Raw genomic sequence first — 57,671 nt, forward strand, 5'->3', positions numbered from 1 at the left:
TTGAGTTCGGCGGCGTACAGGTTGCTGGTCAGTCCCGGCACGCCGCTGAACGACACGCCGGCCCAGTCCAGGTGCTGGCTGTCGGTGTGTTCCGGCAGTGTGCCGTAGCTGGTGCCGATGCGCTGGTGGCCGCTCTGGTTGTAGAGCTTGGTGAAGCTGGCCTGGCCGCCTTCGATCATCCAGCCGTCGAGGCTGTGGTTGGTCAGGCTTACGCCGCGAAAGGTCTGGGGCAGCATGCGGGTCATGCCGCCGGCGATCACCGGGTTGTTGAGGAACAGGTCGCCGGCTTTCAGCTCCGTGTCGAACGCGCGCATCTTCAACGTGCCGCCTGCGGTGGAGAACGACCCCGGCGCCTTGCCGCTGCCTTGACTGTTGCCGTATGGAAGGATGCTCGAACCGTCGGTGCCGCCACCGCCGTCGAGCTTGAGGCCGAGCATGGCATGGGCATCCAGGCCGAAACCGACGGTGCCCTGGGTGTAGCCGGATTCGAAGATGCCGAGAAAGCCCTGGCCCCATTCTTTGTTGTCATCGGTGTGGATGTCGTGACGGTCGCGGTTCATGTAGTAGTTGCGGGCGTTGAGCTTGAGGCTTGCGCCTTCGACGAAACCGTCGGTGGGGGTGGTGTCTGCTGCGTGGGCGAGGGGGGCGATCGTTGCTGTAATCGCGAGGAATAACGGGGTGAACGTCAGCGAGTTCTTCACCGGTGGAGCTCCTTTGGTCAAACGGAAACGGCCAATGTCGTGGGGGTGTGCCTGGCCTTTTTTGCGGCAAAAAAAAGCCGCTGAAGTCAGCGGCTTTAAGACAGATTCCCAGTGTAGAGCCCTGGAAAAAAGTCGAGGGAAATTCGGGTAAGCGGGTCAGCTGTCTTTGCCGTCGCGCTCATCGATGCGTCAAATTAACGCAGGCGAGCGCTGCGATACAGAGTGTAACAAGATAATGACTGTTGCCCAAATCGCAACAGTCAGAGATTTAGCGCAAGCGGCGCGATCCAGTGTGGGAGGGGGCAAGCCCCCTCCCACATTGGTCTGAAGTGTTCTCAAGCGTTAGACGGGCAGGGTAATACCGAAGGTGTTGCCGCCGGCGTCACTGCGCACGAACACATCGCCGCCATGCATCAGCGCAATCGCCTTGACGATGGCCAGCCCCAGCCCATGGTTGGCGCCACTGTTGCTGCGCGATGCGTCCACCCGATAGAAGCGTTCGAACAGCCGAGGCAGGTGCTCGCTGGCAATCGCGTCGCCGGGGTTGGTCACGGCGATCGCCACCTGATGCTCCCGCACGTCGATGTTCACCGCGATGACCTGCCCTGGCGCGGTGTGCTGCACCGCGTTGCTCAGCAGGTTGATCAGTGCGCGGCGCAGGTGGGCTCTTTCGATCTGCACCTGGGCGTCGCCGTGGACGTGCACCCGGACCTGGGCGTCTTCGAGGATGAAGTCCAGGTAGTCGAGGGTGGTCGCCACTTCGTCGGCCAGGGAGCTTTCGATCAGCTTGGTGGCCTTGCTGCCCTGGTCGGCGCTGGCGAGGAACAGCATGTCGTTGATGATCGAACGCAGGCGCTCCAGTTCTTCCAGGTTCGATTGCAGCACCTCGAAATAATGTTCGGCCGAGCGCCCGCGTGTCAGGGCCACCTGGGTCTGGCCGATCAGGTTGGTCAGGGGCGAGCGCAGTTCATGGGCGACGTCGGCATTGAACGATTCCAGGCGCGAGTAGGCCTGTTCGACGCGGTCCAGGGTGGCGTTGAACGAGTTGACGAACTGACGCAACTCCGGCGGCAGCGGCGACAGTTGCAGGCGCCCGGAGAGTTTCGGCGGTGCGAGTTTCTGCGCTTCGTCCGAGAGTTTACTCAGCGGCTTGAGGCCGATGCGCGAGACCCAGAACCCCAGCAGCGCCGCCAGCACCACGCCGATAAACGCCAGGCTGATCAGCGCCACCAGCAAGTGGTGCTGGGTGGCGCGGAAGTTTTCGGTGTCGATGGCGATCATGAAGCGCAACGGCGGGCGCTGGTCCTGGGCGGGGAACTGGCTCACCAGCACCTTGAACGGTTCGGTGTGATTGGCCAGGCGCAAGTCGCGCTTGCCGGTCGGGCCGGTGGCGAAGGCGCGGATCTGTGCGTCCGGGCTGCCATATTCGTAGTTCGGGTCGCTGCTCACCACCCAGAAACGGATGCGCTTGTCTTCCTCGGCCAACAACTTGAGTTTGGCCTTGATCTTGGTCCAATGCTCCGGCGTGCCGAAGCGCTTCACCGAGGACTCCAACACGCTGTAGCGCGCATCCAGTTCGGCCTCGGGTAACAGGCCCAAGCCACGGTCCACCTGCTGATAGAGCGCGCCGCCGATCAACAGGAAGATCAGCAGCGCCACCAGGGTGAACATGCCGCTCAAGCGCAGCGCGATGGAGTTAGTTGACACCGCGGTTCTCCAGCACATAACCCATGCCACGGATGGTGTGCAGCAGCTTCTGTTCGAACGGCCCGTCGAGCTTGGCGCGCAGGCGTTTGATCGCGACTTCGACCACGTTGGCGTCGCTGTCGAAGTTGATGTCCCAGACCATCTCCGCGATGGCGGTCTTGGACAGGATCTCACCCTGGCGCCGCGCCAATACGCTGAGCAATGAGAACTCCTTGGCGGTCAGGTCCAGGCGCACGCCGTTGCGGCTGGCCTTGCGGCTGATCAGGTCGATCCACAGGTCGGCGACCGTCACCTGCACCGGTTCGTGCCCGCCACTGCGGCGGGTCAGGGCTTGCAGGCGCGCCACCAGCTCCAGGAACGAAAACGGCTTGCCCAGGTAATCGTCGGCGCCTTCACGCAGGCCGCGAATGCGGTCTTCCACGCGCTCGCGGGCGGTGAGCATGATCACCGGCGTTTGCTTGCGCGCGCGCAGGGCACGCAACACGCCGAAGCCGTCGAGACCGGGCAGCATCACGTCGAGCACGATCACCGCGTAATCGTTTTCCAGCGCCAGGTGCAAACCTTCGACGCCTTCACGCGCCACGTCGACGGTGTAGCCTTGCTCCGTCAGGCCGCGATGCAGGTAGTCCGCGGTTTTTTCTTCATCTTCAACGATCAGTACGCGCATGACCCCGCCTTAATGTGTGGTCGCCAACGCGGGCGTTGGTGTGGGCCGGTGGAAAAACCGCTCAAGGTACAAGTATATGATCGGCGTGGTGAACAGCGTCAGCGCCTGGCTCACCAGCAAGCCGCCGACCACCGCGATCCCCAGCGGTTGGCGCAACTCGGCACCGGGGCCTGCGCCGAGCATCAGCGGTACGGCGCCGAGCAGGGCGGCGAGGGTGGTCATGATGATCGGCCGGAACCGCGTGACGCAGGCTTCGTAGATCGCTTCCTCCGGCGGCAGGCCTCTGACCCGCTGGGCTTCGAGGGCGAAGTCGATCATCAGGATGCCATTCTTCTTCACGATGCCGATCAGCAACACCAGGCCGATCAGGGCCATGATCGAAAAGTCCTGCCCCAGCAGCCACAACATGATCAACGCGCCCAAGCCAGCCGAGGGCAGGGTGGAAATGATCGTCAGCGGGTGGACGAAACTTTCGTACAGCACGCCGAGAATGATGTACACCGCCACCAGCGCCGCGAGGATCAGCCACGGCTGGCTGGCCAATGAACTCTGGAACGCCTGGGCCGCGCCCTGGAAGTTGCCGAGGATGGTGGCCGGCATGCCGATTTCGTTCTTGGCCTGGTTGAGCATGATCACCGCATCCCCCAACGCCACGCCGGGCGCCAGGTTGAACGACAGGTTGGCCGCCGGGAACATGCCGTCATGGCTGATGGACAGCGGGCCCACGCTGGGCGGGTCGACCTTGGCCAGGGCCGACAACGGCACCATCTCGTTGGTCAGCGGCGAGCGCAGATAGAAGTAATTGAGGCTTTCGGCTTTGCCGCGTTGCTGGGTATCGAGTTCCAGCACCACTTGGTATTGGTTGATTTCGGTCTGGAACTCGTTGATCTGGCGCTGGCCGAACGCGTCGTACAACGCCTGGTCGACATCGGTGGCGGTCAGGCCGAAGCGCGCGGCGGCCTGGCGGTCGATGCTGATGTGGGTGATGCTGCCGCCCAGTTGCAGGTCGTTGGACAGGTCGCGAAACGCCGGGTTGGCGCGCAGTTTTTCGGTGAGGCGCTGGGTCCAGGTATTCAATGTCGCGCCGTCGTTGCTCTTGAGCACGTACTGGTACTGGGCGCGGCTGGGGCCGGAGCTGAGGTTGATGTCCTGGCCGGCGCGCAGGTACAGCACGATGCCCGGCACCTTCGCCAGTTTCGAGCGGATGCGGTCGATGAACTGGCTGGCGGACACGTCGCGATCGCCGCGGTCTTTCAAGGCGATCCAGAAACGGCCGTTGGCGATGGTCTGGTTGCTGCCGGTGACGCCCACCGAATGGGAAAACGTTGCCACCGCCGGGTCAGCCTTGATGATCTCGGCCAGGGCCTTGTGCTTGGCGACCATGTCCGGGAACGACACATCGGCCGCCGCTTCGCTGGTGCCAAGCACGAAGCCGGTGTCCTGCACCGGGAAAAAGCCCTTGGGGATGAACACGTAGCCGACCACCGCCAGCGCCAGCGTGACCACGAAGATCGCCAGCATGCTGCGTTGATGGACCAGGGCGCGGCGCAGGTTGCGCGCATAGCCGGCCAGCAGGCGTTCGCTGAAACCGGGCTTGGCCTGGGCCGGATGGGTCGGGGCGCGCATGAACAGCGCCGCCAGGGTCGGCGCCAGGGTCAGCGAAACCACCACCGAAATCAGGATGGTCGAGGTCGCCGTCAGCGCGAATTCCTTGAACAGGCGCCCGACCACGCCGCCCATGAACAGCAGCGGAATGAACGCCGCCACCAGCGAGAAGCTGATGGACACCACGGTAAAGCCAATCTCGCCGGCGCCCTTGATCGCCGCTTCACGCTTGCCCAGCCCGGCTTCGAGATGGCGGTGAATGTTCTCCACCACCACGATCGCATCGTCCACCACAAAGCCCACGGCGATGACGATCGCCACCAGGGTCAGGTTGTTCAGGCTGAAGCCCATCAGGTACATCAGGGCGAAGCTGGCGATCAGCGACACCCCGAGCACGCTCGACACAATCAATGTCGCCGACAGCTGGCGCAGGAACAACGCCATCACCGCCACCACCAGCAGCACGGCGATCAGCAGGGTCACTTCCACTTCATGCAGGGAGGCGCGGATGGTCTTGGTGCGGTCGCTCAACACGCTGACCTGCACCGACGCCGGCAGCATGGCCTGCAGGCGCGGCAGTTGCGCTTGAATGCGGTCGACGGTCTCGACAATGTTCGCGCCGGGCTGGCGCGAGATCACCAGGTTGACCCCCGGGGTGTCGCCGGACCAGGCTTGTACGTAGGCGTTTTCCGAGCCGTTGATGACTTTAGCGATATCGCGCAGTTGAACCGGCGCGCCATTCTTGTAGGACACGATCAGTTGGGCGTAGTCCCCGGGCTGAAACAGCTGGTCGTTGGTCGACAGCGTCGACACGCTGTTCTCCCCGTAGATCGCGCCTTTGGCCAGGTTCAGGCTCGACTGCTGGATCGCCACGCGGATGTCGGCCAGGGTCAGGCCGATGGCCGCGAGCTTATCGGGCGAAGCCTGCACGCGAATCGCCGGACGTTGCTGGCCGGTGATGTTGATCTGGCCGACGCCGTCGATCTGGCTGATCTGCCGTGCCAGCAGGGTTTCCACGTAATCACTCAGCTCGGTGCTGGGCATGCTGTCGGAACTGACGCTGAGGATCAGCACCGGGCTGTCTGCCGGGTTGACCTTCTTCCAGGTCGGCAGGGTCGGCATATCCCTGGGTAGCTTGCCGGAAGCGGTGTTGATCGCCGCCTGGACTTCCTGGGCGGCGGTGTCGATGCTCTTGTTCAGGGTGAATTGCAGGGTCAAGAGGCTGGAGCCCAAGGCGCTGCTGGAGGTCATCTGGGTCATGCCGGGGATGGCGCTGAATTGCACCTCCAGCGGCGTGGCCACCGACGAGGCCATGGTGTCCGGGCTGGCGCCGGGCAGTTGCGCGCTGACCTGGATTGTCGGAAATTCCGCTTCCGGCAGCGGGGCGATGGCCAGTTGCGGGAAGGCAATCAGCCCGAGCAACACCAGGGCGAAGGTCAGCAGCAGGGTCGCGACCGGGTGGTCGACGCACCACGCCGACGGCGAGCGGCTGGCGTTCATGGTTGCACCTTGGCGTCGACGGTCTGGATCACTTGCGGCGGTTCTTTGAGCACGTCGACCCGAGCGCCGGCCTTGAGCCGCGACTGGCCATCGCTGACCAGCACATCACCGGCCTGTACGCCTTTGATGAGCGTCACGTCGCTGTTCTGGTAGGTGACCTGCACCGGCACCACCTCCACCTTGTCGCCGTTGACCCGGTACACAAAGTGCGCGTCCAGGCCGCGTTGCACCACGGTCGGCGGCACCACCAGGGCGTTTTTGTCGAGGCCGGTCTGGATCTTGATGGTCACCAGTTGCCCCGGCCACAGGCGCTGCGTGGCGTTGTTGAACTCGGCCTTGGCGCGCAGGGTGCCGGTGGTGGAACTGATCTGGTTGTCGATCAGGCTCAGGTGGCCTTCACCGAGCAGGTCGCCGGTCTGGCCGTCGGTGTCGGCGCCCAGGTAGGCGTCGACGCTGGCTGGGGTAGGGGCCGCGATCAGGCTTTGCAGAGTGGGCAGCATCTGTTGCGGCAGGGAAAATTCGACGGCAATCGGGTCGATCTGCGTCACCGAGAACAGCCCCTGGGCATCGCTCGTGCGCAGGAAGTTGCCTTCATCCACCGTGCGAATCCCTACGCGGCCGCTGACCGGTGAGCGAATCTGAGTGTAGGAAAGCTGCACCTTTGCCGCATCGATCGCGGCCTGATTGCCCTGGACGGTGGCATTGAGTTGGTTGACCAACGCCTGTTGCTGGTCATAGGTCTGCTTGGACACACCGTCGTCGACACTCAATGCCTTGTAGCGCTTGAGGTTGATCAGCGCGACTTGCAACTGCGCCTGGTTTTCCGCCAACAGCGCCTTGGCCTGCTCGAGGCTGGCGCGGATCGAGCGGTCATCGATGGTCGCCAACAGGTCCCCGGCCTTGACCTGCTGGCCTTCCTTGACCAGCAATCGGGTGAGGATGCCGTCGACCTGTGGGCGGATCACCACGCTGTGCAACGACAGCACCGTCCCAATGCCGCTGACGAAACGCGGGATGTCCTGTTGCGCCACGCTCACCACCCGTACCGGGATCGCTGTCGGCGCCGCCAGTTTGGGTTTGGCCGGCCGCGTCAGGGCCCAGGCTGCAATCGCCAGCACCACGAGGACTCCGACGATCAGCGCGGTTTTTCGTTGAATTTGCATGGAAGTGAGGTGCCAGGGCAGAGGAACGGAAGAGTGAGGTGTCTTTATAGCCCGTCAACCCGGTCAGCAAGGTGACTGCTAACTGACAGCGCTGTCAGTAAACGCCGACCATTCGTACAGGCGGTGGTTAAAGATCCTGAGGGCGCAGGTATACTGCGCGCCAGTGTGGCCCGCAAGCTGGCCCCGCATCAATTTTTGCCTGCTCCGGAGCTTCCATGACTTCCCCGACACATCCCCCTGTTGAAGCGGCCGACCTCGTCGATCCGGCCAGCGCTGAAAGCGTTGAAAAAACCGAGATCCCGGCGTTCAAGTTTCCGTTCAAGCCGGGTGAACTGGCCGGGGCCAAGAATGCCGCCCAGCCGTGGTACAAGAACGGCGCCAAGAATGGGCATACCAAGTCCCCGGGCATGGCGCCGCCGGGCACCCGTCGTTCGATGGGTAAACGCTGAGAATAATAAGTCGCACGCTGTGTCGACTATTGCCTACAACGTCTGCTGAAATTTCTGATTGTAGGGCCACGACCGTTTCTTGAAAGCTTGCACAGCCTCCGTGCCGCCCCGGCGTTTTCCGTCGGTGCGGGAGGGTGAGGTTGGACTTTCCGGAAAAGGACGTTTCCTGTGGCTCTGATACACATTTGTGCCGTGCTCGCGTTATTGCTGGCGGCCGATAACGTTGCCGCCGGTGAGTCGCCACGGCGCGAGATCCGTTTCGCCGTCGCTGCGCAATTCTCGCCTTTCCAGAGCCGCAACCCGCAAGGCCAACTGGTCGGCCTGAACATCGACCTGGGTAACGCCCTGTGCGTGCAGTTGAATGTGCGCTGCACCTGGGTCGACCAGGTGTTGGTGGAAAACTTCCCGGCCCTGGAGGCCCGGCAGTTCGACGCAATCATGGGCATGGCGCCTACGTCGATGCGTCGGCGCTGGGTCAACTTCACCGATGAGCTGTATCCGTTCACCACGCGCCTGGTCGCCCGCAGAACATCCGGCCTGCTGCCGACCGTGCGGTCGCTCAAGGGCAAGCGTGTCGGGGTGTTGCTGGGCAGTAATCGCGAAGCCTTCGCCCGAGCGCGGTGGGCGCCCAAGGGCGTTATCGTCAAGAGCTTCTGGCTCAATGACGAACTGATTCGCAGCCTGGTGGCGGGGGATATCGATGCGACCCTGCAAGGCACCGTGGAAATCCGTGAGGTGCTGCTCGATACCGTCGATGGTCAGGACTTTGACTTCCTCGGCCCCGCCATTTCGGCCGAACTCCTGGGCAGCGGCGTGGCGATCGCGGTGCGCAAGCCCGATACCGCCTTGCGCAATGCCCTCAACTGCGCCCTTGAACAACTGATGCAAAGCGGCGAATACCAACGGATCATTCAGCCCTACCGCCTGGATGCCGTTTCCGTCGCGCCCAACGACTAGGCGGCGCGCAGCGGGATAAACGCATAGTTGGCCGGCACCTCGGTGGCAAGCTGTGCCCCCGCGTCCAGCAACTGTTCGGCGATGTCCATCGCGGACACATGAAACACCCACTCATTCGCCACGCCGGGCTGGCTCGCCGCCCGCTCGATCGCCTGGGTAAAGGCATCCATCTGCGGCAGGTACGCCGTAAAGCCATCGCCCTTGAGCGCCGTGGTGCGAATCCCCAACAGGGCACACACCGCCTCTTTGGTCTGCACATCGTCGCGGTCGGCCTGGCGCGAGCGGCGGATCAGTTCAGCCAGTTCCGCGTCCATCAACTCGCCGCCGGCAATCAATACCGGGCCCTGTTCCCACGACTCCGGCGGGCATTCCTTGGCGGCAGGGTTCAACGGGATGTGCGGGTTGATCTCCATCGGATAGATGCGGCAGACCAACGGTCGGCGTTCATAGATGCGGCACAGGTTGTCTTCGTCAAGATTCCGGCAGCGTCCGGGGTTGTAGGCGGCAAAGGTGATGGCCACGAATGCCTGGGTCGTGCCGCTGGGCACCATCGCCGAACGGCGTTCGGCATGTTCGCGTTGTTGCAGTGGCAGGCCCAGGCCGTTGCCGAGAAAACCTTCCACCAGAACGATCACGCTGCCGCCGTCAGCCGCCCACTGGCGGGCTTCTGCGAGGGTCAGGGGGACATGGTGGTCGGTGCAGCATTTGCCACAACCGACGCAGGAAAAATGAGTGTTCATGGCAGATCTGTCACCAGGCTAGGTCAGAGGGCTCGCGCGAACGGTGACGGGTTTTCACCTCTTTTCAACGTTCGGGAGCACTGAAAGCAAGTTGTGCGCCAGTGCCCGTCAGTCTTGGCTGACCACATCGCGCAGCACGAACACCATGCCTGCGCTTTCATAGAGTTGCCGGGCGCGTCGGTTGCTTTCCAGGACCTTGAGGTCCACGTAGGGTTCGCCGCGCTGCTTGAACACCTGGAAGGTGTGCAGCAACAAGGCGCGGCCCAGCCCCTGGCCCTGGGCGCAGGGGTGTACAGACAGGTTCTTGATGAAGGCGCTGGTCCAGCACTGGGCCACGCCGAGGATGCCCTCGGCATTGCTCGCCACCAGGCACAGCGTGGGGTCGAACTCGGCATCGGTCACGAACTGCCGCTGCCAGGTTTGCAGGTCGGCGACGTGGCCGCCGCCTTGCGCCTGGGTCATGCGCAACACCGCGTGAATCGCCGGGGCCCATGCGTCGCGGTAGTGATCCAACTGCGTACCGGCCGGCCACTGCGGCGCGGGCAGGTCGCGGGTGAGGTCGCGGCGTAGCAGTTGGAAATACTCGGCCACCGCTTACAGGCCCTTTTGCGCCACGGTCTGGGCGGCCACCACCAGGCATTTGGTCAGTTCGGGCGAGGAGAATTTGGTCAGCACCGCGTCGGCCCCGGCCACGCGCGCTTTTTCGCTGTTCATCGCGCTGTCCAGGGAGGTGTGCAACAGCACGTAAAGGTCCTGGAAGTCCGGGGTTTCGCGCAGGGTGCGGGTGAGGGCGTAACCGTCCATTTCGGACATTTCGATGTCCGACACCACCACATTGATCTGCTCGACGGTGCCCTGCAGTTCCAGCAGCACGTCGATCGCTTCCTTGGCGCTGCGTGCGGTGTGGCAGGTCAGGCCGAGGTTGCGCAGGGTGTGTACTGATTGTTGCAGGGCGACCTGGCTGTCATCCACCACCAGGATTCGCGCGTTGCCCAGCACTTCGGCCTCTTCCATGGTCAAGTCGGTCGGCGCCATTTCAATCGGTGCCGGGGCGATGCCGTGGATGACTTTTTCGATGTCCAGCACCTGCACCAGCCCGCCTTCCACCTGGGTGACCCCGGTGATAAACGAGCGATTGCCGCCGGCACCGAAGGGCGGCGGGCGGATATCGGTGGTCAGGCAATGCACGATCTTGCTCACCGCCTGCACATGCAGGCCCTGCTTGGAGCGGCTGACATCGGTGACGATCAGGCAGCCGCCGTCCGGGTCTTCCAGCGGCATTTCGCCGAGGGCGCGGCTCAGGTCGATCACCGACAGCGAGGTGCCGCGCAGCATGGCGATACCTTTGACGTGCGGATGGGACTCCGGCAGCTTGGTCAGCGGCGGGCACGGGATGATTTCGCTGACTTTCAGCAGGTTAATGGCCATCAACTTGCCGCTGCGCAAGGTAAAGAGCAGAAGCGAGAGTGAGTCTGCGCGGGCTTTAGACGTGGACATAAAAACCTTCTGTGGATCAGGGTTGATCATCTATGGAGGGTTATCGACTTCATCGGCCCAGGCTTTAGGGGAATGGGCCGATGAAGTTGACTTATCTCAGCCCTTCCATACCTGCGGGTTGACCAGATCCTGCGGGCGGTGGCCGAGCAGGGCGCTGCGCAGGTTGTCGAGGGCGCGGTTGGCCATGGCTGTGCGGGTTTCATGGGTCGCCGAGCCGATGTGCGGCAGGGTCACCGCATTGCTCAATTGGAACAGTGGCGACTCGGCCAGCGGTTCCTTTTCATACACGTCCAGCCCCGCCCCGCGAATACGCTGGGTTTGCAGGGCTTCGATCAGCGCCGGTTCGTCGACCACCGGGCCGCGGGAAATATTGATCAGGATCGCGCTGGATTTCATCAGCCCCAGCTCGCGATGACTGATCAGGTGCCGGGTTTTTTCGCTCAACGGCACCACCAGGCAGACGAAGTCCGCTTCGGCGAGTAACTGATCCAGGCTGCAGAACTGTGCGCCCAGTTCCTGCTCCAGTGCGGGCTTGCGGCTGTTGCCGCTGTACACAATCGGCATATTGAAGCCCAGGCGCCCGCGCCGGGCCACGGCGGCGCCGATATTGCCCATGCCGACGATGCCCAGTGTCTTGCCATGCACGTCGCAGCCGAACAAGGACGCGCCCACGCTGGCTTTCCACTCGCCGGCCTTGGTCCAAGCGTCCAGCTCGGCCACCCGGCGTGCGCTGCTCATCAGCAGGGCGAAGGCGAGGTCGGCCGTGCTTTCGGTGAGGACGTCGGGGGTATTGGTGAGCATGACCCCGCGTTCGTTGAGGTAGGCCACGTCATAGTTGTCATAGCCCACCGAGATGCTGGATACCACTTCCAGCCGGCTCGCGCCTTCGAGTTGCGCGCGGCCCAGCTTGCGCCCCACGCCGATCAGGCCGTGGGCATGGGGCAGGGCTTCATTGAACTGTGCATTGATGTCGCCCAGCTTGGGGTTGGGGGCGATCACCTCGAAATCCTGTTGCAGGCGTTCGATCATTTCCGGGGTGATACGGCTGAAGGCGAGGACAGTCTTTTTCATTGCAGGCGGGCTCATCGACTACGGAAGAATGCCAAGCAAGCTAACATTCCTGCCGGCAATTGTCAGGACACCGTTGAACCTCTGTGGGAAGGGGCTTGCCCCCGATAGCAGTGTGTCAGCCAATACCTGCATGACTTCACTACCGCTATCGGGGGCAAGCCCCCTCCCACATTTTTGACCGAGTCCAGCTTCCAGGCTCAGGTTGGTTATAAGGCCGCTCCTAAGAGCAAGAGCCAAATGAGTTCTATCTGATCCATGGAGATCCAAATGTGGGAGGGGGCTTGCCCCCGATAGCAGTGTGTCAGCCAATACATGCATGACTTCATTACCGCTATCGGGAGCAAGCCCCCTCCCACATTGGATCGCTATCGTCTGGCAGAAATCAGTTCGCCATCCGCACGCCGCCCAGGCTGCCGCTCAACTCATACGCGACCAATTCCGCCTGGTGCGCCGCGAGAATTTCCGGCAGCGAACCGCGCAGGTATTCCACCCAGGTCTTGATCTTCGCATCCAGGTACTGGCGCGATGGGTAAATGGCGTACAGGTTCAGTTCCTGGGAGCGATAGTTGGGCATCACCCGCACCAGCGTGCCGTTGCGCAGGCCTTCGATGGCGGCGTACACCGGCAACAGGCCGACGCCCATGCCGCTGGTGATGGCGGTTTTCATCGCATCGGCCGAGTTCACCAGGAACGGCGATGTGTTGATCGCGACACTTTCCTGGCCGTCAGGGCCGTTGAAGCTCCATTTATCCAGCAGGACCACCGGACTGACCAGGCGCAGGCAGGCGTGGTTGAGCAGATCGTGGGGCCGTTGCGCGCAGCCTTTGGCCTTGACGTAGTCCGGCGAGGCGCAGGCGATGCTGTAGGTGATGCCCAGGCGCTGGGACACGAAGCCCGAGTCCGGCAGTTCGCTGGCCAGCACGATGGACACGTCGTAGCCTTCATCGAGCAAGTCCGGCACGCGGTTGGCCAGGGTCAGGTCGAAGGTCACGTCCGGGTGAGTGCGACGGTAGCGGGCAATGGCATCGATGACGAAATGCTGGCCGATACCGGTCATGGTATGCACTTTCAACTGGCCGGCGGGGCGCGCGTGGGCGTCGCTGGCTTCGGCCTCGGCTTCTTCGACGTAGGCCAGGATTTGCTCGCAGCGTAATAAATAGCGTTTACCCGCCTCCGTGAGTGCAATGCGGCGGGTAGTGCGGTTGAGCAAGCGGGTTTGCAGATGGGCCTCCAGGTTGGAGACCGCGCGCGAAATGTTGGCGGTGGTGGTGTCCAGTTGTGCGGCGGCGGCGGTGAAGCTGCCGGCTTCGGCCACAGAACTGAAGGCGCGCATGTTTTGCAAAGTGTCCATGGGGTGTTCTCAAGGGAGATAGCAAATTGTGACAGAAAGTTACGTAGACCAGTGATCCCTACGAAGGGATTATCGCCTGAACGGTAATAAAGATTCACAGGAATACCAGCTTATCGTCATTCCCCTCGCGTCCTAGAATTACACCACCTACCCTGCATCACCCACCTCAGGAATTCGCAGCAGTGCCGCGTCGCATCAGCAGAGAGCTGAAGACTCTCAGTGTTTGGGCCTTATCGTTAGCAATCAGCGGCTGCATCGGAACCGGAGGAATCGCCCCCCAAGACCAGGCCCTCAGCGCCAATACCCTGGCCACCGACGAGGCGATCCAGAGCGCCGCCCGGGACGCCCACTGGCCCACCGCGCAATGGTGGCAGGCCTACGGCGATCCCCAGCTCAACCGCTGGGTCGAACTCGCGACCCACGACAGCCCGAGCCTGGCCATGGCTGCCGCGCGTGTGCGTGAAGCGCGGGCCATGGCCGGGATTGTCGAGTCGGCCGAGTCGTTGCAGATCAACAGCGACACCACCCTCAAGCGCCACAACTGGCCGAACGACCAGTTCTACGGCCCGGGTGCATTGAGCGGTTCCAACACCTGGGACAACAATACGTCCCTGGGCTTCAGCTATGCCCTCGACCTGTGGGGCCGCGAAAGCAACGCCACCGAGCGTGCCGTCGACCTGGCGCACATGAGCGTGGCCGAAGCACGCCAGGCCCAGCTCGAACTGCAGAACAACGTAGTGCGCGCCTATATCCAGCTGTCGTTGCATTACGCCAACCGCGACATCGTCGCGGCCACGCTGGCCCAGCAACAGCAGATTCTCGATCTGGCGAATAAACGCCTGAACGCGGGCATTGGCACGCATTTCGATGTGAGCCAGGCCGAAACCCCGTTGCCCGAGACCCATCGCCAACTCGATGCCCTGGACGAAGAGATCGCCCTGAGCCGCAACCAGTTGGCGGCGTTGGCGGGTAAAGGCCCGGGCGAGGGCGCGCGACTGCAACGTCCGACCTTGTCCCTCGGCGCGCCGCTGAAATTGCCATCCAGCCTGCCCGCGCAATTGCTCGGCCAGCGCCCGGACGTGGTCGCCAGCCGTTGGCAGGTGGCAGCGCAGGCGCGTGGCATCGATGTCGCGCACGCCGGTTTCTACCCCAACGTCGATCTGGTCGGCAGCCTCGGCTACATGGCCACCGGCGGCGGCATGCTGGGTTTTCTGGCCGGCAAGAAATTCAACTACAACGTCGGTCCGGCCATCACCCTGCCGATCTTCGACGGCGGCCGCCTGCGTTCGCAGCTGGGTGAAGCCAGCGCCGGCTATGACATCGCCGTGGCGCATTACAACCAGACCCTGGTCAACGCGCTCAAGGGCATCAGCGACCAGTTGATCCGCCGCGAATCCATGGACAAGCAAAAGGGCTTCGCCGCAGAGTCGGTGGCCTCGGCGCAGAAAACCTACGACATCGCGATGATCGCCTACCAGCGCGGCCTTACCGATTACCTCAATGTGCTGAACGCCCAGACCCTGTTGTTCCGCCAGCAGCAAGTCGAGCAGCAGGTGCAGGCCGCGCGTCTGACGGCCCACGCCGACCTGGTGACTGCCCTGGGCGGCGGGCTGGGCGCCGGCAACGATGTTCCGCAAGACACCAAGACTGTCCCGAGCAAGACCCCGGCGGCGCTCGCCGTGTTCGATCACTGAGTAGGATTTGATGACTCCCTTGCCTGCACCGCTGCGCTGGCTGTATTCCCTTGAGTGGCGCCGTGGCTTTTTCGACTGGGCACGCAGTGACGGCGTGACCTGGGTGTACATCTTCAAGGTGCTGATCGCTGCGTTCGCCACGCTGTGGCTGGCCATGCGCCTGGAACTGCCGCAACCGCGCACCGCGATGATCACCGTGTTTATCGTGATGCAACCCCAGAGCGGCCAGGTGTTCGCCAAGAGCTTCTATCGCTTCCTCGGCACCTTGGCCGGGTCGGCGGTGATGGTGTTCCTGATCGCCTTGTTTGCGCAGAACACCGAGCTGTTCCTCGGCTCGCTGGCGATCTGGGTGGGGATCTGCACCGCTGGCGCCACGCGCAACCGCAACTTTCGCGCCTATGGCTTTGTGCTCGCCGGTTACACCGCTGCGATGGTCGGCCTGCCGTCCCTGGCCCACCCGGACGGGGCGTTCATGGCGGCCGTGTGGCGGGTGCTGGAAATTTCCCTGGGGATTCTGGTCTCCACGCTGGTCAGCGCGGCGATCCTGCCGCAGACCTCCAGTGCAGCCATGCGCAACGCGCTGTACCAGCGCTTTGGCGTATTCGCGCTGTTCGTCACCGACGGCCTGCGTGGGCGCAGCCAGCGCGAAACCTTCGAAAGCACCAACGTGCGCTTTATCGCCGAAGCCGTGGGCCTGGAAGGCCTGCGCAGCATCACCGTGTTCGAAGACCCGCACATGCGTCGGCGCAACGGCCGGCTCAGTCGCCTCAACAGCGAATTCATGAGCATCACCACGCGCTTCAACGCCTTGCACCAGTTGCTCGAACGCCTGCGTGCCGATGCCGCGGACCACGTTGTCGCCGAAATCAAACCGGGCTTGCAGGACTTGGCCGAGGTACTCGACGGGTTCTCCGGCCGCGCCCTCACCAGCCCCGACGCGGCGCGGCTGGTCAACCAGTTGAGCGTCTACAAGGACGGCTTGCCCGCCAAGGTCCGCAGCCTGCGAGCGATCTTCCAGCAAGGCAACCCGAGCGAAGACGAGCAGTTGGACTTTCATACCGCCTACGAGCTGCTCTACCGCTTCGTCGACGACCTGCACAACTACGCACAGACCCACGCCTCCCTGGCCGATCACAGCCATGCGCGGGAACAGTGGGACGAAACCTTCATCCCCAAAACCAACTGGCTGGCCTGCGTGGCCTCGGGGGTGCGGGCGTCGTTCATCCTGATCGTGCTCGGCAGCTACTGGGTGGCGACCGCTTGGCCGAGCGGCGCGACCATGACCATGATCGCCGCCGCCACCGTCGGCCTGTCCGCCGCCACGCCGAACCCCAAACGCATGGCGTTCCAGATGGCGTGCGGCACCCTGATCGGGGCGCTGGTGGGCTTCGTCGAAATGTTTTTCGTGTTTCCCTGGATCGACGGCTTCCCGCTGCTGTGCGTGATGCTCGCGCCGGTGATCATCCTCGGCGCCTTCCTCGCTTCACGCCCGCAATACGCCGGGGTCGGCGTGGGCCTGCTGATCTTTTTCAGCACCGGTTCGGTGCCGGACAACCTCACGGTCTACAACCCCTACAACTTTATCAACGACTACATCGCGATGATCATCGGCATGCTGGTGTGCGCGGCGGCAGGGGCGATCATCCTGCCGCCCAACAGCCGCTGGCTGTGGCGCCGCCTGGAACAGGACCTGCGCGAGCAAGTGGTGTACGCGATCAGCGGCAAGCTCAAGGGCCTGGCGTCGAGTTTCGAAAGCCGCACCCGCGACCTGCTGCACCAGGCCTACGGCCTCGCTGTCGGCCAGCCGCAAGTGCAACGCAACCTGCTGCGCTGGATGTTCGTGGTGCTTGAAGTCGGCCATGCGATCATCGAGTTGCGCAAGGAACAGGCGATCTTGCCGATCCACCCGGCCTACGCCGAATCCCAGCCATGGCGCCAGGCGATCCGCGTGATGGGCCGCTCACTGGTGCGCCTGTTCCTGCAACCCAGCGCCAGCAACCTGGAGCGCGGGCTGATTGCCGTCGACCATGCGATCAGCCGCGTGCAGGCGACCGACGAACCCTTCGCGCCGCACTTCGATACCTCGGCCCTGCGTCGGGTGAAAAGCTACCTGCACTTCATCCGCACTTCGCTGCTGGACCCGCAATCGCCGCTGGCGGCCTACAAGCCCCAAGGCGCGCTTATGTTGAAAGGAGCTGGGCATGCCTCGTGAAATCGCGTTCCACGGCATTTACATGCCGACCGTGACCCTGATGTTTTTGATCGCGGCGGGGTTGGCCTGGGCGCTGGACCGCTTCCTGGCGGGGTTCGATCTGTACCGTTTTTTCTGGCACCCGGCGTTGCTGCGCCTGAGCCTGTTCGTTTGCCTGTTCGGCGCCCTGGCGCTGACCGTCTACCGTTGAGAATGCCCCGATGAAAAAGTTTTTCAGCCTGCTCGCGACCTTGCTGGTTCTGGCTCTGGCGATCTGGATTGGCCGCACGCTGTGGGTGCATTACATGGAAACCCCCTGGACCCGCGATGGCCGCGTGCGTGCCGACATCATCAACGTCGCCGCCGACGTCACCGGCGAAGTGGTCGACGTGCCGGTGCGTGACAACCAGTTGGTGAAAAAGGGCGACCTGCTGATGCAGATCGACCCCGAACACTACCGCCTCGCCGTCAAACAGGCACAAGCCCTTGTCGCATCGCGCAAAGCCACCTGGGAAATGCGCAAAGACAACGCCCACCGCCGCGCCGACCTCGACGCGCTGGTGATCTCCAGGGAAAACCGCGACGACGCCAGCAACGTCGCCGACTCGGCCCTCGCCGACTACCAGCACGCCCAGGCACAACTGGAAGCCGCCGAACTGAACTTGAAACGCACGCAAGTGGTGGCGGCCGTCGACGGCTACGTCACCAACCTCAACGTGCATCGCGGTGACTACGCGCGCATCGGCGAAGCCAAGATGGCCGTGGTCGATATGAACTCGTTCTGGGTCTATGGCTTCTTCGAAGAAACCAAACTGCCCCACGTCAAGGTCGGCGATAAGGCCGATATGCAGTTGATGAGCGGCGAAACCCTCAAGGGCCATGTGGAAAGCATCTCCCGCGGCATCTACGACCGCGACAACCCCGAGAGCCGCGAACTGATCGCCGACGTGAACCCGACCTTCAACTGGGTGCGCTTGGCCCAGCGCGTGCCGGTGCGGATTCATATCGATGAAGTGCCCGAAGGCGTGTTGTTGGCGGCGGGGATTACCTGCACGGTGATTGTCGACTCTATCCAGCACTGAACCTCTGTCGGGCTGGGCGGGTCGTGACGATTACCTACGGCCCAAACCGCACCAGCAGGCGCTGCCCCACGCGCAGAGAAGGCGGCGCCGGCTGATCGAACGCCAATATGCATTCAACGGTACGCGTATTGGCCCTGACCAAGGCGTCGTCTTCCAGGGTGCTGTTGCCCAGTACCGCGCTGATCCGCACCACATGGGCGGTCAGCGCCACTGAACCATCGGCGCTGTCATCGGTGACTTCGGCCTTCATCCCGGGGCGCACCGCGCCGGTGAATGACTCGTTGAGCTCAGCCCTTACGATACGCGCCTGGTTCGGCAACAAAACGAAAGCCGGCCCGGACTGTGCAGACACTGCGGCACCGGGTTGAATCAGGCGCCGAACCACCTCGGCGTCGACCGGCGCACGCAGGCTGCGTTGCGCCAGTTCGTAGCGTGCCGCCGTCAGCTTTCTCGCGGCGACTTCGGCGTCTGTCTGAGTCTTTTCAGTCTCGTCGCGCAAGCGCTCGGCGGCCTCGTGGGCCCCATCGGCACTCTGGCTGTCGCCGGCGCCTGCCTTGGCGGCGGCGGTCAGGCGGCTGGCCTGCTGCTCGGCGAACTTGAGCTGCCTTGCCAACTGTTTGGCTTGGATCTGCACTTGGCGTTGCTCGGTCAGTGCGGCGGCGACTGCCAGTTGCGCCAGTTCACTGTCCAGGGTGGCGAGCAGTTGGCCTTTCTTGACCTGCTCGCCTTCCGTCACCTTGATCTCGGCGACCACGCCGTCGCGACTCGCGCCGAGCTTGAGCAAACCGCCTTCCACATCGATACGGCCGCGTGCGACGGCCAGGTAGGTTGGCGCCGATGACGTCGGCGTGGAAGGCGCATCTTCACGGGAGCAGGCGCTCAGCAATACAAGTGCGGTACTCAGAAGCAGCCAAGAGCGAAGCGGGCGCGCGTTCATACAGAGTGTTCCTGGGTTCCGACCATAGCGGCCGGTTGGAAGGGAAGGGATTGATCGTTCAAAATGCGGCCGTCTTCTATGGTCAGCACGCGGTCGCAATTACTGATCAGGCGCGGATCGTGGCTGACGCACAGCACCGTGGTGCCACGCGTGCGGGCGATGCGGTGCAAAATATCGATCACGATCTGGCCGTTGGCCGCATCGAGGGCGCTGGTCGGTTCGTCGGCGAACAACAACTCGGGGGCCTTTGCCACGGCGCGTGCAATCGCTACGCGCTGCTTTTCGCCGCCGGACAATTCGGCCGGGCGCAGTTGCATGCGCGAGCCCAGCCCGACGTCCTCCAGCGCCTCAATGGCGCGCGCTCGGACTTCCGTGCTCGGCAGCCCCAGGTAGCTCAAGGGCAGTTCGACCTGTTGCTGCGCAGTCAACGCCGGAAACAGGTTGAACCCCTGGAATACGAAGCCGGTGTGGCGCAGGCGAAAATACTCCAGGGCCCGCGTGTCGAGGCTTGAAAGGTTGTGCCCCAGGGCCGATGCGCTGCCGCGGTCGGGCTGCTGCAGGCCGCTGAGGATCGCCAGTAGCGTGCTTTTGCCACAGCCGGACGGGCCTGAGATCAGGGTCAGTTCGCCGGGCCGTATCGCCAGGGTAATGTCATGCAGCACTGGGGTTACGACCCGCCCCGAGGTGAACGATTTACTGATACTGCTGGCTTGCAGCGTGAAGGGTGTGGCGGATGTCAGGAGACTCATGGCAGTGCTATCTCAGAAGGCTGGCCGGGTCGGCGTGGCGTAAGGTGCGGATGGCCGCCAGGCCCGACACGAGTGCCAGGAGCATGCTCAGGCACAGGCAGGCGAGGGCCGCGACGGGCGAAAGCTGCACCGGCACGTTGTAGTGCGCCGCCAGGGCGAAGAACAGGCCGGCGAGCACCGAACTGCCCAGCAGCCCCAGTGCCCCGACCCAGAAAGCCTGCTCCATGACCACTTTGCGCAGGGCATTCAAGCCGACGCCAAGGGCGTTCAAGGTGGCGTATTCGCGGATGGAACCGACGACGGCGGCGACCAGCGTCTGGCTGGTGATGACCGCGCCCACCAGGAACACAATCGCGGCCAGAAACAGCACGCCGGCACCGGCGCCGGTGTCGAACATCCAATACATCTGCGAGCGCTGGGCGAACTGTTGTGCGGTCCATACCGAATAGTTACCGAACGCAGGACCGTTGCTCAGGCGCGCGGCAACCGCACCGGCCTGAGCGGGATCGCGCACTTTGGCCACCAGGTAGGTGATGCGGTCTGCTGCGGTGGTGGTGTCGAGCTGCCGGGCGGTGGCCAGCGACGCCAGCACATTGACCCCGCCCAGCGCGCGCAGGCCGCTGGTGACGCCCACCACGCGCACACGTTGCCCGTTGATGGTCGCGGCGTCCCCCAGGTTCACGCCCAGGGTGCTCAGATCGGCGCGGTCGACGATCACCGCACCGGGCTCGGCCAGGCGGGCGCGCAGTGCCGTCGGCAGGGCGCGCGCAAACATCAGGCCGTCTGGCCCGGCGTCGATGCCGCTGACAAACACCGACACGCCACCGGTATCTCGCGCACCGCGCCAATCGGCGTCGACCCAGCGAAACGACTCGACACGCAGGACATCGGCGTCCATGCGCAGGCGCATTTCCACGCCGGCATCGATCGGTCTCCCGAGGTTGACGCTTTGCGTGCCGGGGTAACCGACCCAGAGGTCCGCCGTAGAGCCGGTGATATAGACGCTGGCACTGCCGAAAATACCCAGCACCAGCGCGGCCTGGAGCAACTGCAGCAGCCCCGCGAAGCCTACGGCAATCATCGCGGGCAGGAAGCGCCGCCATTCGTGGATCAGTGTCAGACGGGCAAGCGCCACCATCAGTCAGCATCCTTCACTGTCGGGTTCGGTAACGGTGCGCCGCCCAGGGCTTTATAAAGCGCGATGTAGGCGATGTCCCGTTCGGTGCTGGCGCTGTCGGCCTGTCGCATGGCTTGCAGTGCCTGCACATGGGCGCTCGTCAGCTCCAGTGGGCTCATGAGCCCCAGGCGCTCGCGTTGTTGCAAGGCCTCCAGGCGCGTCTGCGTCGCCTTATGGGCCTGGCGCGAGGCGTGCTCGCGCAGGCGCGTTTGTTCGAGGTCGCCCAGGGCGATTTCGGCTTCGGCAACGCCTTGCAACACGGCCTGGCGATAAGTCAGAACCGCTGCCTGCAACAGGTGGTCTTTCGCGCGGGCAGTGGCGATACGTTGGCCCCAGTCGAACAACGGGATGCTGATCCCCGGCCCGGCCGAGAAAATGCTGTTGCCGCTGGGCGTGCGCTTGCGGTTGCTGGCAATGTTCAGCGACCACTGCAACGAAGCGCCCAGGCTGAGATGCGGGTAGATATCGGCGCGGCTCATCCCCAACTCCCCGGCGGCCACAAGAACCTCGGCCTCGGCGTTGGCAATTTCCGGGCGTGTGCGCAGCAGGTCCGCCGGCACGTTGTTGAGTTGCCACTGGCCGAGCGTGGGCTGCGGTCCGGGCTGCAGCCAGCGCGGGTCGGGCTCTGGCCTACCCGACAACAGCGCCAACTGCTGGGCATGGCGGTGGATCCGTTGTTGCGGCCCGCTCATCTGCATCTCGGCTCGCGCCAGTTCAGCCTCGGCGCCCGCCACGTCAGCGTGCGGCGCCAGGGCAAGTTGCTCGCGCACGCGCAGCAGCGCCAGTTTTTCCTGCTGAGCGTCACGAATGGCCGTCAGCGCGCGTTCGGCGTGTTGCGCCGAACGCAGCTCAACCCAATGCCGGGTGACTTCTGCGACCAGCGACACCTGGACGCTGCGCAAGTCGGCGGCCACCAGCGCCTGGTTGCCCTCGGCGATGCGATCCGCGCTCTGCCTGGCGCCGAACAGTGGCAGTTCCCATTGCGCATCGAAGCCGATCAGGAAGTACGAACTGCTGGTGTCGGGGCTTATCGCGTCGTGGGTCTTGATCCCGAGCGAGGGCAGATAGGGCGCTTGCGAATGTTGGCTCAGCACTCGCGCAGCCCGCAGGCGCTCGACTGCGGCGGCGACGTCGAGGTTGTTGTGCAATGCCTGATCCACCAGGGTATCGAGTTCAGGATCATTGAAGGCGTGCCACCACCGATTGAGGTCGGGCTTGGCCGGCGCCAGAGGGGACGGTGCATTGCGCCATGCCTCTGGCGCGGGCGGTTTCAACGCGGGCAGAGGTGCGACCGAACAGCCTGTCACCGCAGTTAACCCCAGTGACAGTGTGAGCAGCGTCCGACAGGCGCGCGATTTGTTTAAAGGCTTGATAGGGGTCACCCAAGAGGTACCGGAACGACTGTGTCGAATCGACGCGAACAGCGATCAACGACAAGCGAGGTATGAGGTCTGAGCGTGTTGAGTCAGAGGTCAGCGCGTCACTCTAGCGAGAGTGTCCGTTCAGTTCTGTAGCGAAATTGTATTGCCGCCAATGAGCGGGGGACTCAGGGCGTTGGGCTGTGCGCGCAAGCGGGGGGAGGCTTGCGCGCATACTGGCGGGGTGTTGCCTGGCGGTTCAGGCCTGGCAGTACGTCTCGTGCAAATGGCGCCACAGCAGTGCGCCGCTGGCCTGTTTCTCGAAGACCACCGTGGCGCGGCGATCGGTCTGGGTGCCGCTGTCGTCGATCTGATGTTCGCGGTAACTGACGACGGCGCCGCGGGCATGCCGGTCAATGCCGCTCAGTTCGCTCAAGGTGATCTTCAACCCTGGCCGCTGGCCGCCCAGGCGGGTGAACAGGTAATTGACCCCAGCGGCGTTCATGCGTGTGCCGGTGGAGGGCGCAATCATGCTGAACTCCGGCGAGAAGCGCGCGAGCAGCCTTTGCAGCGTGCCTTCAGGCGCCACGCCGGCGAACCACTGTTCGATCTCGACGTGGGTCTGGATCACTTCTTCGAAAAAGTCGCTGTAGTCGATCATTTACAAACTCCTATTCAAACCAAAGCGTCGCTTCAATACGTTTTCCAACAACCCTTTGGGCAGTAACGCCGCCATCAACGGCAGTGCCCGACTGCCATTGCCCGCGCGCAATAAGCGGGGCGGTGTCGGTTGTTGCACGGCGTTCAGGACCTGGCTGGCAAATCGGCTGGCCGGTGTTGGGTTGTCCTGGGAGGCCCGGGAGCGCGCGCGGATGCCTTCGCGCAACGGCCACCACGGCGATTGTTCGTTGATCAACAGCTCCGCCTGGGCCCCGGCGTTTTTCGCAAAGCGGGTATCGATTGCGCCCGGTTGCACTTCCATCACCCGCACGCCAAACGGCGCCAGTTCCATGCGCAGGGCATCGCTCAAGGCATGCACGGCGGCTTTGGAGGCGCAGTAGGCGCCAGCGAATGGCGTCACCAGCACCCCGGAAACGCTGCCGATATTCACCACCAGGCCTTTGCCGCGACGCAGCGCGGGGAAGAACGCCTGGGTCACGCCGACGATGGAAAATACGTTGGTTTCGAACTGACACTGCAGCGCCTCGGTGCCGCCGTCGAGCAACGGGCCCATGGCGCCGTAGCCGGCGTTGTTGACCAGCACATCCAGCTCGCCCCACTGCTCGGCCAGGTGCTGCAAGGCGGCGCTGTCGTTGACGTCCAGTTGCACCGCGTTGAAGCCGGCGGCGGACAAGCCGGCGACGTCTTCCGGTTGGCGGGCGCTGGCCCACACGTCGAAGCCGGCGGATTTGAAGGCCTCGGCCAAGGCGCGCCCGATGCCGCTGGAGCAACCGGTGATGAGTACGTTGGGCATGGATCGGTCCTTTGTCAGTCCGAGAAGCTGCCTTGCAAATGCTCGGCGCGAAATTCCAGGGTTTGCGGGCGGTAGCCAGGGCGCAGCGGCGGGGTGGGCAGGCAGTCGTCCCAGGTGGCGCCGGCCTGCAACTCGCCGGGGCCGCGATAGCGTGGGGCAGCGTAGACGTTGTCGGCCAGGTTGACCGTATCGCCCGGCGCATAGGCAGCGACGCGCCAGCGCAGTTCGGTCAGCGGTACGTCGTTGCCGTTGTTCAGGGTCAGCTTCAGTGGGCGGTCGGCCGGGCAGTCCTGCGGGGCGTAGACAATGCGCAGCTCCAGGCGCGCCAGTTGCGACGCTTCACGATTGTCCAACCACACCACCCACACGCCCACCAGCCCCAGGCCCACAGCGGCGGCCAGCGATACGGGTAGGGCTTTGGCCGGATAGCGCAGCAGCAGGACCAGCCAGGTGATGATCAGGAGAACGCCGAAGAACATGGAGACCACCTCGAATAGGGAACGAGCATCCTAACTTAAGCGTAGGTGGGATTGGCTACCTTGAGTGCTGCGGTGGCCGGGCGGGCCTCATCGGGGGCAAGCCCCCTCCCACCTTTGATCTGTGAATACATTTAAATGTGGGAGGGGGCTTGCCCCCGATGAGGCCCTCACAACCAGCGCAAATCCCAAACAAAAAGCCCCCACCCAAGCCACTGCGGATAGGGGACGCAATGACCTGGGCGAGGGCTTCTTTTACGACTGTTTTACTGCGCGATCGTTTTCACCGACACGCCACGTTCCACCGGCGTCGAGCGACCGTAGATATCCTCAAACCGCTCGATATCGTCTTCGCCCAAATAGCTGCCCGATTGCACTTCGATGATCTCCAGCGGGATCTTGCCCGGATTGCGCAAGCGGTGTACCGAGGCGATCGGGATGTAGGTGGACTGGTTCTCGCAGAGCAGGAACACGTTCTCGTCACAGGTGACTTCGGCGGTGCCGCTGACCACGATCCAGTGTTCGGCGCGGTGGTGGTGCATCTGCAGCGACAGGCACGCGCCCGGCTTGACCGAGATGTGCTTGACCTGGAACCGCCCGCCCATGTCGACCGAGTCGTAGGAGCCCCACGGACGGTAGACTTCGCAGTGGTTCTGGGTTTCGCTGCGCCCTTGTTCGTTGAGGGTGGCGACCATCTGCTTGACGCCCTGGACCTTGTCCTTGTGGGCAATCATCATCGCGTCCTTGGTTTCCACCACCACGATGTTTTCCAGGCCGATCACCGACACCAGCTTGCCGTTGCCGTGGATCATGCAGTTCTTGCTGTCCTGGATCACCACGTCGCCTTTGGTGACGTTGCCGTTGACGTCTTTATCGTTGACCGCCCACAGCGACGCCCAGCAACCCACGTCGCTCCAGCCCGCGCTCAGCGGCACCACGCAGGCGCGCTGGGTTTTTTCCATCACCGCGTAGTCGATGGAATTGTCCGGGCAGCAGGCGAAGGTGGCTTCGTCGAAGGTCACGGTGTCGGCGGTCTGCTCGCTGCGTTCGAGGGTCAGCACGCAGGTGTCGTAGATGTCCGGGTCGTGCTTTTTCAGCTCTTCGAGGAAGCGGCTGGCGCGGAACAGGAACATGCCGCTGTTCCAGAAGTAACCGCCGCTTTTGACGAACTCGACGGCGCGTTTTTCATCGGGTTTTTCCACGAACTGTTGCACGCGGCTCACGCCTTCGGGCAGCAGCGAATCGTTGGCGGACTTGATGTAGCCATAACCGGTTTCCGGACGGGTCGCCGGCACGCCGAACAGCACCATCTCGCCACGCTCGGCGGCCACGGTGGCCAGGGCCAGGGCGCGTTGCAGGGCTTTCTGGTCGTCGATCACATGGTCGGCCGGCAGCACCAGCATCAGCTCATCGCGGCCTTCGTTGACCAGCATCATCGCGGTCAGCGCCACGGCTGGCGCGGTGTTGCGACCGAAGGGTTCCATCAGGATGCGCTGGGCTTCCAGCTTGCGCACGCTCAGTTGCTCGTTGACGATGAACCGATGGTCTTTGTTGCAGACCACGATTGGAGTGTCCATGCCATCGAATACCAGGCGCTCCAGGGTTTGCTGGAACAGCGTGTGCTCGCCGGTCAGGGCCAGGAACTGTTTAGGAAACTGTTTGCGCGAAAGCGGCCAAAGACGTGAGCCGCTACCACCGGAAAGGATTACTGGGATCATGCTGTTTCTCCTTGAATCGATTTGGGTCAGAGCTACGAAGGTTTGTCGTTCCACTCTTGTTTTTGTCTCGGTCCGAACTGACGCCTCTGCCCTCTGTAGGCGCGAACTTGCTCGCGAAGAACTTCCAGACACCGCGTACATCCAGAATGCCCGCGTCATCAGTGGCGATTTTCGCGAGCAAGCTCGCTCCTACAGTGGGTTGCTGTCAGTCCGAGAAATGTTTAGCGGGTCGACACGGGGCGTTTCACCCACACTGGCGACAGGCTTGAACCGGAGCCGGTGATGTACAGCACCGCCGCCTCACCACGCTCCAGGGCTACCGGTTTTACGTCGCCGACTTTCTTGTCGCCGTCGTACAGCGCCAGGCTGACCTTCACCGGGTTGATTTCACGCTCGCCACGGCCTTTGGCGGCGACGGCCTTGACCACGTCGGTCTTGCCGTCGGCGGTTTTCAGGGTCAGGGCCTTGTCGCTGAGGTTCTGCACGCGCACCAGGGATTTCTGTTTGTTCTTGAACGGCGGTTCTTCGATCAACTGCGGCTGACCGCTGCTGTTGTTGACCAGGGTGTAGTAGTGGTCGGCGGCGAGCTTGACCGACACGGTCTGGCTGCCCACCTTGGCGCTGTAGTCGCCGCCGGGCATGAAGCTGAAGTCGCTGCTGGCCAACGGGGCGACGTCGCTCAGGTTGGTGGCGCCGACGGTGGCGCTGACTTCCTGATTGGAGGCGTTATAGACACGCACGAAGCTCGAGCCTTTCGGTGCGACAGGGCCGTACAAGGCCGCGTCACCGGCGAAGGCGGACATCGATACAACGCTCATGCCGGCAACCAGGGCCAGGGTCTTGGCGAGACGACGCGGAGTAGTAGTGAAAGTCATGTGAGTTACCTCTCTTTCAGTTTTGCGCCCGTTCGGGCGTCTCGGATTTTGGGTGTTTAGCTGGAGTGTTCAGAGCCATGTTCTGTTGGCGCGCACCGGCTTGTTTGAGTTGCGCGACCCACTGCGGGTCGGCATCGCCGATTTCGTTGTTGACAGGCAGATAGCGTTCGGGGAACTCCCAGATCAGCACCTGGGGCGGGCGGTTCTTGAAGTCATCGCTTTTGAGGTAGCTGAGCATCGGCAGGATCGGGCCATGGCCGTCTTCGGCGTAGCTGATCACGTCGCTGCCCAGGGCTTGCTTGAGCGCCCCGACGAAGTTCCAGTTGGGGTTGGCGCTGTAGCTGGTGCCGACCAGTGCCACCGGGGTTTCGCTGTCGCTGAACAGCGCGTCGTCGCCTTTGGTTTCGGCCAGGTGCGTGACGCGTTTTTCCAGCGGCTCCTTGGGCGGCATCAGGTTTTCGAACAGCGGGTCGAGCGGCAGGAACAGGCGCAGGTCGCCCTTGTGCGGTGCGGTTTTCTCGGCTTCGGTGACAAAGCGCTGCGGTTCTCCGCTCAGTGGGGCCTTGTCGGCGATCGCCTTGGCCAGTTGCTTGGCGGCGATTTCGGCACCGTCCGGGGTCCAGTGGGTGTCGGTGCGCAGGAACACTTGCTGGCCGCCGAGCTTGGCCTGTTGCAGCGGGCCAAGCAGGTCGGGGGCGAGGATCTTGTCGGCGGCGACACGGGCGTGGAAGTCCTGGTACAGGTTGGCGTGGATGCTCGCCGGTTTCACGTCACCCAGGTGTTCCGGGTACAGGCGCACCTTGGCCGGCACGATGGCGAGCACCAGTTGAATGCCTTGGGCCTTGAGCTGCTGGCGCACGCCTTCGACCAGGGCGTAGTTGCCCTCCAGGTTCTGCTCTTCGTTGACGGCGGGGTTGAACTCCTCGTCGCTGTACAGCCAGTGATCGCGGCCCAGCACTACGCCGGGGCGGCCTTCATTGAACAGCTTGTAGTCCAGCGCGGCCCAGAGGTTGGTGCCCAGGCGCTTGATCGGGAACTGTTCGTCGTAGTGGGTCTCGACGGCTTTGGTCCAGCGGCCGTTGAGCACGGTGGCGTCGGCATTGGTGCTGAAGCCGAAGAAACCGCGCAACGACCAGGCGCCCAGGGCGAGCAGCACCACCAGGAACAGGCTGATATAGAGGACGCGCAATGATCGGGTCATGGTCGGCTCCCTCAGAATTGGAAGTAAAGGAACGGCGAGAAACTCTGCGCCGACAGTTTCAGAATCGACGCCACGAACAGCAGCAGCACCGCCGCGCGCATGGCGTAGCGTGGCCAGTCAGCGGTCCAGTAGGCCGGTTGCACGGCGGCGTCTTTGCCCACGGTGAAACCTGGCTGGTGGATGCTGCCTGGGTCGTCGCCCGGTACGGCCTTGATCAGGCTCGGGTCGGCCGCCTTGGTTTTCTCGGCAGGGCGGTTGCTGTAGAAGTCGCGCAGGCCAAAGAACGCCAACGTTGCGTAGGCCACCACCAGGGTCGCCACTTGCAGGCCGGTGAGGCTGGCGCGGTTGAGTTCCGACAGCGACCATTCGCCAAAGCTGAACATCGCGCCGTACATGCGCCCGGCGACGTGCAGGTTTTCGGAACGGAAGATCACCCAGCCCATCACCACCAGCAGGAAGGTCAGCGCCCAGCGGATCGGGTTGAAGCTGCGCGGCGAGGTGTTCAGGCCGATGGCTTTCTCGATCGCCAGCCACATGCCGTGCCAGGCGCCCCACACGATGTAGGTGATGTTCGCGCCGTGCCACAGACCACCGAGCAGCATGGTCAGGAACAGGTTGCGGTAGGTGATCAGCGTGCCTTTACGGTTGCCGCCCAGGGTGATGTAGAGGTAGTCGCGCAGCCAGGTCGACAGGCTGATGTGCCAGCGCCGCCAGAACTCGGTGATCGACTGGCTGATGTACGGCTGCTTGAAGTTTTCCATGAAGCGGAAACCCATCATCAAGCCCAGGCCGATGGCCATGTCGCTGTAGCCGGAGAAGTCGAAGTACAACTGCGCGGTGTACGCCAGCGCACCGAGCCAGGCATCACCGGTGGTGGGGTTTTGCAGGGCGAAGCAATGGTCGGCCACCACCGCCAGGGTGTCGGCGATGAAGACCTTCTTGATGAACCCCTGCATGAACCGCGTACAGCCTTCGGAGAACTTGTCGAGGGTGTGGGTGCGGTTGTTGAACTGGTCGGCCAGGTCGCGAAAGCGCAGGACGGGGCCGGCGATCAGGTGCGGGAAGATCGCCACGAACGCGGCAAAGTCGATGAGGTTGCGCGTGGCCGGAGTGTCGCCGCGATACACGTCGATGATGTAGCTGATGGACTCGAAGATGTAGAACGAGATCCCGATCGGCAACAGTACGTGGGTCAGGATGAACGGCTCCAGGCCCGCCGACTTCATCATCACGTTGATGCTGTCGACGCCGAAGTTGGCGTACTTGAAGTAGCCGAGGATGCACAGGTCGACCGCCACGCCCAGCAGCAGCCAGCGTTGCGCCGGCTTGGTACGCACGCCGGCGGCACCGACCTTGAGGCCGATCCAGTAATTCCACAGCGTGACGGCGGCGAACAGCGCCAGGAAGTCCACTCGCCACCAGGCGTAGAACACGTAGCTGGCCAGTAGCAGCAGCAGGTTGCGATAGCGTTGCCCGCTCAAGTAGTACAAGCCGAGAAAGATCGGCAAGAACAGAAACAGGAACACATTGGACGAGAAAACCATCCCGATCTCTCCATGTTTAACCAACAGTCAAGGGCCGCAGCCCCCCCAAACCCCCCCACGAATCCGGGGGGAGGTTGTATTGCTCAAATGTGGGAGGGGGCTTGCCCCCGATGGCGGTGTAACAGTCGCCATCTGTGTTGAATGACACACTGCTATCGGGGGCAAGCCCCCTCCCACATTTCTAACCGCGTTTCGTCAGCTGCCTTTGTTGCCTTTTTCGTGCGTCGGGTCGTAGACCTTGGTCAGGTCGCCCCCGAGGCGGAAGGTCTTGAACGGCTGCATCCCATGTTTGCGCTCGAGCACATCCGGCGCGCAGGTGTAGAGGGTGCAGAAGGGTTCAAGCCAGGCGAATTTCATGTCTTCCTTGAGGTCCTTCATGTCCTGCTCTTTGCCGTTCTTCTGCTCGAAGATCTGCGGGTCCTTGACCCCGGCCAGCACCTTGTCGCCCAGGCGTTTGAGCGCGCCGTTGTTTTCCTGGCGCAGGTCCACGCCGTTGACCAGGGCAAAACTGGCGATCATCGACAGCGGCGGCAGGGCGTAGTTGTGGTACGACAGCGCGCGTTGCTGGCGCTTCAGTTCGTTGGGCAGGAAGCCCTGGTCGTCGACCTGGTTGGCGCCGACTTTGTATTCCTTTACCGCCCAGTCAAACAGGTCGCGACGGTTGGTGGCGATGGACGTCGCCATCACCGACCAGGCGGCCCAGTAGGAGTGGTTGTTGGTTTTTTCCAGCGGCAGGTTGTCCCAGTCGCTCACCACCTGATCGGCCAGCCGGTTGAACCAGGCTTCGATCAGTTGCGATTCCTGCTGATGGTTGGCCAGCGGGTGCGAGTCGGAGAACTTCAGGCGCACATAGGCCGAGGCCATGCTGCCCAGCGCCCATTTACGCATGGATTTGCCGGTGTGGTTGAAGTCCTTGGACATCAACGCATCCGCCTTGGCCCAGCTGGTCAGCCAGTTGAGTGTGCATTCCAACTGTTCCGGGCGACCGTCGCGCATGAACTGCATCACGCGCTTGCTGGTGTCTTTTTCCAGCTTGGTGATGTCGGCGGTGCTGTCGCGGAAGGCTTTTTCCGACTGCACGTTCAGCGTGGAACGGGCCTTGTCCGAGCCTTCGTACTTGCTGCGAAACTGCAGCGAGCCGGTGTACGGCGCCGGCATGGCGTCGCAGCCGTCCTTGAAGTCGCCGGTCTTGAACGCTTCCACCGGGGCGAAATAACCCTGGGGCGGACGCAGTGGCGCGGCGGCATTCACAGAACCGGCGAAGATCGCCAGGCCCAGCAATGTGGGGATCAATAACTTCTGCATAGGTAACCTCATTGCCCGAGTGAGGCAGTCTTCTGACCGCCGCTTGGGAATACGTTGCGTGTGCAAATTTTCGCTTCGACTTTCTGCGCGGCAGCACCCGCTTCGGGGCCCTGCACTTCCACGGCCAGCAAGTTCTGCGAGGCCCAGTCTTCGTCGGTGCGCAGTTCAAAGGCGAAACGCCCGTCTGTATCGGATGTTTCGGGTTTTTCGATCTTGATGTCCTCGTGGCGCCCGTTCATGTACCAGAGGGTGGCTTGCAAGGTTTTCACCGACGGGTCGGCGAAGCGGATGTCGACCTGATGGTTGGCGTTGCGCAGGTCTTTGTTCGAACTGTTGACCAGCAATTCGTTCTTGCCGGGTTTCAGGGTGGCGCTGGCGCTCATCTGCGCGGTCTTGCCTTCGCAGCCGTTGTCCAGCAGCGCCATCATCTGGCGGTAGATGGTTTCCTGGTCGAGGCGGTACAACGGCGAGAATTCCCAGATCAGGATTTTCGGCGGGGTCTTCTGGAACTCGTCGCTGCCCAGGTACTGGATCATCGAGCCTTCCAGGCCTCCGCCGGGGAAGGCGACGTTGAGGATGTCGGCGCCGATTTCCTGTTCGAGGAAGCCGGCGAAGTTGTAGTTCTTGCCGCTGTGGCTGGTGCCGACCAGGGTGATCTGCGGGTTGCCCGAATCGCCGAACAGGTCGCCGTCGCCGGCTTCGCCCTTGGGCTCGGTGGTGAACTGGTCCATGTACTGGATCGCGTAGCTGGTGCCGCACAGTTGCCCGGCCATGTTGTGCAGGGTGCCGGTCTTGCCCATGCGCCCGGAGCGCTTGGTTTCGAATTCGCGCTTGGGAATCTCGGCGAACTCGGGCATCGCGCGCACTTTGGCACCGACGATTTTCGCGGTGCGCTGGGCGCCGTAAGGGGTCCAGTGCTGGTCGCCGCGGAAGTAGAAATCGTGGGCCGGTAATTCATCGGGCAACTGCTCGTTGGTCAACGGCGACAGGTCCGGCACCACGTAGCCCATCTTGGCGAAACGGCCGAGCATGCTCTTGTAGTTGCCCAGGGCCTTGTCGAAATCGAACGCGGCTTTCTCTTCGGGGTTGAGCTTGTTGCGGTTCACCAGGCCGCGGGTCGGCTGGTAGACCACCACCAGTTCCACGCCCTTGGCCTTGAACGCATCGTGCAGCTGTTGCATGCGTTTGTAGCCGGCGGGGCTGGTGTCGAATTCGGTGCGCAGGTCTTCCTGGGTACGGAACAGCCAGTCGCCCTGGGCTTGCACCAGGGTGGTGAAGTTCTGCTGGTAGCGCGTGGTGTAGTTCTTCGCGTCGTGGGCCGCCGGGCACAGGCTGCAGCACGGTTCGGCGCTGAAGGTCGGCGCCTTGATCTCGTCGGCGCGCACGCCCTGGCTGGCCGCGAGCAGGCCGAGGGTCAGACCCGAGAGGCTCAACAGTTTGATCATGTGTGGGTGCATAAGGGTCATCCTCAGTCCTGCATTTCGGTCTGGCGTTCGACAGGGTCGATCAGCACGGCTTTCTGCTGGCGTACCAGCAGGTCGAGAATTTCTTCCTGACGATCGCCCAGCACGCCGGAGAAGCTGATGCCGCTGGATTTGGTCGGCGCCAGCATCGACACGCGGTACAGCTCGATACTCAACGGCGAGTCGATCGACAGCGGCCCGCTGCCGTTACCGGCCAGTTCGCCGCCGACCACGATCAGCGAGACCTTGGTGTCGAACGGGTCGAGGGCGATGTCGCGGTCGGTGTCGGTCAGGTCCTTGATGTGGCCATAGACGCCGGTCAGCCCGTTGGCCATTGAGGTGTTTTCGTACAGCTTGATGTTGACGCTGTTGCGTATGCGGATGCCGTGGCGACGGTTGGCGATCACCTTGTTGCCCCACAACAGGTTGTCGCCGCTCTCATAGAGCGTGATGCCGTCGGTGTGGTTGCGGTAGATCTCGTTGTCGGCGATCAGGTTGTTCACGCTGTTACGGTCGATCACCAGGCCCGAGAGCTTGTTGTCGTAGCTGCGGTTGTTGAAGATGAAGCTGTCGTTCACTTCCCGGGAAATGATGATGCCGTGCTTCTTCTTGGTGCCGTAGACGGTGTTGTCCGCGATGATCAGGCCGTGGGAACGGTCGTGGGGGTCGATGCCGTAGACGATGTTGTCTTTGTAGGTGTTGCCCTTGATCACAAAGCCTTCGGTCTCGTAGCAGTAGAAGCCGTACCACATGTCCGAGAACTCGGAGTCGATGATCCAGCCGGTCGGCTCAGGGCGCTTGAGCACCTTGGCCATGTTCGGCGTGTACTGGGAAATACTCACCCCATACGACTTACTGTTGGCATAGCCGAAACTGGCCATCTTGGTGTTGGCGATGTAGGTCTCGGTGCCGCCCCAGGCCAGCAGGAACGGGCGGAACTCATTGGGCGACTGGTAGGTCGCCGGGCCGTTGGCCTTTTCTTTCCAACCGGTGATCTTGGTATCGCGCACAAACAGTTGGCCGTCGTTGATCAGGAACGAACCGGCTTCCTGGGACAGGCGCAGTTCTTTGGTGTGCTTGTCGATATCGAGGATGCCCTTGCGCCCGACCACGATCGGCAACTTGGCGAGGAACACGCCCGGCGAGGTTTCGCTGAGGTACTGCTTGGGCACTTTGCCCAGCAGGTCCTTGAGGTTCATGTAGCCGTCGTCGATAAAGATCGCCTGGGGAATGCCGTGCTGGCGCACCACCCACTCGGCCATCTTGTTGTCGCCGCCGATGAAGTCCTTCAGCGCGTCTTCCTGCATCATGCGGCGGATGCTGATTTTGCCCGGCTTGGTTCTGACGATTTTCTTTTCCATCGCCGCGGCGGTGTAGCCCGACAGGTCCGGCAGGGCCGGCTTGGGCATTTCCAGCGGCGCGGTCGGCGGGCTGGAAATGGTGTAGGTCTTGGCCTGTTGCAGTTCTTTGGCGATGGTCGGCGCCTTGACCGGCTGCGCGGTATCGGCGAAGGCTGTGGCATTGGCCATCAGCATCGCGGTCACCAGCAAGCATCTGCCTGTGAAGGGGTGAGCAATCATTGCGCGGGCTCCCATCAGAACTTCCAGATCACGTCGACAAAGGCGCGATGCATGTACGAGTCGACCTGGCTGCCATAAGCGTCGCCCGGTTTGAACACGCCGGCACGAAAGCGCACCAGGGCCGACGGTTCGTCGATTGACTGGCTGAGCGCGGCCGGCAGCAGGCCTTTCTTGAAGTACTTGGTGACGACCAGGTCCATCTCCTGGCCCAGGTCTTTCTTGCCGTCTTCAAGGGGCAGGGAGGTGCTGGACAGGATCGCGCCGGTCACGTCGTCGGTGTTGTTCTGCACGGCGTCGATGCCGTTGCTGCCCACCGGCTTGTTGCCGTCGACGCGCCAGAACTTGTGGTACACCAGGCTGGCGTCGTAGTCCTCGCGCAACTGCCAGGAGCCGAACAGGCTCATGGACTGCATGTTGTTCATCTCGCCGCGGAACGCTTCGCCGAAGCGATGCAGGCGGGACTGGGTGCCGGTGAAGTTCGAACGGTTGCTTTGCAGGCCGTTCTGTTCGTACTCGGCGCTGGCGCGGGCATAGGCTGCACCCACTTGCCACTGCGGGTCGAGGCGCAGGCGGATACCCAGGTCGGTGGCCCAGCCGCTCACGTCTTCGCTGCGCTTGGCGTTGCTCGGGCGGGTGCCGTCGGCGTTCAACGCGTTGACCCTCTCGCGGTCGCCCTGCATGCCGGTGACGCTGGCCCAGTAGTTGACGGTGTTGGTGTTGCGCCAGTTGTAGGCGTCGCTGTTGGCTTCGATGCCGAGCCAGGTCAGGTCGCCGTTCTCGCGCTTGTCCAGCGGGTCGCTGGCCACGCCGGGTTCGGCGTAGTCGAGCTTGCCGTCGTCATGGGTGTGGTGCCCGCGCAGGCCGATCCACTGGCCCGGCGTCCACTGGTAGGCGGCGTCGGCGTAGAAGTGCTGGCGGTCCTTGTCCTTGGGCGACAGCTCCTTGAGGTCGGTGCGGTATTCGCTGAAGCGTTCGGCGGCGCCGACGTTGGCCTTGAGCAGGGTGGTGTCGAAGGTCCAGTTCAGCGCTTCGATGTTGGTGTCGCGCCATTGGCCGTCGTCATTGCGCAGGCGCTGGCGGCCGAACTTGAGGAGCTCGCCGGGGTAGGGCGTGAAGCCGCTGTAGCCGACCCAGAACTCGCGCAGCGCCAGGTAGTTTTTCTTCGCTGTGCGGTCGCTGTTGCTCGACTGCTCGGTGGTGTCACTCGACGACTGCTGCAGGGTGTCGGTCTCGATGATGTCGCTCGAGGCAACGGCCTGGCCCATGGCGTAGGCGCTCCAGTTGCCGCTTTCGCCGTAGATCCACGGGCGCAGGTCGAGGCCGATGCCGTTGACGTCGCCACCCTTTTGGGTGCCGAGGTCGCGGTCGTCTTCGGACTGGCCGGTGACTTTGACTTCCAGGCCGAAGTTATTGGCTTCGGTCAGCGCTGCCAGGGTCGGGCACGACCACAGCAGGGCGAAGGTCAGGCCGATACCGGCCTGCACGAATGGATTGAGCTTCATAGGGATTCCTCGCCGTCTTCTTCTTGCAGGGCGTGCAGTTGCAGCGTGCTCTGGGCCAGGGTGCCGCGCGCGGCCAGTTCCTGTTGCACCAGGCGTTGGCCTTCGGCGCGTTGTTCCGGCGTCAGCGGGGCTTCGAGCTGCGTGGCCAGGTCGTTGGCCTCTGGTGTGTCCTGGGCTTTAGCCAATTGGCTGAAGACATAGGCGTTCAATGGGTCGGGCTTGGTGCCCTTGCCTTGGGAAAACAATTGCGCGATGGCGAAGTCGGCGCTGTTCTGGCCGTTGCGCGCAGCGGTCAGCAGGTGGTCCAGGGCTTTTTGCGAGTAGACCTTGCCGAGGTAGCCACGGCGGTAGATCTGGCCGAGGTAGTAATCGGCGGCCACTTCGCGGCCCAGGGCTTTCTCGAAATGCGCTTCGGCGGCCTTGGCGTCCGCCGGCACCCACTTGCCATCGTAGTAGAGCTTGCCCAGCAACAGCTCGGCGCGCGGCTGGTCGGCGGCGCGGCCGTTGTCCAGGTACTTCATCATCTGGTCGACGTCGCCCAGTTCCGGGAAGTCGTAGAGCAATTGCGCCAGGCTGACCCAGGATGCGGGGTAGCCGGGGGCGATTTTTTCCAGCAGCGCCTGGGCGGTTTTCTCGTCGGTCTTGCCCAGCGTTGCGTCGCCCAATACGCGGGCCACGCTGTCGATGCGCTGTGCGGTGACGGTGCCGCTGCTGTAGCCGGCTTCCATTTGCTTGAGCAGTTCGGCCTGTTTTTCTGGCTCGGCTTTTTTCTGGTAGACCGTGGCCAGTTCGACGTAGCAGATGTCGGTGGTGTTCAGCGCGGCCTTGCAGATGCGCTCGACATCATCCAGATGCTGGTCGTAGGTGTCCTGGGTGCGATACAGCAGCACCTGGGCCAGACCGGCTTCCGGGTAACCGGCGGCCTGCCATTTGTTGATCTGCTGCTGGGCGTTCACGTTGGGGAAGCTGTGCGGGTATTGCAGGTACAGCATCGCTAGCGGGATCAGGGTGTTGCCTTCGCCATTGGCAAAGGCTTTTTTCAGCAGGCCTTCGGCTTCATGGTGTTCGGCGTCGGTGGCGCCGGGCTTGGCCACCAGCAGGCGCCCCAGGCGGGCCTGGGCGCGCGGCGAAATATCCGCAGCGGCGCGGTAAGTGGCCTCGGCCTGTTTGATCTGCGCCGGATCGCGTGTGCCGACCTGGATATCGGCCAGGCCCACCTGGGCCTCGCTGTAACCCAGGGTCGCCAGTTGCTGGTAATTCTGCTGCGCGGTGAGCGTGTCGCCCCGCTTGAGGGCTTCGTTGGCCAGGCGCTGGTCGGGCAGACCGGCGCAACCGGCGAGGCTGACCGCAAGGGCCAGCAACGCGACAGGACCCTTGTGGGCGCGGGCTTGCTCGCGATGCAGGCCGTGCGGTCCGTCAGGCAAACCGCACTGATCCCATCGCGAGCAAGCCCGCTCCCACAGGGATTGCGGTGTTTTCAGGAGAGTCGTCACAGGCATGTCCTCGCTTACAGTCCGGCAGCCATGGCTTTATCGATCAGCCAGTTCAGCGATGGACCACGGTCGCTGGTGACTTCCACCGGGCGGCCGGCGTAGGCGCTGTCCAGCGGTGCGTCCGGCTTGATCTGCACGCGGATGTCGGAGGACAGGTCGGCGCTGTTCAGGCTGGTGCTGCTGACGATGGTGCCGGTGCGGGTCTGTTCTTCGTCGGCGACCTGGAAGTTCACCGGGGTACCTGGGCGAACGTCAGCGAACTGGCGGTAGGAGAAGCGTGCTTCCACGTTGGCCAGGCTGCCACGAGGCACCAGTTGGAAGATCACGTCGCCTTTGCTTGCGTATTGACCGTCGGCCACCATTTGCTGGGCCACGATGCAGTCGCAAGGCGAGGTCAGGGTGCCGGTCATTTGCTTGCCGAACAGTTCTTCGACCTTGGCCGGTTGCAGTTGGTCTTCGTCCAGATGGCCCTTGAGCACGTCGAGCATGCTGGTGCTGAAGGTCGCGAGCGGCGCGCCTTTGGCCGCCACCGCGTCGCCTTTGAGCAGGCTTTGCACGGTGCCGTCGCGGGGCATGGTCACGTTCATGCCGGGCACGCTGACCAGGCCGGCCTGGGCGTGGCTGACGAAGTACATGCCGTACAGCGATTTGAAGACGAAACCGAATGCCGCCAGGCCCACCAGGAAGATCGCCAGGCTGAACGTCACGGCGCGCAGGCGGCCGAAGACGCTCATGTTGCTGCCGCCATCCTTGACCTTGCGCGCCTTGGTGAAGTTGTCGCGTTGCAGGGTGGCGAGTACGTCGCCCATGGTCACGATATCGCCCGACAGGTGCGACGTGATCAGGTGACGCAGCGTGGAAATATCCTGCGCGTCGAGGTTCTGGAACTGGCAGCCGGTGCGCCCGCTCTGGCGGTCGTAGGAGCGAATCTGCAGCTCCACATCCATCGCCAGGCCGAGGTTGTCGATGACAAATTGCAGGCGACCCTTGTGCACTTCGCCAACGATCAGCGGCTGGGTGGCGGTGAACGCCAGGCCGCCGGCGGACAGGTCGATGACCCGCGCTTCGGTCGGCGTGCGGTCAGTGTTGAAAAAGCGCAACTTGGCCGGGATTTTGACCCGGGCGTGCTGGCGTTGGGCTTCGGATTCGTGGACAACGTTGGCGTTTACTTGGCTGTTCATCAGGGCAATTTCCTAGAGTTAATTCAGGCTTGGCAGGGTCAGACCATCATCAGCAACACGGCGACGAAAATGCTGCCGGCGGAGAAGGTCATGGTCCGAGACGACCAGGTGTTGAACCAACGTTGAAAGCTGGCCAAATCGCGGGTCAGTTTGGTGTCCTGGCGGGTCCAGGACTGTTGATCGAGGCGGAAGAACACGTAGATCTTCACCAGCGCGCCCATGATCTGGTTGTAATAGAGAATCACCGGGTACGCCGGGCCGATCCTGTGCCCGGAGCACGACAGCAGCACGGTCAGGATCAGGCGGGTGATGCCGATCCACAGCAGGTACGCGAGGATGAACGCACCGCCGTACTTGAAGGTGGCGATGATCGCCACGGTCAGGCCGAGCAGCGAGGTCCACATCGACACGCGCTGGTCGAACAACACCACGCTGGTGAACAGGCCGAGGCGACGTACACCCAGGCCCAGGGCGCGGGAGTTCTGGCGCAGGTTGTTGCCGTACCAGCGGAACATCAGCTTGCGGCTGGCTTTGATAAAGCTCTTTTCAGGCGGGTGCTCCACGGTGTTGATTGCGGCATCCGGTACGTAGAAGGTGTCGTAGCCCAGGCGCATCAGGCTGAACCAGCTGGACTTGTCGTCGCCGGTCAAAAACTTGAAGCGGCCCAGGCGCCAGTGTTGCAGCGAGTCGCTTTCCACATCGGCGATAAAGCCCGGGTCGGTGACCACGCTGGCGCGGAACACCGACATGCGCCCGGTCATGGTCAACACGCGCTTGGACAGGGCCATCGAGCACATGTTGATGTGGCGCTGGGCGAAGCGCAGTTTGTGCCATTCGCTCATGATGTAGCCGCCGCGCACTTCGCAGAACTCGTTGGTGGTCAGGCCGCCGACATTGCCGAACAGCTGGAACCACGGCACGGTTTTGCGCACGACGCCTTCGGCGAGCACGGTGTCGCCATCGATCACTGCAACCACGGCGCGGTCATCCGGCAAGTGGCGGGAGATGGCGCGGAAACCGAAGGCCAGGCCGTCGCGCTTGCCGGTGCCGGCGATACGCACGAAGTCGAGCTTCACATGGCCCGGCGGGTTCATGCGTTCCCACAGGCTTTTCACCAGCAGTTCATCGGACATTTCCACCAGCGAGCAGACCACGGTGGTGGGGAAGCCGCATTCGATCGCTTCGCGGATTACCGAGCTGTAGACCTGCGCGGTGGTCAGCGCATCGATCCGGAAACTGGTGACCATCAGGAACACATGGGACGGGTCCGCGGCCTTGCCCAACTTGCGCACTTTGCGCCGCAGGTGGGGGTAGACCACGTACAGGAACAGCATGCCGCGAAAGAAATGCGTCGCACCCATCGAGTAGCGCCAGATACCGACGGCGCCAATCAGGAAAATAAAATTCTTCGACTCGGAGTCGAACGTACTCGCCGGCAACAGCAGGGCGAGTCCCATCAGCAGGCTCAAGAAGAACAGCCAGCCGGCGGATTGGAGCAGTACGTGTTTTAACTTGGACATAGGCGTCATCCGCAGGTGAAGGAGGTTTCGAGCTGCAAGCGCTGGGGATCAGGACGCTGGCAGCCCGAAACTTGCGGTTGCTGTTACCAGCAAATACCTTCGGTACGGCCGCTCACACTGGTGGCCTTGGACATGAAGCCCACCAGGTCGACCACTTGCTTGCCGTGCGGTGCGTTATGGGCCAAGGCCCGGAACTTCTCGTCACGGTTGCCGAGGATGATCACGTCGCAGTTGTTGATCACTTCGTCGAAGTCCGAGTTGAGCAGGGACGACACGTGCGGGATCTTGCCTTCGATGTAGTCCTTGTTCGCGCCGTGGACACGGGCGTACTCGACGTTGCTGTCGTAGATGCTCAGGTCGTAACCCTTGCCGATCAGCATTTCCGCCAGCTCCACCAGGGGGCTTTCGCGCAGGTCATCGGTGCCGGCCTTGAAGCTCAGGCCCAGCAGGGCGACTTTGCGTTTGTCGTGGCCGGCGACGATGTCGAAGGCGTTCTGCACCTGGGATTCGTTGCTGCGCATCAGCGAGTTGAGCAGCGGCGCTTCCACGTCCAGCGAGCCGGCGCGGTAGGTCAGGGCGCGCACGTCTTTGGGCAGGCACGAGCCGCCGAACGCGAAGCCCGGGCGCATGTAGTACTGGGACAGGTTGAGGGTCTTGTCCTGGCAGACCACTTCCATCACTTCGCGCCCGTCGACGCCGACGGCCTTGGCGATGTTGCCGATCTCGTTGGCGAAGGTCACCTTGGTGGCGTGCCACACGTTGCAGGTGTACTTGATCATTTCGGCAACGGCGATGTCCTTGCGGATGATCGGCGCGTCGAGTTCTTCGTACAGCGATTGCAGGACATCACCGGAGGCTTTGTCGAATTCGCCGATGACGGTCATCGGTGGCAGGTCGTAGTCGGCGATGGCGGTGGATTCACGCAGGAACTCCGGGTTGACCGCAACGCCGAAGTCGACGCCGGCTTTCTTGCCGGAGCAGTCTTCGAGGATCGGGATCACCACATTGGCCACGGTGCCCGGCAATACGGTGCTGCGCACGACGATGGTGTGGCGGGTGGTCTTGTCACGCAGGACAAAGCCGATCTCGCGGCATACCGATTCGATGTAGTTGAGTTCCAGGTCGCCGTTTTTCTTGCTCGGCGTACCGACGCAAATCATCGACAGGTCGGTAGCGCGGATGGCTTCGGCGAAGTCGGTCGTACCGCGCAGTCGTCCGGTCTCGATACCCTGGCTCAGCAGCTCGCCCAGGCCCGGTTCAACGATCGGCGATTTGCCTGCGTTGATCAGGTCGATTTTTTCCTTGGAGATGTCTACGCCGACCACTTCATGGCCGCGGGCAGACAGGCAACCGGCACAGACTGCGCCAACGTAACCCAAACCAAATATGCTGATACGCATCGCATTTACCTCTGTATTAAATCATGCCATTAAATGGCCGGAGTTCATGTTTGCAAGCGTCACTGATGCCGCGAAAGTTAGGCGAATAGACGCCGACTTGCCGCGTGCAGGCATGTTGAATAACGAGTGACTAACTATTGCACTCAAGTTGTGCGCAACTTGGCCTTGTTGTTGGTGCTTGCCCTGAAATGCAGCCGGCCTTCCTGGGAGAAGGGCCTGGCGCCAGTGCAACAGGGCCTTGATAAAAGGCTGTAAGCCTATAATTATCAATGCCTTGGGTTGTAGCACTGACCCATTGGGGTAAGCACGGCCTTGGCCTTATAGTGTGTGGCAATCGATCCTTATCGCCGCTCTTAACTAATCGGTTGGTAATATGAGCCCAGAGTCAAAGTTTAATGTGACAACTTTGCTACTTCCGTTGGTCGCCATGTAAGTCATCTCTTACAGAAGCAGAGAATTCCGTTACCGGTGGTATGAGCGGTGCTTTAGGGCTAAGTTCCTGGCCGCTCATCCTGTTTCCGGAAATTTCTTGAAATATCAGCAAAGATGGCACTGGTACTATATTGATAGCACTTGCTATTTGGGCCAGTAGTTACGGGGAGTTGGCGCGCGGGAATAGTTTTGTGCCACTAGTGATTTAAAAAAGTGGTGCCACTACGAAAAAAAATGACGAATGTCGAGTGAAATAATTGTTAGAGATGCGTCATGATATTTTTTGACGCCAAACAATTGACGATTCACGCTGTGAAATGCAGACAAAAATGTGGGAGGGGGCTTGCCCCCGATGGCGGTGTGTCAGTCTATCCATGTATGACTGATCCCCCCCCCATCGGGGGCAAGCCCCCTCCCACATTTGATCTTTAGCGTCTATGAGGGCGGAGCAGGGCCTTATTCCGGTGCGTGATCGCGCAGGAACACCAGGTTGTCCGGCTTGGACTGCTCGGCATTGAAGCGATAACCCTGCACATCGAACTGCTTGAGCTGGGCCGGGTCGTTGATACGCTCTTCGATCACGAAGCGGCTCATCATGCCCCGCGCCTTTTTCGCGTAGAAGCTGATGATTTTGTACTGGCCGTTCTTCAGGTCCTTGAACTCGGTATTGACGATCCGCGCATTCAGCGCCGTGCGCTTGACCGCCGAGAAGTACTCGTTGGACGCCAGGTTGAGCAGCACGTCATCGCCTTGTTCGGCCAGGGCTTGGTTGAGCCACTCGCTGATCCGGGTGCCCCAGAAGGCGTACAGGTCCTTGCCACGGGCGTTGGCCAGTTTGGTGCCCATCTCCAGGCGATACGGCATCATCAGGTCCAGGGGGCGCAGCAGGCCGTACAGGCCCGAGAGCATGCGCAGGTGGTCCTGGGCGTAGCTGAAGTCGGCGTCGCTGAAGGTGTCGGCGTTGAGGCCGGTGTACACGTCGCCCTTGAACGCCAGCAACGCCTGCTTGGCGTTGGCAGGTGTGAACGCCGGGGTCCAGCTGCCGAAGCGCGCGGCGTTGAGGCCGCCGATCTTGTCGGACACATGCATCAATTCGCTGATCTGCGCCGGGCTCAGGTGGCGCAGTTGCTCGATCAACTCCTGGGAATGGTCCAGGTACTGCGGCTGGGTAAAGCGCTGGGTCGCAGGCCTGGACTCGAAGTCGAGGGTCTTGGCGGGGGAAATCACCATCAGCATGAAGTTGGCTCCTGTAATCGTGCTTGTAACGTGGGCGGGATTCTAGGGGGTTGGGCACTTTGACTCCACCTATGATGGCGATAGGCGCGATCCGTTATGATGGCCGGTGATTCTGGAGAGGGAGACCCTGTGTGCGAATAGCGCTTTTATTGTCGGCGTGCCTGTTTTGCCTGAACGCCCACGCGGCGCCGGTGGACGTGGCCAGCCTGGATCGCGGCGTCTGGCCGGAAAAACTCAGCAGCCCTGCGCTGTTCGACGTGGCCTCACGCGCCGAAATATTGATGTTCGCCCGCAGCCTGATCGGCAGCGAAGCCCTGGATGAAGCGGCGCTCAAACAGCGCCTGGGCCTGAAGATCATCAACCTGGCGGCCATCGACGATCTGCGTCGCCAGCTCTGGCGGCGCCTTCTGGAGAATTACATCGCTGCCCAGGAAAGTTGCGAGGAGGATGCGTCGTTCTGCTACCTGGTAGAAAACATGGACGACCTGCGCGAGCAGGCCGGCAAGTTCGAGGTCAGTGACAACTCCTTCTATATAGGCTGGGCCGGCCCAAGCCACAATTTCCACGAGCGTTACCTGGACGAACTGCTGCGCAAAGCCGCGCTGTTCCCGCAGATCAGCAGCGAAATCGCACGTTTCGGTGACCATGAGCGCAATGGCGACGAATTCAACGACCGCCTGTTCCTGCTGACCTTCGACGGCGGCCCGGCACCGGTCAGCGGCAATACCGACTGGCTCACCGATTACCTGCGCAAGCAGAAGATGAACGCCACGTTCTTCGCCCTCGGCAGCAGCCTGCAAAACCGTGTGGAGCGCAGTTCCGTCGCGGATGTGCAGGCGCTGTATCAGGGGCAGTGCGTGGGCACTCAAGGTTGGCAGTACCGTTCCCACAGCCATTGGGTCGACTGGCAAAGTTCGATCATCCGCAGCGCCGCGCTGGCGCAGAACCTGATGCCGGAAAACTACGTGCCGCTGTTCCGTCCACCCTACGGCCAGCGCCGCGCGGACAGCCAGGGTTTCTTCCAGTCCCAGGGTTTGCAGGTGGCGTTGTGGGATATCGACTCCCAGGACGAACCGGGCAAGCTCAAGGCCGATGAGTCGGCGCAGCGGGTGCTGACATTGATGTTGTTGTGGCGCAAAGGGGTGATTGTGTTTCACGACACCCAGGACAAGGCGCGGGTCGCATTGCCGATGGTATTGCAGGCAACGGCGCAAAGCGGGCTGGGTTGGCAGGACTGCCGGGAGGCGTTTCGCTGAAGAGGCTGAAGTGCCCGCTCCCGTTGGGGATGCGGCATTTTCGGGGTGATTTTGTACGATATTTCTATGCGGGCCGACTTCCGACTTTAACGGGGTAGCTGGCACTCGGCTAGTGCTATTCGTCATCCTGAAAAATAAACTTCAAAAAAACGTCAAAGTGCTTTTTCCTGTCATGGGTTTTGCGGTATTACGAAGTCAGATCGCCGAAACCTGCAACACAGGTGGCGTCTTCCAAGACTCCTCATGTGGGCACTGCACTTGACGTCACGCAAGGTGCAGTCGGTGGTCGAATCGAGGCGCAGCACTGTTGTGGTATTGCGTCGACTGGCTCCCACAAAGGTGACCGAGTATGGATGATCATGGACGTAACCCTTCTTCCGACCAGCCAATCCTTTATGTGCTTGATACCAACGTACTGATCCACGATCCGAACGCTCTGCTTAACTTCGAAGAACACCACGTCGCCATCCCGATGATCGTGTTGGAGGAACTCGACAAACTCAAAAGCGGGCATCACAGCGTGGCCGCCGAATGTCGCCAGGCCATCCGCCTGATCGACAAAACCCTGGGTGAAGCGTCACCCGAGGACGTCGAAGTCGGTGTGCCGATCCAGCGCGGCAAAAGCGGGCCCAAGGGTTTGTTGTCGATTTTGATGAGCAAGCGCAGCGAGCCCAACAGCCTGCTGCCGGAAAACCTCAACGACAACAAAATCATCAACCAATTGATCGACCTGCACGCTCGTGACAAGGACATGCGCGTGGTGCTGGTGACCAAAGACATCAATATGCGCCTCAAGGCACGAGCGTGTGGGATCGCTGCCGAGGACTACAGTACCGACCAACTGGTCGACGACGTGTCGATGCTGTCCCGTGGTTATCACACCATGACCGGCTCGTTCTGGGACCGCGTCAGCAAGGTCGAAACCCGTCAGGACCACGGTCGCACCTGGCACCAGGTGCAACTGATCGACAACCTGCCGGCGGTACACGTCAACGAGTTCATCATCGACGAACAGGGCTTCGTGGGCTGGATCAAAGAGATCCAGGTCGACAGGCTGCTGATCCTCGACCTGCATCAGGAACCCCTGTTGCACCAGGAAGCCTGGGGCCTGAAACCGCGTGATATCTACCAGAGCCTGGCGCTGTATGCGCTGCTCGACCCGGACATCCACCTGGTCAACCTGACCGGTGCCGCCGGCTCGGGCAAAACCATCCTGGCTCTGGCGGCCGCCATCGAACAGACCATGGTGACCAAACGCTATCGCCGCATCATCGCCACCCGCAGCGTGCAGGGCCTGGACCAGGAAATCGGTTTCCTGCCCGGCACCGAAGCGGAAAAAATGGAGCCGTGGCTGGGGGCGATCACCGACAACCTCGAAGCTTTGCACATGGATGACGAAAACACCCATGGCAGCGTCGACTACATCCTCAGCAAAGTGCCGTTGCAGTTCAAATCCCTCAATTACATCCGAGGTCGCAGCTTCCAGCAGAGCCTGATTTTGATCGATGAGTGCCAGAACCTCACGCCGCACCAGATGAAAACCATCATCACCCGTGCCGGCGCCGGTTCCAAAGTGGTGTGCCTGGGCAACCTGGCGCAGATCGACACCCCTTACCTGTCCGCGACCAGCTCCGGGCTGACTTACCTGACGGAACGCTTCAAAGACTTCCCGAACGGCGTGCATATCGCGCTGCAGGGAGTTCCACGTTCGATCCTGGCCGAATACGCCGAATCTCACTTGTAAACGCGGTCCATGTAGGAGCGAGCGTGCTCGCGAAGAGTGTCTACGATAACGCGGGGTCTCTGGAGCCCCGCGTTGTTCTTTGGTTTTTCGCGAGCAAGCTCGCTCCTACAGGGTTTACAATCGACGCTCCTGATCAGGAGTATCCCTGTGCTGACTCATCTCGATTCCCAAGGTCGCGCCCATATGGTCGACGTCACCGACAAGTCCGTGACGTTCCGAGAGGCGGTGGCTGAAGCGCGGGTGCGTATGCTGCCCGAGACACTGAAAATGATTGTCGATGGTGCCCATCCCAAGGGCGATGTGTTTGCCGTGGCCCGTATCGCCGGGATCCAGGCGGCGAAAAAAACCAGTGATTTGATCCCCTTGTGCCATCCGCTGATGTTGACCGGCGTCAAGGTCGAACTGAGCGCCGAGGGCATAGACTCCGTGCACATCGTGGCGCGCTGCAAACTCTCGGGCCAGACCGGCGTAGAGATGGAAGCGCTGACGGCCGCCAGTGTCGCTGCGTTGACCATCTACGACATGTGCAAGGCCGTGGACCGCGGCATGACCATCGAAAACATCCGCCTGCTGGAAAAGCTCGGCGGGAAAAGCGGGCATTTCAAGGCGGACCAGGCATGAGCATCAACGTACTGTTTTTTGCCCGCTACAGCGAAACGATCGGCCTGGATTCCCTGGAGATGGAAGGCGACTTCGCCACCGTCGACGCGGTGCGCCAGGCATTGGTCGGCGATCCGGGCTTTGACGTGCTCAACGAGACCAGCTTGATGTGCGCGCGCAATCAGGAAATGTGCAGCGTCGACGAGCCGCTCGAAGCCGGTGATGAAGTCGCCTTCTTCCCACCCGTGACCGGAGGCTGAGCATGGCCATCCGTGTGCAGCCCGCGCCGTTTGACCCCGGCGCCGAAGTCAACGCGATGCACGCTGCCAATGTCGGCGTCGGCGCGGTGGTGAGTTTTGTCGGCTATGTCCGCGACTTCAATGACGGCCACGACGTGGCGGGGATGTTCCTGGAGCATTACCCCGGCATGACCGAAAAGGCCCTGGCCAAGATCGCCGTGGAAGCCGAACAACGCTGGCCGCTGCTCAAGCTGGAAGTGCTGCACCGCATCGGCGCGTTGGAACCGGGCGAGCCCATCGTCTTCGTCGCCGCTGCTAGCGCGCATCGTCAGGCTGCGTTTGATGCCTGCGCGTTTGTGATGGACTACCTGAAGACCCGTGCGCCGTTCTGGAAGAAAGAAAGCACCAGCGAAGGTGCGCGTTGGGTGGACGGGCGCGACAGCGACCACGCCGCAGCGGATCGCTGGAAGTAGCCAGCCGAACACCTATCTCAAAATCAGCTGAAATCAAATGTGGGAGGGGGCAAGCCCCCGATAGCAGTGGGTCAGTTGGCAAATTCTGCGACTGACACTCCGCTATCGGGGGCAAGCCCCCTCCCACATGTTTGACCGCATTTGAGCTTAGGGGCGTTTGCGTTCTACAGCCCGGAGCAAGTGCGTCGGCGGTGTCTCGCAGCTGATCTTGCGGCCCAGCAGCGTCTCGATCGACGGCAACTGATACGAGTCATCCTCCCCGGCAAAGCTGATCGACACGCCCGCTGCCCCGGCACGGCCGGTGCGGCCAATACGGTGTACGTAGTCGTCGGGCATTTCGGGCAGGGTGAAGTTGATCACATGGCTGATGCCGTCGATGTGAATCCCGCGCCCGGCCACGTCGGTGGCCACCAGCACGCGGATCTTGCCTTCGCGAAAGCCTTCCAGGGTCTTGATGCGCTTGTGCTGCGGCACGTCGCCTGACAGTTGCGCGGCGTTGACGCCATCACGCACCAAGCGCTCTTCGATACGGCGCACTTCGTCCTTGCGGTTGGCAAACACCATCACGCGCTCCCAACCGTTGTCGTTGATCAGGTTGTAGAGCAGCTTGTACTTGTCGGCACCGGCCACGGCGTAGATGTGTTGCTCGACGTTTTCGCTGGCGACGTTCAGCGCCTCGATCTCGACGATGGACGGCTCGGTGGTCCACTGCTTGGCGAGGTTCATCACGTCTTCGGTGAAGGTCGCGGAGAACAGCAGGGTCTGACGCTCGTTTTTCGGCGGGGTCTGGCGAATGATCTGGCGTACTTGCGGGATAAAGCCCATGTCGAGCATGCGGTCGGCTTCGTCCAGCACCATCACTTCGACCATGTCCAGGTGTACGTCGCCGCGCTGGTTGAAGTCGAGCAGGCGGCCCGGAGTGGCAACCAGGATGTCGCAGTGGCGCGCTTCGAGGTGCTTGAGTTGCTTGTCGAAGTCCATGCCACCGACAAACGTCATGACGTTGAGGCCGGTGTACTTGGTCAGGTCGGCGGCGTCCTTGGCGATCTGCACCACCAGCTCGCGGGTCGGGGCGATGATCAGCGCGCGCGGCTCACCCATGTAGCGTTCTTTCGGCGGCGGCGTTTGCAGCAGTTGGGTGATGATCGAGATCAGGAACGCGGCGGTCTTGCCGGTGCCGGTCTGGGCGCGGCCGATGGCGTCTTTGCCGGCCAGGGTGAAGCCCAGCACCTGCGCCTGGATCGGTGTGCAGTACGGGAAGCCCAGGTCCTGGATGGCGTGCATCAGTTCCGGTGCGAGCTTGAAATCGTGGAAGCGGGTTTTGCCTTCCTGGGGTTCGACGACGAAATCTTCGAGTTTCCACGGTGTGACGGGCGGCTTGGGCGCGCGTTCACGGCGTGCGGCTTTTGGCGCAGGCGCAGTTGCCGCAGCGGCTTCGGCCGGTTTCGGCGGTTCGGTTGGCGTCACCTCGAGCGGTTTCGGCGCGGTCACAGGCGCGGCCAGGCCAGGCTGTTTACCGTCGTGGCGGCTGCCGGGTGTCGGGACGGGAGCACTGGGAACTGGCGCGAGCGGCTCAGCCTCGCTTTTGCCGAACATCTTCTTGAGTGCTTTGAGCACGGTGATCTCATTAATTGGTTAAGGAATATACGCCGGCCAGTGTAATGCAAGAATCGGGCGCGGCGTAGTGCGTCTGTCATGTGGCTAAATAAACGGCGGCGTTCAGCGCAGTCGTTCGGCCAACCACGTACCGATATCGCTGATCTCTTCGGGTAACACTTCGTGACCCATTGGGTATTCCTGCCATGTCACGGTGACACCACGGGTCTTCAAGTGCTCGTAAGCGCTGCGCCCCATGGCGTTCTGTACCACCTCGTCGTACTGGCCATGCAGGCACAGCACCGGAATGCGCTGTTGACTGGCGGATAATTCCAGCTCGTCGTCGAAGGTCGGCGCATAAGTGGAGAGGGCAATCACGCCACCCAAGGCGCCTTGCCATTTATGGAAAGCGGTGTGGTACACCACGGCGCCACCCTGGGAGAAACCCGCCAGGAAAATCCGCGAGGCGTCTATTCCGCTGCTTTTTTGTTCCTTGATCAAATCCGTGACCATTTTGGCCGACTCTTTCAGCTCTTCCAGGCTGATGGACCGCGCCGGGCTCATCGCCCTGATGTCGTACCAACTGGGCATCTCATAGCCGCCGTTGATGGTCACCGGGCGGGTCGGTGCTTGAGGCAGGACGAAGCGGGTGGTCAGCAGGTTTTCCTGCAGCGCTTGGGCCACCGGTTGGAAGTCGTAGCGATCGGCACCCAGGCCATGCAGCCAGATTACGCAGGCGTCTGCAGGCTTGGTGGGCTGAAGAATCAAGGGGTTGCTCATGTCTGCTCCATTAATGTGCGTGCGCTCCGATTGAGTGCGACGGAACGGTGCGCAATAGTTTGATCTGTTACGAGAATGTCGCAAGGTTGAATCTTTTGCCATTGACCTTGGGCTGAATCGACTCAGCAGCCACTCTGGTACGCGCTTTGCTATGTGTAGGTCGATGTCAGATCTTTCCTGGGACGGTAACACTATCAGTGACTGCCGTTTGTGGGATAGCAACTGGAATTACTGCGACTGCCTCATGCTGCTTGACCCTAATAAAAGCCAACACGGGTCGATATCGCCTCATAAGGGTGCGCTGAGGTTCTAGCTCCGACACAACAAGAGCAACTGGAGGTTTGAATGAAGGTATTGAAATCCACCCTGGCCATCGTTTCCGCGGCCGCTGTATTGGGTGTCAGTGGTTTCGCCCAAGCCGGCGCCACCCTGGACGCCGTGCAGAAGAAAGGTTTTGTGCAATGTGGCGTGAGTGACGGCTTGCCGGGTTTCTCGGTACCGGATGCCAGCGGCAAGATCCTCGGGATCGACGCTGACTTCTGCCGCGCGGTAGCCGCTGCTGTGTTCGGCGACGCGACCAAGGTCAAATTCAGCCAGTTGAACGCCAAGGAGCGTTTCACCGCGCTTCAATCCGGCGAAGTCGACATTCTGTCCCGTAACACCACCATGACCAGCTCCCGCGATGCGGGCATGGGCCTGAAATTCCCCGGCTTCATCACTTACTACGACGGCATCGGCTTTCTGGTAAACAACAAGCTGGGCGTTAAAAGTGCCAAGGAACTGGACGGTGCAACCATCTGCATCCAGGCCGGTACCACCACCGAGCTGAACGTTTCCGACTACTTCCGTGGCAACGGTCTGAAATACACCCCGATCACCTTCGACACCTCCGACGAAAGCGCCAAGTCGCTGGAGTCCGGGCGTTGCGACGTGCTGACCTCCGACAAGTCCCAACTGTTCGCCCAGCGCAGCAAGTTGGCCTCGCCGAAAGACTACGTGGTTCTGCCGGAAACCATTTCCAAGGAACCGCTGGGCCCGGTCGTGCGTAATGGCGACGACGAGTGGCTGGCCATCGTGCGCTGGGTTGGCTACGCCATGCTCAACGCGGAAGAAGCCGGTATCACTTCCAAAAACGTCGAAGCTGAAGCCAAGTCCACCAAGAACCCGGACGTTGCGCGTCTGCTCGGTGCCGACGGCGAATACGGCAAAGACCTGAAAGTGAAGAAAGACTGGGTCGTACAGATCGTCAAGCAGGTCGGCAACTACGGTGAAGTGTTCGAGAAAAACCTCGGCAAGAGCACGCCACTGGAAATCGACCGTGGCCTGAACGCGCTGTGGAACAACGGCGGCATTCAATACGCACCCCCTGTGCGCTGATCGCTGATGGTTCTATCACCCGGTGGGCCAACCGCCGGGTGATGTTCTGTTCCATTCTTTCCGGGGCACTTCATGCAAAATAAAATCGGCGCACCAAAGCAGAAGCTCAGCTTCAGCGATCCCAAAGTGCGTGCGTGGCTCTTCCAGATCATCACGATTGTGGCGGTGGTCTCGCTGGGCTGGTACCTCTTCAACAATACCCAGACCAACCTTCAACACCGGGGCATTACCTCGGGCTTCGACTTTCTTGAGCGCAGTGCCGGCTTCGGCATCGCGCAGCACCTGATCGACTACACCGAATCGGACAGCTATGCCCGGGTGTTTGTGATCGGGCTGCTCAATACCTTGCTGGTGACCGTGATTGGCGTGGTCCTGGCGACCCTGCTCGGGTTCATCATCGGCGTGGCCCGCTTGTCGCCCAACTGGATGATCAACAAGCTGGCGACGGTGTACGTGGAAGTGTTCCGCAACATCCCGCCGTTGCTGCAAATCCTGTTCTGGTACTTCGCGGTGTTCCTGACCATGCCGGGGCCGCGCAACAGCCATAACTTCGGCGACACGTTCTTCGTCAGCAGCCGTGGCCTGAACATGCCGGCCGCGCTGGCCGCCGACGGGTTCTGGCCGTTCGTGGTCAGCGTGGTCGTGGCCATCGTGGCCGTCGTGCTGATGACCCGCTGGGCCAACAAGCGCTTTGAAGCGACCGGTGTTCCCTTCCACAAGTTCTGGGCGGGTCTGGCGCTGTTCATCGTGATCCCGGCATTGTGCGCCTTGGTCTTCGGCGCGCCGTTGCACTGGGAAATGCCCAAGCTGCAAGGCTTCAACTTCGTCGGCGGCTGGGTACTGATCCCTGAACTGTTGGCGCTGACCCTGGCGCTGACCGTGTACACCGCGGCGTTTATCGCCGAGATCGTGCGCTCGGGCATCAAGTCCGTCAGTCACGGCCAGACCGAAGCCGCACGCTCCCTGGGCCTGCGCCCCGGGCCGACGCTGCGCAAGGTCATCATCCCGCAAGCCCTGCGGGTGATCATTCCGCCGCTGACCAGCCAATACCTGAACCTGGCGAAAAACTCGTCGTTGGCCGCCGGTATCGGTTACCCGGAAATGGTTTCGCTGTTTGCCGGCACGGTGCTCAACCAGACCGGCCAGGCCATCGAAGTCATTGCCATCACCATGAGCGTGTACCTGGCGATCAGCATCAGCATTTCCCTGCTGATGAACTGGTACAACAAGCGCATTGCGCTGATCGAGCGGTGAGGAAACGAGCATGAGTTCGCATACGTTCAAACCTGATATGCCACCGCCGAGCAAAGTCTTCGGGCCGATGGCATGGATGCGCGCCAACCTGTTTTCCAGCTGGCTCAACACCCTGCTGACCTTGTTGGCGTTTTACCTGATCTACCTGGTCGTGCCGCCGATCCTGCACTGGGCGATCCTCGACGCCAACTGGGTCGGCACCACTCGCGCCGACTGCACCAAAGAAGGCGCCTGCTGGGTGTTTATCCAACAGCGCTTCGGGCAGTTCATGTACGGCTACTACCCCGGCGACCTGCGCTGGCGCGTAGACCTGACCGTGTGGTTGGCCATCGTGGGCGTGGCGCCGTTGTTCATCTCGCGTTTTCCACGCAAGGCGATCTACGGCCTGGGCTTTCTGGTGTTGTACCCGATCATTGCCTTCTTCCTGTTGCGCGGCGGTATTTTCGGCCTGACCAGCGTGGCCACCAGCCAATGGGGCGGCCTGATGCTGACCCTGGTCATCGCCACCGTCGGCATCGCCGGTGCCTTGCCGCTGGGGATTGTGCTGGCGCTGGGGCGGCGTTCGAACATGCCGGCGATTCGTGTGGTCTGCGTGACCTTCATCGAATTCTGGCGCGGCGTGCCGTTGATCACGGTGCTGTTCATGTCCTCGGTGATGCTGCCGTTGTTCCTGCCCGAAGGCATGGGCATCGACAAGCTGCTGCGGGCGTTGATCGGCGTGATCCTGTTCCAGTCGGCCTACGTGGCGGAAGTGGTGCGCGGTGGCTTGCAGGCGATTCCCAAAGGTCAGTACGAAGCGGCCGCGGCGATGGGCCTGGGTTACTGGCGCAGCATGGGCCTGGTGATTCTGCCGCAAGCCCTGAAGATGGTGATCCCCGGCATCGTCAACACGTTTATCGCGCTGTTCAAGGACACCAGCCTGGTGATCATCATCGGTTTGTTCGACCTGCTCAACAGCGTCAAGCAAGCCGCCGCCGACCCGAAATGGTTGGGCATGGCCACTGAAGGCTACGTGTTCGCCGCCCTGGTGTTCTGGATTTTCTGTTTTGGTATGTCGCGCTATTCCATTCATTTGGAACATAAGCTCGACACAGGCCACAAGCGTTAGGAGTTGATGTTATGAGCGAAGCGATCAAACAGCCTGTGAGCCCTGAAGGCATTATCCAGATGCAGGGCGTGAACAAGTGGTACGGCCAGTTCCACGTATTGAAAGACATCAACCTCAACGTCAAGCAGGGCGAGCGTATCGTGCTGTGCGGCCCGTCGGGTTCGGGCAAGTCCACCACCATCCGCTGCCTCAACCGCCTGGAAGAACACCAGCAGGGCCGCATCGTGGTCGATGGCGTGGAGCTGACCAACGACCTCAAGCAGATCGAAGCGATCCGCCGCGAAGTCGGCATGGTGTTCCAGCACTTCAACCTGTTCCCGCACCTGACCATCCTGCAGAACTGCACGCTGGCACCGATGTGGGTGCGCAAGATGCCCAAGCGCAAGGCCGAAGAAATCGCCATGCACTACCTGGAGCGCGTGCGTATCCCGGAGCAGGCTCACAAGTTTCCGGGGCAACTCTCCGGCGGCCAGCAACAGCGCGTGGCGATTGCCCGGGCGCTGTGCATGAAACCGAAAATCATGCTGTTCGACGAACCGACCTCGGCCCTCGACCCGGAAATGGTCAAGGAAGTGCTCGACACCATGATCGGCCTGGCCGAAGACGGCATGACCATGTTGTGCGTGACCCACGAAATGGGCTTCGCCCGTACCGTGGCCAACCGCGTGATCTTCATGGACAAGGGTGAGATCGTGGAACAGGCGGCGCCGAATGACTTCTTCGACAACCCGCAGAATGATCGGACCAAGTTGTTCTTGAGCCAGATTCTGCATTGATCGATGGTTGATGCTTGAAGCGATAAACCCGGCACCAGGCCGGGTTTATTTTTGCCTGCTGTTTTTACGCGGACGCTTGAGTTGCAAGCTGCGCATCTTTTGCGATCAGCAGATGGTTCAGGTCTTCGCCGGCATTGAGTGCCTCTATTTCGGCCAATAGATGCGGATGTTTATCCAGTAGACGCATCAATGTGAGCAGTGGCGCGGGCGGAAAGATCTCAGCCCTTTCGTAGCGGGAAAATGCGTTATGGCCGCGGCCGGTCAATAGCCTCACCGCGTCTTTCTGCGTCAGATGCAATTTGCGGCGAATTCGTTTCATTTCGGCGGCGATGATTGTCCTGGCATCCATTAACAACTTATCGCTGGCATCGGAATAACGCTCTGCGCTATCGGTGTCCGAATCGAACTCGACCTCGTGACAGGCCTGGCATTCCCAGCCTGCAATATCAGGGATATCCCGGATCATGCCGCGTGTGTTGATCGTGAAGTTGCGACCTTCGAAATGCTGCATTGCGTCATGGGTTCCGCAGCTCACGCATTGTTGGGTTTTCATAAGGTTTTCTCCTTGAAGGAGATTACGGGAGGACCACCGCCTGGGCGGTAAGTCACTTTGATGTAAATCTCCGTAGCGTAAATCTTGATCAGATAGACGTCCTGCCACACACGGTGGTCTGAATAGGTCGTCATTGACTTGCACAACATTCGATTCTCAAGGGCGCAGACCGCGAGTCGCATCTGGCCGATGTTCAACTCAAGTTGTCGAGCCGCCTCCCGCGCGCTTGCGGTGAATGCTCTGCTACCCAACCTGATGACATCCGCCTTTATCACCGCCAAATCGTAATGAGGTGTGTACTTTTCCATAAGACACCTAAGGCTGAAATTACCCTTTAAGGGTAATTTTAACAATCGAAAATACTGCTCCGTTTCCCTGCCTGAAAACCCTAGTGCGTTGCCTTTGTAGGCAAGTCCGAATAGGCTGTAGGTAAATTCATCCTATGATTGGACGAAAGCGCAAACCTCATGACAGACATCTCCCCGCTGATCAAACGCTCCCTGGTCGACCAAGCCCTCGAGCAGCTGCGCCAGCGCATCACCCAAGGTACGTGGGCCATCGGCGAGCGCCTGCCCACCGAGCCTGAGCTGGCGGCGGAACTGGGCATCAGCCGCAATACCGTGCGCGAGGCCATGCGGGTGCTGGCATTCTCTGGATTGATCGAGGTCCGCCAGGGCGACGGCAGTTACCTGCGTTCGATGACGGACCCGCTGGGCGCCATGCGCGCGTTATCCCATTGCAGCCTGGAACAGGCGCAGGAGACGCGGCAGATCCTGGAAGTGGAGGCCATCGGTCTGGCCGTCCTGCGTCGCACCGAGCAAGACCTGCACCGGTTGCGCGAGGCGCTTGATGCCAGCGCCGCGCTGTATCACGGTGAGCTGGAGGCCTACATCAGCGCCGATCTGGTATTCCACCAACGGCTGGTGGACGCGGCGCACAACCCGGCGTTGAGCGAGTTGTACCGGTACTTTTCCAGCATCATTGGCGCGCAACTGCGCCAGACCCTGAACATCTCGCCGCGTCGCCAGGCGGTGTTCGACCTGCACACCGCCCTGCTTGATGCCGTAGCGCAGCAAGACCCGGAGCGCGCCAAATCCCTTTGCCGGCAGTTGATCAATGAACCCTGACGCCCCACGCACGCCTGAGTTGGAAGAATTGCTGATCGACGCCGAGGCCGACGACGATGCAGTCCAGCACAGCCCCCCGTCGACGAGCCGGCCATGGCTGTTGCTGCTGGGCCTGGTGCTGGTGGCGCTGAACCTGCGCCCGGCGCTGTCGAGCCTGTCGCCGCTGCTCAGTGAGGTCTCGGCCAGCCTGGGCTTGTCGGCGGCCAGGGCCGGTCTGCTGACCACCTTGCCGGTGCTGTGCCTGGGCCTGTTCGCGCCGCTGGCGCCGCTCCTTGCGCGGCGCTTCGGTGCCGAGCGGGTGGTGCTGGGGATCTTGTTGACGCTGGCCGGCGGTATTCTGCTGCGCAGTGCGTTCGGTGAGGTCGGGTTGTTTGTGGGCAGCCTGATCGCCGGGGCCAGCATCGGCATCATCGGCGTGTTGTTGCCCGGTATCGTCAAGCGCGACTTCGCCAGGCAGGCGGGCGCGATGACCGGGGTCTACACCATGGCGCTGTGCCTGGGCGCGGCGTTGGCGGCGGGGGCCTCGGTGCCCTTGAGCGACTCCTTCGGCAACCGTTGGAGCATCGGGTTGGGCTTCTGGATGGTGCCGGCGTTGCTGGCCGCGCTGTGCTGGTTGCCGCAAATCGGGCAGAAGCACGGCGCGCATCGCGTCGCCTACCGGGTGAAGGGCTTGCTGCGCGATCCGCTGGCCTGGCAAGTGACCTTGTACATGGGCCTGCAATCGTCCCTGGCCTACATCGTGTTCGGCTGGGTGCCGTCGATCCTCATCGACCGCGGCCTGAGCGCCACCGATGCCGGGCTGGCGCTGTCCGGTTCGATCATCGTGCAACTGCTCAGCGCCCTCACCGCGCCTTGGCTGGCCACGCGCGGCAAGGACCAGCGCCTGGCCATCGTGGTGGTGATGCTGCTGACCCTCGGCGGGCTGATGGGCTGCCTGTACGCGCCCCTCGACGGGCTGTGGGGCTGGGCGATTCTGCTGGGCTTGGGGCAGGGCGGTACGTTCAGCCTGGCGCTGACCTTGATCGTGCTGCGCTCGCGGGATGTCCACGTGGCCGCCAACCTGTCGAGCATGGCCCAGGGCTTCGGTTACACCCTGGCGTCCCTGGGCCCGCTCGCGGTGGGCCTGATTCACGACTGGACCGGCGGCTGGGCCGCCACCGGTTGGGTCTTCGCGGTGATCGGCCTGGGCGCCATCGTCGCTGGCCTCGGTGCGGGGCGCGCGCGGTACGTCGAGGTCAGCAGCGAGAAAGTCTAGAGGTACTCCACCTCCAGCGTCGCCGAACCGTCCATGAGGATGTCGGTACTCAGGTCCAGATTCTGTTTGGCGTTGATCACCGTCTCCAGGCTCAGCGTGCTGGTCAGGTTCTGGATCGCCATGGGGCCGGCGGTGCTGCCCGCGGTGTCGGTGAAGCCCAGCAGGCTCTTGGCGCCGATGTTGATCGGGTTGCGGTTGGCCGCGCGCCAGGCCACGCCGCCGGTGGTGGACTCGGTGCCGTAGACCTCGGCCACGCCACCCACCACGGTCTGCTGCGGATCGAACGTCAGCGAGTACACGCCGATCTTGTTCGCGCTGTTGTCCAGGCCCAACCCGTAATAAATCTCGCTGTTGACGTGGGCCGAGCCGTCGCGGTTGTCGTGCATGCGCAAGGCATAACGCACCGGGCCGTTGCAGATCACCGTCAGGTTCAGGGACTTGATCGGCAGCCGCGTGCCGGTCGTGAGGTTGAGGTCTTGCTGGGCGATCTTGCCGAAATCCACCACGCCGTTGGCCGACAGGCTTGGCGCGCAGGAC

General features: G+C 62.2%; 51 protein-coding genes and 1 pseudogene (2 of these 52 cut by a window edge). 17 read left to right on the forward strand and 35 right to left on the reverse strand.

Annotation, left to right across the window (positions count from 1 at the left end; all coding sequences use genetic code 11):
* From JN756_RS05420 to JN756_RS05440, 5 genes are all read right to left on the reverse strand, one after another.
* Positions 1-701, reverse strand: partial view of an OprD family porin gene (locus JN756_RS05420; RefSeq protein ID WP_201021906.1) — the 5' portion only. 628 nt of this gene lie to the left of the window's left edge; 701 of the gene's 1,329 nt are visible here — the first part of the coding sequence; its start codon is at positions 699-701; its stop codon lies beyond the left edge, outside the window.
* A 342-nt stretch (positions 702-1,043) separates the two neighbouring features.
* Positions 1,044-2,408: a heavy metal sensor histidine kinase gene (locus tag JN756_RS05425; protein ID WP_057004270.1), complete on the reverse strand. Its 1,365-nt coding sequence runs from the start codon at positions 2,406-2,408 to the stop codon at positions 1,044-1,046.
* Positions 2,398-3,075: a heavy metal response regulator transcription factor gene (locus JN756_RS05430; RefSeq protein ID WP_017845918.1), complete on the reverse strand. Its 678-nt coding sequence runs from the start codon at positions 3,073-3,075 to the stop codon at positions 2,398-2,400. Before JN756_RS05430 ends, JN756_RS05425 begins: the two co-directional genes overlap by 11 nt.
* A gap of 9 nt (positions 3,076-3,084) precedes the next feature.
* The gene (locus tag JN756_RS05435) at positions 3,085-6,180 is read right to left on the reverse strand and encodes a multidrug efflux RND transporter permease subunit (protein ID WP_079442882.1); all 3,096 of its coding nucleotides are present in this window, start codon (positions 6,178-6,180) and stop codon (positions 3,085-3,087) included.
* Positions 6,177-7,343: an efflux RND transporter periplasmic adaptor subunit gene (locus JN756_RS05440; RefSeq protein ID WP_046384646.1), complete on the reverse strand. Its 1,167-nt coding sequence runs from the start codon at positions 7,341-7,343 to the stop codon at positions 6,177-6,179. Before JN756_RS05440 ends, JN756_RS05435 begins: the two co-directional genes overlap by 4 nt.
* Positions 7,344-7,558: 215 nt before the next feature.
* On the opposite strand from JN756_RS05440, the gene JN756_RS05445 reads away from it, so the two are divergent.
* Positions 7,559-7,792, forward strand: a complete 234-nt coding sequence (locus JN756_RS05445) for a hypothetical protein (protein ID WP_017845915.1) — start codon at positions 7,559-7,561, stop codon at positions 7,790-7,792.
* A 168-nt stretch (positions 7,793-7,960) separates the two neighbouring features.
* The gene (locus tag JN756_RS05450) at positions 7,961-8,749 is read left to right on the forward strand and encodes a transporter substrate-binding domain-containing protein (protein ID WP_057004272.1); all 789 of its coding nucleotides are present in this window, start codon (positions 7,961-7,963) and stop codon (positions 8,747-8,749) included.
* On the opposite strand, the gene JN756_RS05455 is transcribed toward JN756_RS05450, so the two are convergent.
* From JN756_RS05455 to JN756_RS05475, 5 genes are all read right to left on the reverse strand, one after another.
* Entirely contained in the window at positions 8,746-9,489 is a 744-nt protein-coding gene (locus JN756_RS05455; RefSeq protein WP_046484579.1) for a YkgJ family cysteine cluster protein, read from the reverse strand. The two genes, JN756_RS05450 and JN756_RS05455, sit on opposite strands and share 4 nt — an antisense overlap.
* A gap of 108 nt (positions 9,490-9,597) precedes the next feature.
* Positions 9,598-10,080 carry a GNAT family N-acetyltransferase gene (locus JN756_RS05460; protein WP_201021907.1) on the reverse strand — a complete coding sequence of 161 codons (483 nt, stop codon included), beginning with the start codon at positions 10,078-10,080 and terminating at the stop codon, positions 9,598-9,600.
* Positions 10,081-10,083: 3 nt separating this feature from the next.
* Entirely contained in the window at positions 10,084-10,986 is a 903-nt protein-coding gene (locus JN756_RS05465; protein WP_017845911.1) for a chemotaxis protein, read from the reverse strand.
* A 96-nt stretch (positions 10,987-11,082) separates the two neighbouring features.
* On the reverse strand, positions 11,083-12,057 hold the full coding sequence (locus tag JN756_RS05470) for a 2-hydroxyacid dehydrogenase (RefSeq protein ID WP_046384642.1): 975 nt from the start codon (positions 12,055-12,057) through the stop codon (positions 11,083-11,085).
* A gap of 382 nt (positions 12,058-12,439) precedes the next feature.
* On the reverse strand, positions 12,440-13,408 hold the full coding sequence (locus tag JN756_RS05475) for a LysR family transcriptional regulator (protein ID WP_017845908.1): 969 nt from the start codon (positions 13,406-13,408) through the stop codon (positions 12,440-12,442).
* A gap of 182 nt (positions 13,409-13,590) precedes the next feature.
* Between JN756_RS05475 and JN756_RS05480 the strand changes: the two genes are divergently transcribed.
* From JN756_RS05480 to JN756_RS05495, 4 genes are read left to right on the forward strand one after another with little or no spacing between them, the layout of a single operon-like run.
* On the forward strand, positions 13,591-15,102 hold the full coding sequence (locus JN756_RS05480) for an efflux transporter outer membrane subunit (RefSeq protein ID WP_201021908.1): 1,512 nt from the start codon (positions 13,591-13,593) through the stop codon (positions 15,100-15,102).
* A 10-nt stretch (positions 15,103-15,112) separates the two neighbouring features.
* Complete coding sequence (locus JN756_RS05485) at positions 15,113-17,314, forward strand: FUSC family protein (RefSeq protein ID WP_079442886.1); 2,202 nt, start codon at positions 15,113-15,115, stop codon at positions 17,312-17,314.
* Complete coding sequence (locus JN756_RS05490) at positions 17,304-17,504, forward strand: DUF1656 domain-containing protein (RefSeq protein ID WP_046384639.1); 201 nt, start codon at positions 17,304-17,306, stop codon at positions 17,502-17,504. Before JN756_RS05485 ends, JN756_RS05490 begins: the two co-directional genes overlap by 11 nt.
* A 10-nt stretch (positions 17,505-17,514) precedes the next feature.
* On the forward strand, positions 17,515-18,375 hold the full coding sequence (locus JN756_RS05495; protein WP_046384638.1) for an efflux RND transporter periplasmic adaptor subunit: 861 nt from the start codon (positions 17,515-17,517) through the stop codon (positions 18,373-18,375).
* Between the two features lie 34 nt (positions 18,376-18,409).
* Here the strand turns inward: JN756_RS05495 and JN756_RS05500 are convergent, their stop codons facing one another.
* The 20 genes and pseudogenes from JN756_RS05500 to yaaA form a co-directional block, all read right to left on the reverse strand.
* A complete protein-coding gene (locus JN756_RS05500) occupies positions 18,410-19,312 on the reverse strand; it encodes an HlyD family secretion protein (protein WP_201021909.1) in 903 nt (300 codons plus the stop codon).
* A pseudogene (locus JN756_RS05505) lies at positions 19,309-19,959 on the reverse strand (ABC transporter ATP-binding protein); the annotation flags it as partial. The pseudogene JN756_RS05505 and the gene JN756_RS05500, both read right to left, overlap by 4 nt.
* Before the next feature lie 109 nt (positions 19,960-20,068).
* Positions 20,069-21,199, reverse strand: coding sequence for an ABC transporter permease (locus JN756_RS05510; RefSeq protein ID WP_057004278.1), 1,131 nt, complete (start codon positions 21,197-21,199; stop codon positions 20,069-20,071).
* The gene (locus tag JN756_RS05515) at positions 21,199-22,545 is read right to left on the reverse strand and encodes an efflux transporter outer membrane subunit (protein ID WP_236255083.1); all 1,347 of its coding nucleotides are present in this window, start codon (positions 22,543-22,545) and stop codon (positions 21,199-21,201) included. Before JN756_RS05515 ends, JN756_RS05510 begins: the two co-directional genes overlap by 1 nt.
* A gap of 310 nt (positions 22,546-22,855) precedes the next feature.
* A complete protein-coding gene (locus tag JN756_RS05520) occupies positions 22,856-23,257 on the reverse strand; it encodes a hypothetical protein (protein ID WP_017845899.1) in 402 nt (133 codons plus the stop codon).
* Positions 23,258-24,070, reverse strand: coding sequence for an SDR family oxidoreductase (locus JN756_RS05525; RefSeq protein WP_046384633.1), 813 nt, complete (start codon positions 24,068-24,070; stop codon positions 23,258-23,260).
* A gap of 14 nt (positions 24,071-24,084) precedes the next feature.
* Entirely contained in the window at positions 24,085-24,549 is a 465-nt protein-coding gene (locus JN756_RS05530; protein WP_017845897.1) for a hypothetical protein, read from the reverse strand.
* 263 nt (positions 24,550-24,812) lie between these two features.
* On the reverse strand, positions 24,813-26,264 hold the full coding sequence (locus JN756_RS05535) for a mannose-1-phosphate guanylyltransferase/mannose-6-phosphate isomerase (RefSeq protein ID WP_046384632.1): 1,452 nt from the start codon (positions 26,262-26,264) through the stop codon (positions 24,813-24,815).
* A 221-nt stretch (positions 26,265-26,485) separates the two neighbouring features.
* Complete coding sequence (locus JN756_RS05540; protein ID WP_046384631.1) at positions 26,486-27,139, reverse strand: alginate O-acetyltransferase AlgF; 654 nt, start codon at positions 27,137-27,139, stop codon at positions 26,486-26,488.
* Positions 27,140-27,155: 16 nt separating this feature from the next.
* Complete coding sequence (locus JN756_RS05545; protein WP_046384630.1) at positions 27,156-28,340, reverse strand: alginate O-acetyltransferase; 1,185 nt, start codon at positions 28,338-28,340, stop codon at positions 27,156-27,158.
* An 11-nt stretch (positions 28,341-28,351) separates the two neighbouring features.
* Positions 28,352-29,884, reverse strand: coding sequence for an MBOAT family O-acyltransferase (locus JN756_RS05550; protein WP_046384629.1), 1,533 nt, complete (start codon positions 29,882-29,884; stop codon positions 28,352-28,354).
* A gap of 195 nt (positions 29,885-30,079) precedes the next feature.
* Positions 30,080-31,189 (reverse strand): mannuronate-specific alginate lyase, encoded by a 1,110-nt coding sequence (locus JN756_RS05555; protein ID WP_126587567.1) that lies wholly within the window; start codon positions 31,187-31,189, stop codon positions 30,080-30,082.
* An 8-nt stretch (positions 31,190-31,197) separates the two neighbouring features.
* On the reverse strand, positions 31,198-32,646 hold the full coding sequence (locus JN756_RS05560; RefSeq protein WP_046385355.1) for an alginate O-acetyltransferase: 1,449 nt from the start codon (positions 32,644-32,646) through the stop codon (positions 31,198-31,200).
* A gap of 11 nt (positions 32,647-32,657) precedes the next feature.
* On the reverse strand, positions 32,658-34,247 hold the full coding sequence (gene algG, locus JN756_RS05565; RefSeq protein WP_201021910.1) for a mannuronan 5-epimerase AlgG: 1,590 nt from the start codon (positions 34,245-34,247) through the stop codon (positions 32,658-32,660).
* Positions 34,247-35,734, reverse strand: a complete 1,488-nt coding sequence (locus JN756_RS05570; protein WP_201021911.1) for an alginate export family protein — start codon at positions 35,732-35,734, stop codon at positions 34,247-34,249. Before JN756_RS05570 ends, algG begins: the two co-directional genes overlap by 1 nt.
* On the reverse strand, positions 35,731-37,233 hold the full coding sequence (algK, locus tag JN756_RS05575; protein WP_236255084.1) for an alginate biosynthesis TPR repeat lipoprotein AlgK: 1,503 nt from the start codon (positions 37,231-37,233) through the stop codon (positions 35,731-35,733). The genes JN756_RS05570 and algK overlap by 4 nt, the downstream gene beginning before the upstream one ends.
* A gap of 8 nt (positions 37,234-37,241) precedes the next feature.
* Entirely contained in the window at positions 37,242-38,408 is a 1,167-nt protein-coding gene (locus JN756_RS05580; RefSeq protein ID WP_017848639.1) for an alginate biosynthesis protein Alg44, read from the reverse strand.
* 38 nt (positions 38,409-38,446) lie between these two features.
* Entirely contained in the window at positions 38,447-39,928 is a 1,482-nt protein-coding gene (alg8, locus tag JN756_RS05585) for a mannuronan synthase (protein ID WP_017848640.1), read from the reverse strand.
* Between the two features lie 83 nt (positions 39,929-40,011).
* Positions 40,012-41,328 (reverse strand): nucleotide sugar dehydrogenase, encoded by a 1,317-nt coding sequence (locus JN756_RS05590; RefSeq protein ID WP_126587571.1) that lies wholly within the window; start codon positions 41,326-41,328, stop codon positions 40,012-40,014.
* A gap of 888 nt (positions 41,329-42,216) precedes the next feature.
* Entirely contained in the window at positions 42,217-42,996 is a 780-nt protein-coding gene (yaaA, locus tag JN756_RS05595) for a peroxide stress protein YaaA (RefSeq protein WP_046384625.1), read from the reverse strand.
* A gap of 131 nt (positions 42,997-43,127) precedes the next feature.
* On the opposite strand from yaaA, the gene JN756_RS05600 reads away from it, so the two are divergent.
* The 5 genes from JN756_RS05600 (at position 43,128) to moaE (ending at position 47,308) form a co-directional block, all read left to right on the forward strand.
* The gene (locus tag JN756_RS05600; RefSeq protein WP_057004283.1) at positions 43,128-44,252 is read left to right on the forward strand and encodes a polysaccharide deacetylase family protein; all 1,125 of its coding nucleotides are present in this window, start codon (positions 43,128-43,130) and stop codon (positions 44,250-44,252) included.
* Between the two features lie 349 nt (positions 44,253-44,601).
* A complete protein-coding gene (locus JN756_RS05605; RefSeq protein ID WP_017848644.1) occupies positions 44,602-45,996 on the forward strand; it encodes a PhoH family protein in 1,395 nt (464 codons plus the stop codon).
* 147 nt (positions 45,997-46,143) lie between these two features.
* Positions 46,144-46,617, forward strand: a complete 474-nt coding sequence (gene moaC, locus JN756_RS05610; RefSeq protein WP_046384623.1) for a cyclic pyranopterin monophosphate synthase MoaC — start codon at positions 46,144-46,146, stop codon at positions 46,615-46,617.
* Positions 46,614-46,856, forward strand: coding sequence for a molybdopterin converting factor subunit 1 (gene moaD, locus JN756_RS05615; protein ID WP_046488654.1), 243 nt, complete (start codon positions 46,614-46,616; stop codon positions 46,854-46,856). Before moaC ends, moaD begins: the two co-directional genes overlap by 4 nt.
* A 2-nt stretch (positions 46,857-46,858) precedes the next feature.
* Positions 46,859-47,308: a molybdopterin synthase catalytic subunit MoaE gene (gene moaE / locus JN756_RS05620; RefSeq protein ID WP_017848647.1), complete on the forward strand. Its 450-nt coding sequence runs from the start codon at positions 46,859-46,861 to the stop codon at positions 47,306-47,308.
* Between the two features lie 147 nt (positions 47,309-47,455).
* On the opposite strand, the gene rhlB is transcribed toward moaE, so the two are convergent.
* The gene (gene rhlB / locus JN756_RS05625) at positions 47,456-48,931 is read right to left on the reverse strand and encodes an ATP-dependent RNA helicase RhlB (protein WP_032804813.1); all 1,476 of its coding nucleotides are present in this window, start codon (positions 48,929-48,931) and stop codon (positions 47,456-47,458) included.
* Positions 48,932-49,027: 96 nt separating this feature from the next.
* Positions 49,028-49,684, reverse strand: coding sequence for an alpha/beta hydrolase (locus tag JN756_RS05630; protein WP_017848649.1), 657 nt, complete (start codon positions 49,682-49,684; stop codon positions 49,028-49,030).
* Positions 49,685-50,029: 345 nt separating this feature from the next.
* Here JN756_RS05630 and JN756_RS05635 point away from each other — a divergent pair, with 345 nt between their 5' ends.
* The 4 genes from JN756_RS05635 to JN756_RS05650 all read left to right on the forward strand — a co-directional run bounded on the left by JN756_RS05635 (position 50,030) and on the right by JN756_RS05650 (position 54,199).
* A complete protein-coding gene (locus tag JN756_RS05635) occupies positions 50,030-51,061 on the forward strand; it encodes an amino acid ABC transporter substrate-binding protein (protein WP_010564018.1) in 1,032 nt (343 codons plus the stop codon).
* Positions 51,062-51,133: 72 nt separating this feature from the next.
* On the forward strand, positions 51,134-52,315 hold the full coding sequence (locus JN756_RS05640; RefSeq protein ID WP_079442895.1) for an amino acid ABC transporter permease: 1,182 nt from the start codon (positions 51,134-51,136) through the stop codon (positions 52,313-52,315).
* A 10-nt stretch (positions 52,316-52,325) separates the two neighbouring features.
* Positions 52,326-53,423: an amino acid ABC transporter permease gene (locus JN756_RS05645; protein ID WP_017848652.1), complete on the forward strand. Its 1,098-nt coding sequence runs from the start codon at positions 52,326-52,328 to the stop codon at positions 53,421-53,423.
* Between the two features lie 11 nt (positions 53,424-53,434).
* Positions 53,435-54,199: an amino acid ABC transporter ATP-binding protein gene (locus JN756_RS05650; protein ID WP_003171943.1), complete on the forward strand. Its 765-nt coding sequence runs from the start codon at positions 53,435-53,437 to the stop codon at positions 54,197-54,199.
* A 64-nt stretch (positions 54,200-54,263) separates the two neighbouring features.
* On the opposite strand, the gene JN756_RS05655 is transcribed toward JN756_RS05650, so the two are convergent.
* Entirely contained in the window at positions 54,264-54,752 is a 489-nt protein-coding gene (locus tag JN756_RS05655; protein ID WP_046384619.1) for a type II toxin-antitoxin system MqsA family antitoxin, read from the reverse strand.
* A complete protein-coding gene (locus JN756_RS05660) occupies positions 54,749-55,060 on the reverse strand; it encodes a type II toxin-antitoxin system MqsR family toxin (protein WP_046384618.1) in 312 nt (103 codons plus the stop codon). The genes JN756_RS05655 and JN756_RS05660 overlap by 4 nt, the downstream gene beginning before the upstream one ends.
* A gap of 159 nt (positions 55,061-55,219) precedes the next feature.
* On the opposite strand from JN756_RS05660, the gene JN756_RS05665 reads away from it, so the two are divergent.
* Positions 55,220-55,879 (forward strand): FadR/GntR family transcriptional regulator, encoded by a 660-nt coding sequence (locus JN756_RS05665; protein WP_017848655.1) that lies wholly within the window; start codon positions 55,220-55,222, stop codon positions 55,877-55,879.
* Positions 55,869-57,134 carry a CynX/NimT family MFS transporter gene (locus JN756_RS05670; RefSeq protein WP_201021912.1) on the forward strand — a complete coding sequence of 422 codons (1,266 nt, stop codon included), beginning with the start codon at positions 55,869-55,871 and terminating at the stop codon, positions 57,132-57,134. Before JN756_RS05665 ends, JN756_RS05670 begins: the two co-directional genes overlap by 11 nt.
* Here JN756_RS05670 and JN756_RS05675 read toward each other — a convergent pair.
* On the reverse strand, positions 57,131-57,671 hold the 3' portion of the coding sequence (locus JN756_RS05675; protein ID WP_201021913.1) for a DUF1120 domain-containing protein. 101 nt of this gene lie beyond the right edge of the window; 541 of the gene's 642 nt are visible here — the last part of the coding sequence; its start codon lies beyond the right edge, outside the window; its stop codon occupies positions 57,131-57,133. The two genes, JN756_RS05670 and JN756_RS05675, sit on opposite strands and share 4 nt — an antisense overlap.

Origin of the sequence: Pseudomonas sp. Y39-6 (genome assembly GCF_023651955.1) — a bacterium.
GTDB lineage: Bacteria > Pseudomonadota > Gammaproteobacteria > Pseudomonadales > Pseudomonadaceae > Aquipseudomonas > Aquipseudomonas veronii.

Bases quoted from the DNA above. Each gene is read 5' to 3' on its own strand.
- JN756_RS05430 (WP_017845918.1), bottom strand. From the start codon at position 3,075: ATGCGCGTACTGATCGTTGAAGATGAAGAAAAAACCGCGGACTACCTG.
- JN756_RS05435 (WP_079442882.1), bottom strand. From the start codon at position 6,180: ATGAACGCCAGCCGCTCGCCGTCGGCGTGGTGCGTCGACCACCCGGTC.
- JN756_RS05440 (WP_046384646.1), bottom strand. From the start codon at position 7,343: ATGCAAATTCAACGAAAAACCGCGCTGATCGTCGGAGTCCTCGTGGTG.
- JN756_RS05445 (WP_017845915.1), top strand. From the start codon at position 7,559: ATGACTTCCCCGACACATCCCCCTGTTGAAGCGGCCGACCTCGTCGAT.
- JN756_RS05455 (WP_046484579.1), bottom strand. From the start codon at position 9,489: ATGAACACTCATTTTTCCTGCGTCGGTTGTGGCAAATGCTGCACCGAC.
- JN756_RS05465 (WP_017845911.1), bottom strand. From the start codon at position 10,986: ATGTCCACGTCTAAAGCCCGCGCAGACTCACTCTCGCTTCTGCTCTTT.
- JN756_RS05470 (WP_046384642.1), bottom strand. From the start codon at position 12,057: ATGAAAAAGACTGTCCTCGCCTTCAGCCGTATCACCCCGGAAATGATC.
- JN756_RS05475 (WP_017845908.1), bottom strand. From the start codon at position 13,408: ATGGACACTTTGCAAAACATGCGCGCCTTCAGTTCTGTGGCCGAAGCC.
- JN756_RS05485 (WP_079442886.1), top strand. From the start codon at position 15,113: ATGACTCCCTTGCCTGCACCGCTGCGCTGGCTGTATTCCCTTGAGTGG.
- JN756_RS05490 (WP_046384639.1), top strand. From the start codon at position 17,304: ATGCCTCGTGAAATCGCGTTCCACGGCATTTACATGCCGACCGTGACC.
- JN756_RS05495 (WP_046384638.1), top strand. From the start codon at position 17,515: ATGAAAAAGTTTTTCAGCCTGCTCGCGACCTTGCTGGTTCTGGCTCTG.
- JN756_RS05500 (WP_201021909.1), bottom strand. From the start codon at position 19,312: ATGAACGCGCGCCCGCTTCGCTCTTGGCTGCTTCTGAGTACCGCACTT.
- JN756_RS05510 (WP_057004278.1), bottom strand. From the start codon at position 21,199: ATGGTGGCGCTTGCCCGTCTGACACTGATCCACGAATGGCGGCGCTTC.
- JN756_RS05520 (WP_017845899.1), bottom strand. From the start codon at position 23,257: ATGATCGACTACAGCGACTTTTTCGAAGAAGTGATCCAGACCCACGTC.
- JN756_RS05525 (WP_046384633.1), bottom strand. From the start codon at position 24,070: ATGCCCAACGTACTCATCACCGGTTGCTCCAGCGGCATCGGGCGCGCC.
- JN756_RS05530 (WP_017845897.1), bottom strand. From the start codon at position 24,549: ATGTTCTTCGGCGTTCTCCTGATCATCACCTGGCTGGTCCTGCTGCTG.
- JN756_RS05535 (WP_046384632.1), bottom strand. From the start codon at position 26,264: ATGATCCCAGTAATCCTTTCCGGTGGTAGCGGCTCACGTCTTTGGCCG.
- JN756_RS05540 (WP_046384631.1), bottom strand. From the start codon at position 27,139: ATGACTTTCACTACTACTCCGCGTCGTCTCGCCAAGACCCTGGCCCTG.
- JN756_RS05545 (WP_046384630.1), bottom strand. From the start codon at position 28,340: ATGACCCGATCATTGCGCGTCCTCTATATCAGCCTGTTCCTGGTGGTG.
- JN756_RS05550 (WP_046384629.1), bottom strand. From the start codon at position 29,884: ATGGTTTTCTCGTCCAATGTGTTCCTGTTTCTGTTCTTGCCGATCTTT.
- JN756_RS05555 (WP_126587567.1), bottom strand. From the start codon at position 31,189: ATGCAGAAGTTATTGATCCCCACATTGCTGGGCCTGGCGATCTTCGCC.
- JN756_RS05560 (WP_046385355.1), bottom strand. From the start codon at position 32,646: ATGCACCCACACATGATCAAACTGTTGAGCCTCTCGGGTCTGACCCTC.
- algG (WP_201021910.1), bottom strand. From the start codon at position 34,247: ATGGGAGCCCGCGCAATGATTGCTCACCCCTTCACAGGCAGATGCTTG.
- JN756_RS05570 (WP_201021911.1), bottom strand. From the start codon at position 35,734: ATGAAGCTCAATCCATTCGTGCAGGCCGGTATCGGCCTGACCTTCGCC.
- algK (WP_236255084.1), bottom strand. From the start codon at position 37,233: ATGCCTGTGACGACTCTCCTGAAAACACCGCAATCCCTGTGGGAGCGG.
- JN756_RS05580 (WP_017848639.1), bottom strand. From the start codon at position 38,408: ATGAACAGCCAAGTAAACGCCAACGTTGTCCACGAATCCGAAGCCCAA.
- alg8 (WP_017848640.1), bottom strand. From the start codon at position 39,928: ATGTCCAAGTTAAAACACGTACTGCTCCAATCCGCCGGCTGGCTGTTC.
- JN756_RS05590 (WP_126587571.1), bottom strand. From the start codon at position 41,328: ATGCGTATCAGCATATTTGGTTTGGGTTACGTTGGCGCAGTCTGTGCC.
- yaaA (WP_046384625.1), bottom strand. From the start codon at position 42,996: ATGCTGATGGTGATTTCCCCCGCCAAGACCCTCGACTTCGAGTCCAGG.
- JN756_RS05605 (WP_017848644.1), top strand. From the start codon at position 44,602: ATGGATGATCATGGACGTAACCCTTCTTCCGACCAGCCAATCCTTTAT.
- moaD (WP_046488654.1), top strand. From the start codon at position 46,614: ATGAGCATCAACGTACTGTTTTTTGCCCGCTACAGCGAAACGATCGGC.
- moaE (WP_017848647.1), top strand. From the start codon at position 46,859: ATGGCCATCCGTGTGCAGCCCGCGCCGTTTGACCCCGGCGCCGAAGTC.
- JN756_RS05630 (WP_017848649.1), bottom strand. From the start codon at position 49,684: ATGAGCAACCCCTTGATTCTTCAGCCCACCAAGCCTGCAGACGCCTGC.
- JN756_RS05635 (WP_010564018.1), top strand. From the start codon at position 50,030: ATGAAGGTATTGAAATCCACCCTGGCCATCGTTTCCGCGGCCGCTGTA.
- JN756_RS05640 (WP_079442895.1), top strand. From the start codon at position 51,134: ATGCAAAATAAAATCGGCGCACCAAAGCAGAAGCTCAGCTTCAGCGAT.
- JN756_RS05645 (WP_017848652.1), top strand. From the start codon at position 52,326: ATGAGTTCGCATACGTTCAAACCTGATATGCCACCGCCGAGCAAAGTC.
- JN756_RS05650 (WP_003171943.1), top strand. From the start codon at position 53,435: ATGAGCGAAGCGATCAAACAGCCTGTGAGCCCTGAAGGCATTATCCAG.
- JN756_RS05655 (WP_046384619.1), bottom strand. From the start codon at position 54,752: ATGAAAACCCAACAATGCGTGAGCTGCGGAACCCATGACGCAATGCAG.
- JN756_RS05660 (WP_046384618.1), bottom strand. From the start codon at position 55,060: ATGGAAAAGTACACACCTCATTACGATTTGGCGGTGATAAAGGCGGAT.
- JN756_RS05665 (WP_017848655.1), top strand. From the start codon at position 55,220: ATGACAGACATCTCCCCGCTGATCAAACGCTCCCTGGTCGACCAAGCC.
- JN756_RS05670 (WP_201021912.1), top strand. From the start codon at position 55,869: ATGAACCCTGACGCCCCACGCACGCCTGAGTTGGAAGAATTGCTGATC.